51 protein-coding genes and 5 tRNA genes (1 of these 56 running past the window's edge) are annotated in these 57,671 nt (G+C 40.4%); 32 read left to right on the top strand and 24 right to left on the bottom strand.

All coding sequences use genetic code 11. The features are described 5' to 3' along the window. Both FW757_RS12195 and FW757_RS12190 read left to right on the top strand, forming a co-directional pair. Positions 1 to 24 carry the final stretch of a SulP family inorganic anion transporter gene (locus FW757_RS12195; RefSeq protein WP_182718745.1) on the top strand. 1,464 nt of this gene lie to the left of the window's left edge, so 24 of the gene's 1,488 nt are visible here — the last part of the coding sequence; the start codon falls outside the window, past its left edge; the stop codon is at positions 22 to 24. Positions 25 to 34: 10 nt separating this feature from the next. Continuing rightward, positions 35 to 886 (top strand): universal stress protein, encoded by an 852-nt coding sequence (locus tag FW757_RS12190; RefSeq protein WP_182760819.1) that lies wholly within the window; start codon positions 35 to 37, stop codon positions 884 to 886. Positions 887 to 944: 58 nt separating this feature from the next. Here FW757_RS12190 and FW757_RS12185 read toward each other — a convergent pair whose 3' ends face one another. After that, a complete protein-coding gene (locus tag FW757_RS12185; protein ID WP_182784965.1) occupies positions 945 to 1,856 on the bottom strand; it encodes a LysR family transcriptional regulator in 912 nt (303 codons plus the stop codon). Positions 1,857 to 2,011: 155 nt separating this feature from the next. Here FW757_RS12185 and FW757_RS12180 point away from each other — a divergent pair, with 155 nt between their 5' ends. Next, complete coding sequence (locus tag FW757_RS12180; protein WP_145233063.1) at positions 2,012 to 2,479, top strand: DoxX family protein; 468 nt, start codon at positions 2,012 to 2,014, stop codon at positions 2,477 to 2,479. A 110-nt stretch (positions 2,480 to 2,589) separates the two neighbouring features. Then, positions 2,590 to 3,405, top strand: coding sequence for a DODA-type extradiol aromatic ring-opening family dioxygenase (locus FW757_RS12175; RefSeq protein ID WP_446441258.1), 816 nt, complete (start codon positions 2,590 to 2,592; stop codon positions 3,403 to 3,405). Between the two features lie 205 nt (positions 3,406 to 3,610). On the opposite strand, the gene FW757_RS12170 is transcribed toward FW757_RS12175, so the two are convergent. The 4 genes from FW757_RS12170 to FW757_RS12155 form a co-directional block, all read right to left on the bottom strand. Next, positions 3,611 to 3,687, bottom strand: a tRNA-Val gene (locus FW757_RS12170). Between the two features lie 138 nt (positions 3,688 to 3,825). Continuing rightward, a tRNA-Val gene (locus tag FW757_RS12165) sits at positions 3,826 to 3,902 on the bottom strand. A 111-nt stretch (positions 3,903 to 4,013) separates the two neighbouring features. Further along, positions 4,014 to 5,084 carry a DUF3080 family protein gene (locus tag FW757_RS12160; protein ID WP_446441257.1) on the bottom strand — a complete coding sequence of 357 codons (1,071 nt, stop codon included), beginning with the start codon at positions 5,082 to 5,084 and terminating at the stop codon, positions 4,014 to 4,016. Then, a complete protein-coding gene (locus FW757_RS12155) occupies positions 5,062 to 6,417 on the bottom strand; it encodes an MATE family efflux transporter (RefSeq protein WP_149982349.1) in 1,356 nt (451 codons plus the stop codon). Before FW757_RS12155 ends, FW757_RS12160 begins: the two co-directional genes overlap by 23 nt. Before the next feature lie 176 nt (positions 6,418 to 6,593). On the opposite strand from FW757_RS12155, the gene FW757_RS12150 reads away from it, so the two are divergent. Next, on the top strand, positions 6,594 to 7,223 hold the full coding sequence (locus FW757_RS12150; protein WP_182739764.1) for a riboflavin synthase subunit alpha: 630 nt from the start codon (positions 6,594 to 6,596) through the stop codon (positions 7,221 to 7,223). An 18-nt stretch (positions 7,224 to 7,241) separates the two neighbouring features. Here the strand turns inward: FW757_RS12150 and FW757_RS12145 are convergent, their stop codons facing one another. Beyond that, a complete protein-coding gene (locus FW757_RS12145; RefSeq protein WP_145233067.1) occupies positions 7,242 to 7,445 on the bottom strand; it encodes a CPXCG motif-containing cysteine-rich protein in 204 nt (67 codons plus the stop codon). 183 nt (positions 7,446 to 7,628) lie between these two features. Beyond that, positions 7,629 to 8,489 carry a fructosamine kinase family protein gene (locus FW757_RS12140; protein WP_182767555.1) on the bottom strand — a complete coding sequence of 287 codons (861 nt, stop codon included), beginning with the start codon at positions 8,487 to 8,489 and terminating at the stop codon, positions 7,629 to 7,631. A 131-nt stretch (positions 8,490 to 8,620) separates the two neighbouring features. Between FW757_RS12140 and FW757_RS12135 the strand changes: the two genes are divergently transcribed. After that, on the top strand, positions 8,621 to 9,316 hold the full coding sequence (locus tag FW757_RS12135) for a DUF445 domain-containing protein (protein ID WP_182717355.1): 696 nt from the start codon (positions 8,621 to 8,623) through the stop codon (positions 9,314 to 9,316). Between the two features lie 57 nt (positions 9,317 to 9,373). On the opposite strand, the gene FW757_RS12130 is transcribed toward FW757_RS12135, so the two are convergent. Further along, positions 9,374 to 9,739, bottom strand: coding sequence for a DUF3718 domain-containing protein (locus tag FW757_RS12130; protein WP_149982345.1), 366 nt, complete (start codon positions 9,737 to 9,739; stop codon positions 9,374 to 9,376). 351 nt (positions 9,740 to 10,090) lie between these two features. Here FW757_RS12130 and FW757_RS12125 point away from each other — a divergent pair, with 351 nt between their 5' ends. The 3 genes from FW757_RS12125 to FW757_RS12115 all read left to right on the top strand — a co-directional run bounded on the left by FW757_RS12125 (position 10,091) and on the right by FW757_RS12115 (position 13,609). Further along, positions 10,091 to 10,876, top strand: a complete 786-nt coding sequence (locus FW757_RS12125; protein WP_145233071.1) for a hypothetical protein — start codon at positions 10,091 to 10,093, stop codon at positions 10,874 to 10,876. A 96-nt stretch (positions 10,877 to 10,972) separates the two neighbouring features. Continuing rightward, on the top strand, positions 10,973 to 12,355 hold the full coding sequence (locus tag FW757_RS12120; protein ID WP_182739777.1) for an amidohydrolase: 1,383 nt from the start codon (positions 10,973 to 10,975) through the stop codon (positions 12,353 to 12,355). Positions 12,356 to 12,367: 12 nt separating this feature from the next. After that, positions 12,368 to 13,609, top strand: coding sequence for an amidohydrolase family protein (locus FW757_RS12115; RefSeq protein WP_145233072.1), 1,242 nt, complete (start codon positions 12,368 to 12,370; stop codon positions 13,607 to 13,609). Between the two features lie 148 nt (positions 13,610 to 13,757). On the opposite strand, the gene FW757_RS12110 is transcribed toward FW757_RS12115, so the two are convergent. Continuing rightward, entirely contained in the window at positions 13,758 to 15,980 is a 2,223-nt protein-coding gene (locus FW757_RS12110) for an NADP-dependent isocitrate dehydrogenase (protein WP_145233392.1), read from the bottom strand. Between the two features lie 729 nt (positions 15,981 to 16,709). Further along, positions 16,710 to 16,925 (bottom strand): cold shock domain-containing protein CspD, encoded by a 216-nt coding sequence (gene cspD / locus FW757_RS12105; RefSeq protein ID WP_054204685.1) that lies wholly within the window; start codon positions 16,923 to 16,925, stop codon positions 16,710 to 16,712. 209 nt (positions 16,926 to 17,134) lie between these two features. On the opposite strand from cspD, the gene clpS reads away from it, so the two are divergent. Together clpS and clpA are read left to right on the top strand one after the other, a co-directional pair. After that, a complete protein-coding gene (gene clpS, locus FW757_RS12100; RefSeq protein WP_179959204.1) occupies positions 17,135 to 17,443 on the top strand; it encodes an ATP-dependent Clp protease adapter ClpS in 309 nt (102 codons plus the stop codon). Positions 17,444 to 17,512: 69 nt separating this feature from the next. Beyond that, positions 17,513 to 19,777: an ATP-dependent Clp protease ATP-binding subunit ClpA gene (clpA, locus tag FW757_RS12095; RefSeq protein WP_145233074.1), complete on the top strand. Its 2,265-nt coding sequence runs from the start codon at positions 17,513 to 17,515 to the stop codon at positions 19,775 to 19,777. A 176-nt stretch (positions 19,778 to 19,953) separates the two neighbouring features. Here clpA and infA read toward each other — a convergent pair whose 3' ends face one another. The 5 genes from infA to trxB all read right to left on the bottom strand — a co-directional run bounded on the left by infA (position 19,954) and on the right by trxB (position 25,945). After that, positions 19,954 to 20,172: a translation initiation factor IF-1 gene (gene infA / locus FW757_RS12090; RefSeq protein ID WP_002962494.1), complete on the bottom strand. Its 219-nt coding sequence runs from the start codon at positions 20,170 to 20,172 to the stop codon at positions 19,954 to 19,956. A gap of 90 nt (positions 20,173 to 20,262) precedes the next feature. After that, entirely contained in the window at positions 20,263 to 20,967 is a 705-nt protein-coding gene (locus tag FW757_RS12085) for an arginyltransferase (RefSeq protein ID WP_182830775.1), read from the bottom strand. Then, positions 20,960 to 21,676 carry a leucyl/phenylalanyl-tRNA--protein transferase gene (aat, locus tag FW757_RS12080; RefSeq protein WP_446441256.1) on the bottom strand — a complete coding sequence of 239 codons (717 nt, stop codon included), beginning with the start codon at positions 21,674 to 21,676 and terminating at the stop codon, positions 20,960 to 20,962. Before aat ends, FW757_RS12085 begins: the two co-directional genes overlap by 8 nt. Positions 21,677 to 21,854: 178 nt before the next feature. Further along, entirely contained in the window at positions 21,855 to 24,668 is a 2,814-nt protein-coding gene (locus tag FW757_RS12075) for a bifunctional aconitate hydratase 2/2-methylisocitrate dehydratase (protein ID WP_182717360.1), read from the bottom strand. 326 nt (positions 24,669 to 24,994) lie between these two features. After that, entirely contained in the window at positions 24,995 to 25,945 is a 951-nt protein-coding gene (trxB, locus tag FW757_RS12070) for a thioredoxin-disulfide reductase (protein ID WP_138562378.1), read from the bottom strand. Positions 25,946 to 26,233: 288 nt separating this feature from the next. Here trxB and pssA point away from each other — a divergent pair, with 288 nt between their 5' ends. The 3 genes from pssA to FW757_RS12055 all read left to right on the top strand — a co-directional run bounded on the left by pssA (position 26,234) and on the right by FW757_RS12055 (position 28,690). Then, the gene (gene pssA, locus FW757_RS12065) at positions 26,234 to 27,559 is read left to right on the top strand and encodes a CDP-diacylglycerol--serine O-phosphatidyltransferase (protein WP_149982341.1); all 1,326 of its coding nucleotides are present in this window, start codon (positions 26,234 to 26,236) and stop codon (positions 27,557 to 27,559) included. 147 nt (positions 27,560 to 27,706) lie between these two features. Continuing rightward, the gene (locus tag FW757_RS12060; protein ID WP_446441255.1) at positions 27,707 to 28,159 is read left to right on the top strand and encodes a GNAT family N-acetyltransferase; all 453 of its coding nucleotides are present in this window, start codon (positions 27,707 to 27,709) and stop codon (positions 28,157 to 28,159) included. Beyond that, entirely contained in the window at positions 28,160 to 28,690 is a 531-nt protein-coding gene (locus FW757_RS12055; RefSeq protein ID WP_182717363.1) for a GNAT family N-acetyltransferase, read from the top strand. A gap of 93 nt (positions 28,691 to 28,783) precedes the next feature. Here the strand turns inward: FW757_RS12055 and FW757_RS12050 are convergent, their stop codons facing one another. Continuing rightward, entirely contained in the window at positions 28,784 to 29,566 is a 783-nt protein-coding gene (locus FW757_RS12050) for a nucleoside-binding protein (RefSeq protein ID WP_182717364.1), read from the bottom strand. A 75-nt stretch (positions 29,567 to 29,641) separates the two neighbouring features. Then, positions 29,642 to 30,955, bottom strand: a complete 1,314-nt coding sequence (locus FW757_RS12045; protein WP_145233394.1) for a Na+/H+ antiporter NhaC family protein — start codon at positions 30,953 to 30,955, stop codon at positions 29,642 to 29,644. A 271-nt stretch (positions 30,956 to 31,226) separates the two neighbouring features. On the opposite strand from FW757_RS12045, the gene dapB reads away from it, so the two are divergent. The 5 genes from dapB (at position 31,227) to FW757_RS12020 (ending at position 38,304) form a co-directional block, all read left to right on the top strand. Next, a complete protein-coding gene (dapB, locus tag FW757_RS12040) occupies positions 31,227 to 32,024 on the top strand; it encodes a 4-hydroxy-tetrahydrodipicolinate reductase (protein ID WP_145233082.1) in 798 nt (265 codons plus the stop codon). A gap of 207 nt (positions 32,025 to 32,231) precedes the next feature. Further along, positions 32,232 to 33,368, top strand: coding sequence for a glutamine-hydrolyzing carbamoyl-phosphate synthase small subunit (gene carA, locus FW757_RS12035; RefSeq protein ID WP_145233083.1), 1,137 nt, complete (start codon positions 32,232 to 32,234; stop codon positions 33,366 to 33,368). A gap of 16 nt (positions 33,369 to 33,384) precedes the next feature. Beyond that, positions 33,385 to 36,603 (top strand): carbamoyl-phosphate synthase large subunit, encoded by a 3,219-nt coding sequence (gene carB, locus FW757_RS12030; RefSeq protein ID WP_149982336.1) that lies wholly within the window; start codon positions 33,385 to 33,387, stop codon positions 36,601 to 36,603. Positions 36,604 to 36,652: 49 nt separating this feature from the next. Continuing rightward, on the top strand, positions 36,653 to 37,129 hold the full coding sequence (gene greA / locus FW757_RS12025; protein WP_145233085.1) for a transcription elongation factor GreA: 477 nt from the start codon (positions 36,653 to 36,655) through the stop codon (positions 37,127 to 37,129). 128 nt (positions 37,130 to 37,257) lie between these two features. Next, positions 37,258 to 38,304: a S66 family peptidase gene (locus tag FW757_RS12020; RefSeq protein WP_446441254.1), complete on the top strand. Its 1,047-nt coding sequence runs from the start codon at positions 37,258 to 37,260 to the stop codon at positions 38,302 to 38,304. A 74-nt stretch (positions 38,305 to 38,378) separates the two neighbouring features. On the opposite strand, the gene FW757_RS12015 is transcribed toward FW757_RS12020, so the two are convergent. The 7 genes from FW757_RS12015 to FW757_RS11985 all read right to left on the bottom strand — a co-directional run bounded on the left by FW757_RS12015 (position 38,379) and on the right by FW757_RS11985 (position 46,059). Further along, positions 38,379 to 39,890, bottom strand: a complete 1,512-nt coding sequence (locus FW757_RS12015; protein ID WP_446441253.1) for an OmpA family protein — start codon at positions 39,888 to 39,890, stop codon at positions 38,379 to 38,381. Between the two features lie 91 nt (positions 39,891 to 39,981). Next, positions 39,982 to 40,386: a hypothetical protein gene (locus FW757_RS12010; RefSeq protein ID WP_182830780.1), complete on the bottom strand. Its 405-nt coding sequence runs from the start codon at positions 40,384 to 40,386 to the stop codon at positions 39,982 to 39,984. 1 nt (position 40,387) lies between these two features. After that, entirely contained in the window at positions 40,388 to 41,302 is a 915-nt protein-coding gene (locus tag FW757_RS12005) for a zinc dependent phospholipase C family protein (protein ID WP_182717368.1), read from the bottom strand. Positions 41,303 to 41,691: 389 nt separating this feature from the next. Further along, positions 41,692 to 43,308: a PKD domain-containing protein gene (locus FW757_RS12000; RefSeq protein ID WP_446441252.1), complete on the bottom strand. Its 1,617-nt coding sequence runs from the start codon at positions 43,306 to 43,308 to the stop codon at positions 41,692 to 41,694. A 457-nt stretch (positions 43,309 to 43,765) separates the two neighbouring features. Further along, positions 43,766 to 44,671 (bottom strand): YbjQ family protein, encoded by a 906-nt coding sequence (locus FW757_RS11995; RefSeq protein WP_446441251.1) that lies wholly within the window; start codon positions 44,669 to 44,671, stop codon positions 43,766 to 43,768. 584 nt (positions 44,672 to 45,255) lie between these two features. Beyond that, positions 45,256 to 45,332 (bottom strand) — tRNA-Pro (locus FW757_RS11990). A gap of 106 nt (positions 45,333 to 45,438) precedes the next feature. Then, entirely contained in the window at positions 45,439 to 46,059 is a 621-nt protein-coding gene (locus tag FW757_RS11985) for an arylesterase (protein ID WP_182739772.1), read from the bottom strand. Here FW757_RS11985 and FW757_RS11980 point away from each other — a divergent pair, their 5' ends adjacent. The 13 genes from FW757_RS11980 (at position 46,060) to FW757_RS11920 (ending at position 57,648) form a co-directional block, all read left to right on the top strand. Continuing rightward, positions 46,060 to 46,773, top strand: coding sequence for an ABC transporter ATP-binding protein (locus tag FW757_RS11980; protein WP_446441250.1), 714 nt, complete (start codon positions 46,060 to 46,062; stop codon positions 46,771 to 46,773). Further along, a complete protein-coding gene (locus FW757_RS11975; protein ID WP_446441249.1) occupies positions 46,763 to 49,264 on the top strand; it encodes an ABC transporter permease in 2,502 nt (833 codons plus the stop codon). Before FW757_RS11980 ends, FW757_RS11975 begins: the two co-directional genes overlap by 11 nt. Before the next feature lie 121 nt (positions 49,265 to 49,385). After that, entirely contained in the window at positions 49,386 to 49,910 is a 525-nt protein-coding gene (ruvC, locus tag FW757_RS11970; protein ID WP_145233090.1) for a crossover junction endodeoxyribonuclease RuvC, read from the top strand. A 1-nt stretch (position 49,911) separates the two neighbouring features. Further along, on the top strand, positions 49,912 to 50,529 hold the full coding sequence (gene ruvA / locus FW757_RS11965) for a Holliday junction branch migration protein RuvA (RefSeq protein WP_145233091.1): 618 nt from the start codon (positions 49,912 to 49,914) through the stop codon (positions 50,527 to 50,529). Positions 50,530 to 50,536: 7 nt separating this feature from the next. Continuing rightward, the gene (ruvB, locus tag FW757_RS11960) at positions 50,537 to 51,544 is read left to right on the top strand and encodes a Holliday junction branch migration DNA helicase RuvB (protein WP_145233092.1); all 1,008 of its coding nucleotides are present in this window, start codon (positions 50,537 to 50,539) and stop codon (positions 51,542 to 51,544) included. A 947-nt stretch (positions 51,545 to 52,491) separates the two neighbouring features. After that, on the top strand, positions 52,492 to 53,196 hold the full coding sequence (gene tolQ / locus FW757_RS11955) for a protein TolQ (RefSeq protein WP_149982328.1): 705 nt from the start codon (positions 52,492 to 52,494) through the stop codon (positions 53,194 to 53,196). Next, positions 53,183 to 53,617: a protein TolR gene (gene tolR / locus FW757_RS11950; protein WP_149982327.1), complete on the top strand. Its 435-nt coding sequence runs from the start codon at positions 53,183 to 53,185 to the stop codon at positions 53,615 to 53,617. Before tolQ ends, tolR begins: the two co-directional genes overlap by 14 nt. Before the next feature lies 1 nt (position 53,618). Further along, entirely contained in the window at positions 53,619 to 54,545 is a 927-nt protein-coding gene (tolA, locus tag FW757_RS11945; protein WP_149982326.1) for a cell envelope integrity protein TolA, read from the top strand. 9 nt (positions 54,546 to 54,554) lie between these two features. After that, positions 54,555 to 55,913: a Tol-Pal system beta propeller repeat protein TolB gene (gene tolB / locus FW757_RS11940; RefSeq protein ID WP_149982325.1), complete on the top strand. Its 1,359-nt coding sequence runs from the start codon at positions 54,555 to 54,557 to the stop codon at positions 55,911 to 55,913. Positions 55,914 to 55,948: 35 nt separating this feature from the next. Beyond that, entirely contained in the window at positions 55,949 to 56,491 is a 543-nt protein-coding gene (pal, locus tag FW757_RS11935; RefSeq protein ID WP_149982324.1) for a peptidoglycan-associated lipoprotein Pal, read from the top strand. A 12-nt stretch (positions 56,492 to 56,503) separates the two neighbouring features. Further along, a complete protein-coding gene (ybgF, locus tag FW757_RS11930) occupies positions 56,504 to 57,247 on the top strand; it encodes a tol-pal system protein YbgF (RefSeq protein WP_446441248.1) in 744 nt (247 codons plus the stop codon). Positions 57,248 to 57,415: 168 nt separating this feature from the next. Beyond that, positions 57,416 to 57,491, top strand: a tRNA-Lys gene (locus tag FW757_RS11925). Positions 57,492 to 57,572: 81 nt separating this feature from the next. Beyond that, a tRNA-Lys gene (locus FW757_RS11920) sits at positions 57,573 to 57,648 on the top strand. Positions 57,649 to 57,671: the final 23 nt, after the last annotated feature.

The following is a 57,671-nucleotide window of genomic DNA, read 5'->3' as shown; positions in this document are numbered from 1 at the left end:
GAAAAACTCATGGCAGGCCATTAAGGAGAACACAATGAATAAAATTATTACTTGTATAGATGGCTCAGTTTACACAGATGATGTGTGTAAGGCGGGGATTTGGGCGGCCAAGAAACTTAATAAATCGATGCTATTTTTGCATGCCATAGAAAAACAAAACGCTGCTGTGATTGACGACTTAAGTGGCATAATTGGTTTTGGTGCAACTACATCATTATTATCAGAGATGGCGACACTGGATGAGCAACGCAGTAAATTAGCATTGCAAATAGGCAAAGAAATGTTAGATCACGCGAGTGTATTTGCTAGCCAACAAGGGTGTAAGTCAATTGAAAGTAAGCAGCGCCATAGCGGTATTGTTGAGGCAATTTGCGACCTTGAAGATGCAGCGCGACTGATTGTTATTGGCCGAAGCGGTAAAACTCACGAACAGAATTTTAAAGCTATTGGGTCGCATATTGAGCAGGTTATTCGCCATGTTCATACACCTATTTTAATTGCCAATCGTCACTTTAGTGAGCCGAACAACTTTATGCTTGCTTATGATGGACGAGAAACAGCAGATAAAATGGTTAAACAGATTATTGCTGGTGGCTTGTTGCATCATTTAACGTGTCATTTAGTGACTGTAGAAAATGGCAAACATGATTTGTTGGAAAAATTTAAACGCACCGAAGCGTTGCTTATTGAAAGTGGTTTTGAAGTCAAATCAAGTATTTTAGAAGGTAATATTTTTAGTTCTTTAATGGCATATAAAGCTAAAAATGAAATAGAAATGCTGGTGATGGGGGCCTTTTCGCATTCAAAAATAGCACATGCTTTTTTGGGCAGTAATACCCTAAAAATGATAGAAAACACCCAACTGCCGCTGGTGATTTTGCGTTAATTTTAGGTGAGTCAAAACGCAGTTTAATTATGCTTACACTGCGGTTTGGCTTTACTGATTAAACGATTGCTTTGTCCCAATATGGCGGCGTACCATAGTATCCGTTAATAAAATCAATAAAACACCTGATTTTATGTGGTAGTAATTTTCGGTGGGCATAAACAACATATAAACCAACAGTTCCCGTTGCAAATTGAGGTAAAACTTCGATCAACTTGCCACTATTAATGGCTTCACTGGCGATAAATGTAGGCTGTAATGCTATCCCTGCACCGGCGATAGCACAATCAACTAATACATCCCCATTATTACTTTGAAACTCGCTACTACGTTGCGTGTTTTTTACCCGTAACCACTGATATATTTCGTCTTTAGTATCCATTTCTGTATAGCTATAATGCAAGTATCGGTGGTTTTTTAGATCTTCAGGTTTTTCAGGAGTACCATGTTTTTCAAGGTAGTCAGGTGAGGCACATAAAATTAATCTAATGGGCGCGACCTGCTTGGCAATCAAAGACGAACTTTTGAGTCGACCAATACGCAGTGCTACATCATAACCTTCATCAACAATGTCAACTTTGCGGTCGTTCAGTTGCAAATCAACATTAACAAAAGGGTAATGTGATTGGAACTCAGTCACTAATTTACCCATGTGTTTTAACGCGAACGACACCGGAGCACTTATTCTCAGAGTTCCGGTTGGGTGCTGCTGTAAGCCCCCTAATTGTGAATCCATTTCATCAATGCTTAACAATATCTGTTGCGCATGCTGAAAATAATGAGTGCCAGCTTCTGTGAGGCTCACTTTACGGGTAGTGCGATTAAGTAACCGTACAGCAAGGCGTTCTTCTAGTTTAGAAACGTACTTACTAACCAATTGTGGTGAAAGTTGTAAGGTTGTTGCTGCATTGCTAAAACTACCTTCGATCACCACAGATACAAAGGCCCGCATTGCATCAATTCTATCCATAATTTTTCTCATATTTAAATTGATTAACAACATTCTGTTGTTAATCATTCTTTATTTGTCATCTTACTCCGCCATGACATTGATAGTAAAGTGTACTTATCCCAACAGGGTCTAATTAAAACGTAAATAAATACTTTGCTAAAGAGGAACAAATAATGAAACTAATAAACACGATACTAAAATCAGATGCAGGACTTGCCGCTTTAATACTTCGCGCGCCAATTGGTTTGATTTTAGCTGCACATGGATCACAAAAATTGTTTGCTTGGTTTGGTGGTTATGGTCTGGAAGGAACAGGTCAATGGATGGCGAGTATCGGTATTACTCCAGGTTATTTAATGGCATTACTCGCAGGCAGTGCTGAATTTTTTGGCGGTTTAGCATTATTACTTGGGTTATTGACGCGTCCTGCTGCACTTATTTCAGCATTTACCATGCTAGTGGCTATTTTTTCAGTACATATAGACAATGGCTTGTTTATGGCAAATAACGGCTACGAATATGCACTGACACTGTTTGTAGTACTGATTGCGCTAACATTACAAGGTGGTGGTCGTTTTAGTATTGATAACTTTATAGCGAATAAATTAACGTCTAGGCAGTTACAGTCCAAGCATGTTTAATCACTATTATGAAATGACGTGGATTACGGATAAATCCGCGTCTTAGCTTTGCGTTAGTTTAACTATCAAGGTTTACTTGCTCATGTTAAGTGAGCTTGTTTGGAGTAACTATGAATAATGTAGACATTGCATTTATCTCTCATGGTGGCGGCCCAATGCCACTGTTAAATGAACCAAACCATACACAATTGGTTGCTTATTTAAAATCACTTGCAAGCACGCTAAAAAAACCAAGTGCCATTTTATTAATTAGCGCTCATTGGGAAGAGTCAGTAGCGACTATTACTGCCAATGCAGCACCGGGGATGATTTACGATTATTATGGTTTTCCGCCAGCTGCCTATCAAGTGCAATACCCAAGTCAGGGAGAGCCCAAGTTAGCTGAAAAAGTACAACAAGTGTTACAACATGCTGGTATTGAAGCGAAGTTAGATCATCATCGCGGTTACGATCATGGTTTGTATGTGCCTTTAACATTAATGTACCCAGCAGCCGATATACCCGCGATTCAACTATCACTAGTGAATAACTTAGATGCTGCACAGCACTTAGCAATCGGTAAAGCGTTGCAATCTTTGGATTATGAAAACTTATTAGTTATTGGCTCTGGTTTTTCGTTTCATAACATGCAGGCATTTTTCGCGCAGGATAATCAGCAGAGCCAAATCAATAACCACGAATTTGAACAGTGGCTACGATCGACCTTAAGTGATAACACCGTGCCTGAACCAAAGCGTAATTTAATGATGCAAAACTGGCATAAAGCGCCTCATGCACGTTATTGTCATCCGCGAGAAGAGCATCTATTACCACTGCATGTATGCTATGGCTTAGCTGGCAGAGCAAGTGATGAATATGAAAATGTTACTATTTTCAATAAGCAATCAAGCGCATTTGTATGGCGAAGGAAAGAGCAAGGTATTTAATATTTGAATCATTGATCTTCTGTGTAGAGTCAAATCGTGGCGGGCATTTTTTAATTTATTTATTCAGAATTGATACGACTGAGTGGATCCGAACCGCTGACCTTTGGACCGGGTGATCAAGAGTGGGTAGTGCTCTAACCAGCTGAGTTGTAGTTTACTTAAGATTTATAAAGTAGGTTAGGCTGATTTTTGTTTTTACTTGAATTGGTACGACTGAGTGGATTCGAACCACCGACCCCTACCATGTCAAGGTAGTGCTCTAACCAACTGAGCTACAGTCGTACAATATATTTGAATGGGACTTTTACTTAAATTTGGTACGACCGAGTGGATTCGAACTACTGGCCTCCGGACCGGGTGATCAAGAGTGGGTAGTGCTTTTTCTTACGATAGTACTTTTATTTAAAATTTCCTTAAATTTGGTACGACCGAGTGGATTCGAACCACCGACCCCTACCATGTCAAGGTAGTGCTCTAACCAACTGAGCTACGGTCGTATCATAAATTTAAGTTGTGCTAATTGCTTAACAACGGTCGCTAATATATAGCGTGCGCTGAAGTGAATCAAGCGAGAAACGCTTTTTTTAGTTCGTTTGCCGTTTTTTTATTCATATTGGGCTGATTTCACACGTTTTATAAAATTTTTGCCACCAAATAACGTGTGTTTTGGTGGATTCTTTAAATGCTGTGAGTATATTACTTGGCTGTGCTGGGCTTAGTAATGCCGTTAGTTGCGGTTGTATTGGGCTGGAGTCTTGCCATAATGCTTGATACAACGGCATTAGGCGCTCTAAAGCACCTGATAGTTGAGCCTGATAGGGTTGTAACTGCTGCAAGTAATACTTCTTGAATACGTTGCTGAGGATCTGTGCTTGGCGTTTATTTTTTAGCGGGTTGCATAGTGTGCTTAGCTCAATATTCGCTAAAAAGTTACTAGTACTATTATTTAGCTGTGTTTGTTGGCGTACTGCGCTTATTAAAGCTTGATTGAAGTTAAACTGGCGTAATTGCGCCAGTAGCGGGTAGAGCGCTTGAGAGTCTATTTGTGCATATTGCTGCTGTATTATTTGCTGTTTTAAATTCACTAGGCTTTGCAGCGCAAGTTCGGTTTCTACAAGGCCGGCTAAGTTTGTATCAAGTGTATAGCCGGTTAGCTGCCATGTGCGTTTTAGTTCTGGGTCTTTATAAAGTAGCTGCTTGAACTGATCTAATAACTGTTGTTTTTTATTATGTAATTCGTTACTTATGGCTTGATAACTTTTTGAATCAGGTTCTAGACTATGTAAGCACTGTGGTGCAAATTGAATAAATTGAAGCTGGTATATTAACTGGCTAGCAGGAGAGGCGAGTTTTCCTAGTTGACTATTATGTTCAGCAATAAGGGTATTGAGTTTACAGTGTGAAAGTTGTGCCAGTTGCAATATGCTCAACTGTTGTGCATTTGTTGGTTTGTTGTTGCTAACAGCTGATAGCGCAACATTGGTAAGTTTTGCTGTATCAGGAGTTGGCTTATCTAACGCATTCGCGAGGCGCTGCTGATATTCTAAATACACATCAGCGGGTTTATCTGTGCATGCACAAAGTAGCAGTAAACAGCACAGTAAACTACAAAGGTAACCAAACTGCGACGTTTGGTTACCTTGTTGGTGCGATTTTTTAAGCGCTTTTAAGTGGTTCATGTTTGAATCTATTCGCGACAGTGAGCATTAATAGCACTGCGGCTACACTTAAGCCGACGATGATACCTACCCAAAAACCATGCGGGCCCATTGCTGGCACTATTAAATCGGTGCGTGCTAAAACAAAACCCAGTGAAAAACCAATCAACCAGTAAGATATAAAGGTTATATACGAAATCGGTGCTGTGTGTTTTAAACCCCTTAATATACCGTTGGCAGCTACTTGTAAGGAATCAGGTAGTTGATAAATACATGCTAGAATCATGATTGACGTTGCTAAGGCAATAACACGTGCATCATCTGTATAAAGTTGACTGATCACGTCACGGCCAAAGAAGGTTATGGCAGCAAGTATAACGGCAATGATCATGGCTAGAATATAGCTTGTTGAAATAGCCTTTTTAAGCTGCTCAAAATGATGTTGGCCGTATAAATTGCCAATCCGAATACTGATCGCAATAGATAAACTCAGTGGCATCATAAACAGCAAGGTTGTGACACTTGCAGCAATCTGATGGCCGGCTACCGCAACCGCACCTAAGTGCGCAATAAATAACGGAATACAGGCAAATAAAGTGACTTCAAAAAATGTAGCAAGTGAGATTGGTATGCCCACCTTAGTAATTGCCCACATGGTTGGTAATTGCGGTGCTTGAAAGTTTGCTAATAGTGTTTTGGCATCTACTTTTTTACTTAACTGGCAATAAATAACTTGTGCGATGGCCATTGCAGTAAATACCAATGCGGTGGCAATCCCACAGCCTGCACCACCGAGTGCTGGCATACCAAACATACCGTGAATAAACACATAGTTGGCTGGGATATTGATGGCTAAACCAATTAAGCTGATATAAAAAGCCGGCTTTGTCATCCCCATGCCTTCGGTAATATTACGATAAACACTGAATACTAAAAATCCAATAATGCCCCATTTTACAAAATGAATATAGTCATAGGCCATATTGGCAATAGCAGGGCTGGTATCGAGTTTGAGAATAATAATATCGGCAAAATAGGCAATAGATAAACCGATAACACTCAATACACCAGCTAGGTACAAGCCTTGTTGAAAGTAATGGCTGATGCCGGTTTTATCGTTAGCGCCGGAAAATTGCGCAATTATGCCAGTCAGGGCTAATAATATGCCTTGCAGAGCCAACATGGCGGGGTTCCATACGCCGGTTGCAATTGACAATGCTGCTAAATCGGTAGGACTCACTTGTCCTGCCATGATGGTGTCGACCACTGACATTAAAACTAAGGTTACTTGTGCTAAAAAAACGGGGATTGCCAGAGAAACTAACCGTTTGGCTTCCCAACTACAAAAAGTCATATCACTTACTACGTAAACTGAAGAGGCAGATAGTGTAATCGATAAAGCACAGAATCAAAAATTATAGCGATGAGTCAATGTTATTGATTACAGTAATAATAACGTGGATCGGGTAAACTAAAGCGTTAAATAATATGAATAGTATCTACTTTAGGTAATAAAAGGTGAATTGATTTATGTTTACAGGAATTGTGCAAACACAAGCGACGGTGATTTCGACTAACCAGCAGCAAGGTGTGATGCGTTTAGTGCTCGCTGTAGCAAAGCAATATGTTACAAAACTTGAGTTAGGTGCCAGCGTTGCCATTAATGGTTGCTGTTTAACGGTTGTTAAAGTAGAAAATATCTCTGATCAACCGCTTGCTCAGGTTCACTATGATGTAATTGACGAAACATTACAGTTAACTAACTTAGGAAAGCTTATTGCTGGCAGTACCGTTAACTATGAGCGCTCTATGACTTTTGGTACTGAGTTAGGTGGGCATATTGTATCTGGTCACATTCACTGCACCGCCCAGATTGAAAATATTATTCATACACAAGATAATTGTAAAATACAGTTGTGCTTACCAAGTAAATGGCAAAAGTATGTGATGTATAAAGGTTTTGTATCAGTCAATGGCGCTAGTCTCACGGTCGGTGAAACCGATGAGCAGGGCTTTTGGCTGCATTTGATCCCAGAGACATTAGCTATTACCAATATTGGTAAGGCTGTAATTGGTGATGCGCTAAATATCGAAGTTGATCAACAAACTTATACCATCATCAATACGGTCGAAAACTACTTACGGCAGCAGGCTTCGTAGTCAAATATAAATGCTAGGCTAAAATATTTGTTCGTCATCGCTGTCTATATGTAACTCTACCTTGCTGTTAGCATAGTCAATATGCATATTAAAATGGATAGGGTTACAGCATGCTGCGCAATCTTCGAAGTAATCTTGATCGCCATCACTAGCATCAAGGGTAATATGAATATGATGGCCACAATGTGGGCAGCAGATCCGTTGTGAGAGTTGGTTTTTCATAAATGATTCAACCTTACAAAGCAGAGCAATAAAAGGTAATTATTTATCGCTGCTGATAAATGGTTATGCCCCCCACAATTGAACGCTAGCGCCTGTCATTGCTGGGGTTGTTCAACATTAAGCGATACCTAAATATAGTCTGCTTTATTCATTTATGACATCTATTTGACAATAAAAACGACCTTATTTCAGTAGTAGTTCTATTTTTTGTTTAGCTTCAGTAAGATAGTGGCCGGCAAAGATATTTGCATGATTTAAAATAGGGTAAAGCTGGTAAATTAACTTACGTTGCTCATAGCCCTGTGTTAGTGGGTAATGCTTGTTATAGGCGATGTAAAAAGCGTCAGGTAAAGGAGCAAACAGTTCGCTCATGGCAATATCAACTTCCCGATCACCATAATAGCAGCTCGGATCAAATACACTCGGTACTGATTGAATAAATCCCATGTTGCCACGCCAAAAATCGCCATGCAACAATGATGGTTTTACGGTATGACCATGTAGCATGTCTTTTATCAGGGCGACAAAGTAATCTTTGTCGACGAGATCAATGCCTTTTTCATGTAGTAATTGGAGCTGCCAGCCAATGCGCTCTTCGGCAAAAAATATATTCCATTTTTTATGCCAGCGATTGGGCTGAGTTGTTGGGCCAATAAAGTTATCCTGATCAAAACCAAACATAGCTTGGCGATGTTTCAGATGCAGGCTTGCAAGGTGGCTACCCATAATATGCCAGTTGGTATGAGGTTGTTGGTCAAGTTCAAGCCATTCTAAAACGATAAATGAAAACTCAATATTAGCACCTGTAGTGATACAATCTGGCACCATAAATAAGCTCTCTTTAGTGAGCAGTTGTAAATTGTGGGCTTCGTTTTCAAATCGCTCTAAGTCACTACGATGAGCTACTTTAACAAAATACTGGTGTATACCATCACTGAGTTGAAATAATTTATCGCTATTAGGGCTTTGCAGTTGGCGTTTTATAGTGTGTTTAAAGTCAAAATGCATTGCTTGGCTGATCTGTTCGTTAACCGTATTCCACATAGCATTGTTCACCTTTTATACAGATAGTTAAACTATGGCAAAAAGTAGTTAAATAAACAAACTCTTGAGAGTAAAATTAATATTTTGTAAGCGCGCGCTTAGATTTATGCAACAACCAAGTGGAGAGAATGATGAATAAAAGCCTTATTACCAATGTAATTGCCGGGATTTTAGTGGTGGCGGGTTTTCTATTTGACCAAGCAATTGTACTGTCAATCGGCTTATTTGCACTCTCAGGCGCAGTGACTAATTTACTCGCAGTGCATATGTTATTTGAAAAAGTACCTTTGTTATATGGGTCGGGCGTGATCCAGCTGAAGTTTGCAGGGTTTAAAGTGGCGATTAAAAATCTTATTTTAACCGAGTTCTTTTCAGAGCAAAAAATATCTCAATTGTTAGGCAACAAAAATATCAATGTTGATCTACAGCCAGTGATCAATGAAGTCGATTTAAATCCTGCTTTTGATAGCTTACTTGACGTTATTGAGCACTCCCAATTTGGTAGCATGTTAGCTATGTTTGGTGGTAGTGCCGCGGTTGAGCCGATGCGCGAAGCATTTATTGACAAAATGCGTGGTTCATTACTTAATATGAGCGAAACCGATGAGTTTAAAAGCTTGGTGAATGAAAAATTAACGCAATCAGGACTCGCAAGTGATTCGTTGTTTAACACGGTTTCTGGCTTAGTTGATGAGCGTTTAGACGAGCTGACACCAAAAATGGTCAAAGATATTATACAAACTATGATCCGTGAGCATTTAGGCTGGTTAGTTGTATGGGGCGGGGTATTCGGTGGTTTGTTTGGCCTGATTGCTGCAATCATATAAATTAATTTTAAGCAGGCCAACGACTCGCCTGCTTAAATTTGATATTGCTTAGCCATACTACTTAGAACCGGCAACAACCATAATTGTTTGTTGGTCTAGTTTTGCTAAATCTTGAATTGAGGTACCCGTTGTCGTTTCAAGGTTTAGATACTTTGCCGTTTTATTAAAACCGTAAGTTCCCGCAAATTTTGCGATACTCAAGTTGTTACAACGTAGTTTATTGGTTACGGTTGTTTTGCTAATACGTAAGTCTTTCATTGTTGCATAAAGTTGCAAACGTTTATTGGAGCTCACAGCCATACAAATTTGAGTGCCAGGGCTATTATCAGCTGCAACAAATTGTGCTGCTTCAGTATTGGTTGTAGTAAGTGCTGCTGAGCTTAAAAGTAACGTTGTACAAAGTGTAGTTGTTAAAGTATTCATCATCATTCTCCAGTGGTTTGGTATGTTTGCTTGTTGACGAGTTAAATATTAGCTTTATTTTTAAATAAAGCTGTAAATGAAAATCGACAAGATGTAACACCGTGTGTGGATGTGTTTTATAATAACTAACTATCTGATAGTAAATGATTTAATGTGTGTTTTTTGACATATTTCAAACAAATTATTTTTCACTTTTTTTATTGCTTTTGGTTGTTTTTCAATCTGCTTTCATAGGTTTTACATGCTATTTACTTTAGAGTCATTGCACTTTGTTGTGCAGCATTACTGACATATTTTTCAACCCTGTTATGATCGTCTTGATTATCAAATACCTGTCTATTAGGAGACTCTGTGAGTAAAACATTGGCGAGTTATTATCAGCAAGCATACGCCTGTGAACAGCATAATTTTAACCGTTGCTTTTATTGTGGCTGTGAAGCGACTGAGCGCGATCATTGCCCGCCATTGCATATGCTACAAAGCATTATTGATTTAGGTGAAGAAGCTGAGTTTATTAGTATTCCAGCGTGCTATGAATGCTATGCAATATTGCATAACGAGCGCTTAATGACGATTGATGAACGCTTTACTAAGTTAAAAAACAAACTCGGTGCCAAATATGCTAAACCACTGCGGGTTTATAATATGTGGCATGAGAATGAACTTAGCGATATGAGTGATGAGTTTGCACATAGCATTAAAGCGGGTATGGCGTTAGGAAAAGAAGCCGCAGAGCGCTTGGCGTTTAGTGGTTTTAGTTATGCAACCGAAGAAGCCAAGGTCACAGTGCGAGAAAAAACGGCTGAGTTTGATGTCGAAGGCGCCATTTTTACTGATTTTAAAGAAGCTTTAAATTATTGTATTAGCGAATTAAAAGTACAAAAAAGTGATTTTTATAAAATTTTAGTAGAAGACTACCAAGGTGATTTTAATAAAGCCTTGAGTCAGTATCGTCATCGTCACGATAAAGTGACTGCCGCTAAAGATGGCGATTGCCTAATTAAGGATTTTTCAAAATTGCATAAACAAAATTCAGACTTCGTAACTCGAACTGTTAAGCACTTTATTAGTAAAGATCCAAGTTTGACAACAGAAGCTGCACTTGAGCAACTGTATAACAATTATATTAAGAAATAACATTCATCTTATATAAATGCAGCTCTAGCTGATTTTTTAGCTTTATGTTGTGTGTTTATATAAAGTAACAAAAAAACAACAACAGAGACTAATATGATGCAAAAATTTGCTCCTTCATTGTTGGTTGTTGCACTTGGTGTGGCGATTGCCGGCTGCCAAGACAACGGCCCACAAGACGACAAAGTAACAATCAATAAAAATCCATATCCAAGTACCTATAAGGTACTTAAATCAACCACGACGCTTATCACCAATGCAACAGTACTAACAGGTACAGGTGAGCGTTTAGAAGAAGCCGATGTATTACTTGTTGACGGAAAAGTGCAACAAGTCGGTAAAGATCTAACTGCACAAGCTGATTTGACTATTGATGCACAAGGTAAATGGGTTACACCTGGGCTTATTGATGTACATTCACATTTAGGAGCATACCCAAGCCCTTCTGTTGAATCTCATCAGGACGGCAATGAAATGACCAGCCCAAATACTGCCGAAGTGTGGGTTGAGCATTCAATTTGGCCGCAAGACCCTGGCTTTAACCGCGCGCGTGAAGGCGGTATTACCGCATTACAAATTTTACCCGGCTCAGCTAATTTATTTGGTGGTCGTGGGGTTACTTTAAAAAATGTTCCATCGCACACGATGCAGGGTATGAAGTTCCCTGACGCACCGTATGGTTTAAAAATGGCCTGTGGTGAAAACCCTAAGCGTGTTTACGGGCGTAAAGGGGTATTACCATCAACACGAATGGGCAATATGGCCGGTTATCGTGAGGCTTGGATAGGCGCCGCTGAATATAAACGCGCGTGGGATAAATACGATGCTGATTATGCAGCAGGTAAAAATCCAGAGGTGCCGCATCGTGATATTAAATACGATACATTGCGTGGTGTATTAGAAGGCGAAGTTAGGATCCACAATCATTGTTACAAAGCAGAAGAAATGGCAATGATGATTGACCTTTCAAAAGAGTTTGGTTATCACGCGGGTACTTTCCATCACGGTATTGAAGCATACAAAATTGCTGATTTACTTGCAGATAACGGCTCATGTGCTGCGCTTTGGCCTGATTGGTGGGGCTTTAAAATGGAAGCTTACGACATGGTACAAGAGAACGTAGCGATTGTTGATGCGGTTAAAAATTCTTGTGCTGTTGTTCATTCAGACTCTGACACCACTATCCAGCGCTTGAATCAAGAAGCCGGTAAAGTAATGTACCGCGCTAACGATAATGGGTTTAATATTTCAGAACAGCACGCAATTAAATGGATCACTTCGAATGCTGCAAAATCGCTAGGTATAGCTGATAAAACCGGTTCACTCGAAGCTGGCAAACAGGCTGATGTGGTAATTTGGAATCAAAGTCCGTTTAGTGTTTATGCTAAAGCTGAGCAAGTATTTGTTGATGGTGCGAAAGTGTATGATCGCTACGATGATACATTCCAAGCACAAAGCGATTTTATGTTAGGTCAAAAATAAGGAGTAACTAGGATGACAAAATTAACACATTCATTTTCACTCTCGCTAGTTGCTGCTGGTTTGTTAGCAAGTACTGCGGTGAACGCCCAATCAGTCGCGATCATCAACGCCACTGTTCATACCTCAACTGAGCAAGGTATTTTACAAGGCGCTAGCATCATCATGGATGAAGGCAAAATTATTGCTATTAATCCTGCAACAGTCGAAGCTGATACGATTATTGATGCCAAAGGGCAAATTGTTACAGCTGGCTTTATTGGCAGCATGAATCAGTTAGGTCTAGTTGAAGTGGGCGCTGTTGCTGGCTCTCGCGATGCTGGCGATGATAAAGCGGGGATCGATTTTGATCCAAGCCTAGCATTTAATGCTCACTCAAGCTTGATCCCGTATGCACGTAAAGGTGGCATCACCCGTGATGTGATCACCCCTCATGGCGGAGAAAGTATTTTTGCAGGCCTTGCCAGCGTAGTTGATTTAAGCGGTGAGTTTGACAGTGTTAAGCAAACGCAAGTCGCGCTGGTAGTTAATTTAGGTGAGAAAAGCAAAGGCTCGCGCGCAATGTCGCTGAAAAACTTGATTGATAAGTTAGCAGCACATCAACAAAAAGCCAGCAAAAAAGATAAAAAAGACGATGCTGTACCAAGCACTGAAGATAAAGTGCTCGATAAAGTATTAGCGGGTGAAATGCCACTATTAGTAACGGCTTCTCGCGCCGCAGATATTATTGAGCTAATCAAAGTAAAACAACAGTTTTCACTTAATTTAGTGATTGCAGGCGCACAAGATGCCGTGGTTGTAAAAGAGCAATTAGCGCAAGCAAATGTTCCAGTCATTGTAAGTTCTATGGAGAGCTTGCCAGGCAGTTTTGATTCGCTACATGCGAGTTTAGATAATGCAGGCAAACTCGAAAAAGCAGGCGTAAAGGTGTTGTTGTCGATCGCAGGCGATGCCAGTCACAATGTTTATCAATTGCGTTTTGACGCGGGTAATGCGGTTTCTTATGGCATGACACAAGCGGGTGCATTAAAAGCGATAACAGCGAATGTTGCTGATGTATTTGGAATTAATGCCGGTAGTGTGGCGGTAGGTAAAGCTGCTGACTTAGTGATGTGGAACGATGATCCATTTGATTTTACTAGTCACGTAACTAAAATGTTTATTAACGGCGAAGAAGTTTCAACTGAAGCACGCCAAGATAAACTCCGTAAGCGTTATACTACTGACTCAGATATGCCTCGCGCATATACTAAGTAACTACGTTCAGCTTAGTAACTTGAACAATTTAAAGGCTGCATTTGCGGCCTTTTTGCTTTTTGTATCAGTGAAAAATAAAACATTATTTAAAAACCACAAAAAAGGCGCTCACTTTAACAGTGAGCGCCTTTTAAATTTAAATCGATACTTATACTAGTTTAGCTAAGATATCGTTAAATGTTGTGCTAGGGCGCATTGCTTTAAATGCTGCATCATCATTTGGTTGGAAATAACCACCGATGTTTACAGCTGGGCCTTGTGCATCGTTAAGTTCGTTAACGATTTGTTCTTTGTTGGTTTCTAAATCACTGGCGATTTGTGTGAACTGTGCTTTAAGTTCACTGTCATCGTTTTGCTTGGCAAGCTCTTGCGCCCAGAATAAAGATAGGAAGAAGTGAGAACCACGGTTATCAATTTCTTTCACTTTACGAGACGGTGATTTGTTTTCAGCAAGGAAAGTACCTGTTGCTTTATCAAGGGTATCAGCTAGCACTTGTGCTTTGTTGTTACCAGTATTTACAGCTAGGTGCTCAAGTGATGCCGCAAGTGCTAAAAACTCACCTAACGAATCCCAACGTAAGTGGTTTTCTTTTTCGAATTGTTGAACGTGCTTCGGTGCTGAACCACCCGCGCCAGTTTCAAATAAACCGCCGCCATTCATAAGTGGTACGATTGAAAGCATTTTTGCACTCGTACCAAGCTCAAGAATTGGGAATAAATCAGTTAGGTAATCACGTAATACGTTACCTGTTACTGAAATAGTATCTAGGCCATCTTTAATGCGTGCAAGAGAGAATAAGGTTGCTTCAAGTGGTGCAAGTATTTGAATATCAAGGCCAGATGTATCGTGGTCTGGCAAGTATGCGTTAACTTTTTTGATTAACTGTGCATCGTGTGCACGGTTTTCGTCAAGCCAGAAAATAGCAGGGTTACCGGTAGCGCGTGCACGGTTTACAGCTAATTTTACCCAATCTTGAATTGGTGCATCTTTAACTTGGCACATGCGCCATACATCGCCTTGCTCAACAGTGTGTTGTAGCAATACGTTGTCAGCACTATCAACAACACGGATCACACCATTTGCTGGTGCTTCAAATGTTTTGTCGTGTGAACCATATTCTTCAGCTTTTTGTGCCATTAGGCCAACGTTAGGAACGCTACCCATAGTGGTTGGATCAAATGCACCGTGTTCTTTACAGAAATCAATTGTTGCTTGATAAACACCAGAGTAACAACGATCAGGAATGACAAAGCTAGTATCTTGTAATTTACCTTCACTGTTCCACATTTGACCGCTTGAACGAATTGCAGCAGGCATAGACGCATCGATAATCACATCACTTGGTACGTGTAAGTTAGTGATACCACGATCAGAATCAACCATCGCAATTGCAGGGCGTGTAGCGTATACAGCGTCAATATCAGCTTCGATTTCAGCGCGTTTAGCATCGTCTAATGTTTGGATTTTAGCGTAAACATCACCAAGACCATTATTAACATCAACACCTAGCTCAGCAAATAAAGCGCCGTGCTTAGCAAAAACGTCTTTATAGAATACTTTTACCGCATGACCAAAGATGATTGGATCAGATACTTTCATCATGGTTGCTTTCATATGTAATGAAAACAGAATGCCTTTTTCTTTTGCAGCATCGATTTCAGCCGCTAAGAAAGCTTGTAGTTTCGTAATACTGATTGAAGATGCGTCAATCACTTCACCAGCAAGTAATGGCGTGCTTGCTTTAAGAACAGATACGTCGCCATTTTCAGCAACGTGCTCAATACGTACATCAGTAGCAGTATCGAGTGTTACTGATTGCTCAGAGCCAAAGAAATCGCCTTCGCTCATGCTCGCAACATTTGAAGCAGAATCTTTGCTCCATGCACCCATTGAATGTGGGTTATTACGTGCATATTCTTTTACAGAGCCAGGAGCACGACGATCAGAGTTACCTTCACGTAATACTGGGTTTACAGCACTACCTTTGATTTTGTCGTACGTTGCTTGAATTGCTTTTTCTTCATCTGTTTTAGGTTCAGCAGGGTAGTCTGGCAGTGCGTAACCTTTTGCTTGTAATTCTTTGATAACAGCACGTAATTGTGGAACTGATGCACTGATATTTGGTAATTTAATGATGTTTGCTTCAGGTTTTTTAGCCAGCTCGCCTAATTCAGCAAGCGCATCACCAATACGTTGTTCTTCAGTTAAATACTCAGAAAAGTTAGCAATAACACGACCCGCTAAAGAGATGTCACGTGTTTCAACTTCAACGCCTGCGGCATTAGTGTATGCTTGGATGATCGGCAGCAAAGAGTATGTTGCTAGTGCCGGAGCTTCGTCTGTTTTAGTGTAGATAATTTTTGATGTCATCATCATTCCTAGATAGTAGGCGTAAGAGCCATATTCAACAATGCAAAGAAATATCATCGCCATCATGCGTGCACGACGTGACAATGATCAGTCAGTTAGGTGTTAATACTGTTGATTAAATAATCACACCTGACGAACTGTATTTAATTTTATGTTATTTATAAACTAAGTAAATTAGCCATTAGCCTAATTATTAGTGTTTAAAGGGCCTTTTGAGGCTGCTTTTAAGCACCTAAGAGTGTAACAAGCTTGGCAACAAAGGGCTAATAACAAATATATACCCAAACCATCTCAAGATGCGAGTTTCAGTTGGAATTAAAAGCGATTTAGGCAAGGCATTGATTGCAAATAATAGTGGTTCTATTGTTAAAATCAATAACGCAGTATAAATCGCTTTTAAACCAACCCGTTGGGCGTTTCACAGGCACTTACTCTCATCGTTGTTACTTCTTAAAAGGGACTGCCATTGTTGCAAAGTAACGCCTTGATATTAAGCCCCTGTGAAACGCTGGATTCTGCATCTTGAGGTGGTTTGGGTATAACATGGGGGTATTAAAAAAGAATTTCAAGAGGAAGGATAGTTTTTGTTCATTCTGTACGTTTAATTTCTAATAGATTAAAAATGCCAGCTTTGAATCTGAATGTACAATTTAGTTGGGATTAAATAAATTTAGAGGAATTAAGCGAGGATCTTTACAGGTCGCTCGCTTTAGTCGAACGTCTAAACAACTACACTAACTCTTCGTTAGGCGCTATATTAGTCGCATGCATGCCTTTAGGGCCTTGCTGCAATTCGAATGTTACATCTTGACCAGCTTTAAGTGTTTTATAACCGTCCATTACAATCGTTGAGTAATGGGCGAATATATCATTCTCGCAGCCGTCTTCTACGATGAAACCAAAACCTTTGGCATTATTGAACCATTTGACTTTACCACAAGCCATACTTCTACATCCTTCTATAAGTTGACTAATTTAGTTATTCTAAACCGTATAGTTTGATAGACTGACTAAGGTTTAATCAATCTACAATTGACTGTAGTTTATTTCGCCGATCAGTCAAGTGTTTTAAACTATTTTTTTAACATTTAATTTATTTTTTATTCAAGTTTGCTTGAGTTCCAAAGACAAGACTATATTTAATTATGAGTGGCATGAAAGATTCAGGTGTTTTAGATACGGTTCGCGATAGTGAGAAGCAAAAACTGCAACCACCGCGAAAATACAAAGTCATTTTAAATAATGATGATTACACGCCAATGGACTTTGTGATAGAAGTACTAACGACGTTTTTTAATATGGATAGCGATAGAGCAACAGATGTGATGCTGCAAGTTCATCAAAATGGTCGCGCAATTTGCGGTGTTTATACCGCAGATGTAGCGTATACCAAAGTTGAACAAGTAAACCGTTATGCACGAGATAACGAGCATCCACTGCTATGTAGTTGTGAGCAGGAATAATACCAAGGTAGGGTGATCAAAATACCCATCACAACGGTATAAAAATATTATCTCAGTAAGGGGTTGCTAATGCTAAACAAAGATTTAGAACTAACTTTAAACGCGGCGTTTCGCGAAGCGCGTACACGTCGCCATGAATTTATGACTGTAGAGCACCTATTACTTGCCCTACTTGATAATCCATCGGCTGGAGAAGCGCTACACGCCTGCGGGATTGATATGGCAGCATTAAAAGCTGAGCTATCAGAGTTTATTAATGAGACCACTCCAGTCATTCCTGATTTAGAAGAAGAACGTGAAACTCAACCAACACTTGGTTTTCAGCGGGTATTGCAACGCGCAGTATTTCATGTGCAATCATCGGGTAAAAACGAAGTAACAGGCGTCAATGTGCTGGTTGCCATTTTTTCAGAACAAGAAAGCCAAGCGGTTTACTTGCTGAAAAAAGCTGATATCTCGCGACTAGATATTGTGAACTTTATATCTCATGGTATCTCTAAAGCAGACGATGACATGGGCGGTGAAGATGCTGATGACATCCATGAAGAAGTACAAGCCGTTCAAGGCGAAGAGCCAAGTAAATTAGAAAACTTCACGTCTAATTTGAATGTACTCGCCCGTGAAGGGAATATCGACCCATTGGTGGGCCGTGATAGTGAAGTAGAGCGCACGGTACAAGTACTGTGTCGTCGTAAAAAGAATAATCCGTTATTAGTTGGCGAAGCTGGGGTAGGTAAAACTGCTATTGCTGAAGGTCTAGCGTATCGCATAGTGCATGAACAAGTACCCGAAGTGATTGCCGATGCTGTGGTGTACTCGTTAGATATGGGGGCATTACTTGCTGGTACTAAATACCGCGGTGATTTTGAAAAGCGCTTTAAAGCATTACTAAAAGAGCTTCAGGCGAAACCTGGCGCTATTTTGTTTATTGATGAGATCCATACCATAATTGGTGCCGGCGCAGCCTCTGGTGGCGTTATGGACGCATCTAACCTGCTTAAACCACTGCTTTCGAGCGGTAAGTTACGTTGTATGGGCTCAACTACCTATAACGAGTATAAAAATATCTTTGAAAAAGACCGTGCGTTAGTGCGCCGTTTTCAGAAAATTGATGTACTTGAACCAAGTGTCGCTGATACCACTAAAATACTTAATGGTTTAAAAGAACGTTACGAAGAGCATCATGGCATTCGCTATACGCAAAAAGCGTTAAAAGCGGCGGCAGAGCTCAGTGCTAAGTACATTAATGAGCGTCACTTACCTGATAAAGCCATTGATGTTATTGATGAAGCGGGTGCTAGCCAACGATTACAACCGATCTCTAAACGCAAAAAAACCATTGGTGTGGCAGATATCGAATTGATCGTGGCAAAAATGGCGCGTATTCCGCAGCAAAGTGTGTCATCAAGCGATAAAGAAACTCTTAAAAATCTTGATCGTAACTTGAAGATGTTGGTATTTGGCCAAGATCAATCAATCGATGCACTAACCTCGGCCATTCGCTTATCACGTTCAGGCTTATCAAATGAAGATAAACCAGTCGGTTCGTTTTTGTTTGCAGGACCAACGGGTGTAGGTAAAACGGAGGTAACTAAACAGCTTGCAAAATGTATGGGTGTTGAGTTTATCCGTTTTGATATGTCTGAGTATGTTGAGCGCCACGCGGTAAGCCGTTTAATTGGTGCGCCTCCAGGCTACGTTGGTTTTGAACAAGGTGGTTTGTTAACTGAGGCTGTGATTAAAAATCCACATTCGGTTGTATTACTGGATGAGATTGAGAAAGCTCACTCAGATATTTACAATATCTTACTGCAAGTGATGGATCATGGCACGCTGACCGATAATAACGGCCGTAAAGCTGACTTTAGAAACGTTGTGGTGGTGATGACTACTAATGCGGGCGTACAAGAAACAGTACGTAAATCAATAGGCTTTACTGATCAAGATCATTCTCATGATGCGATGAGCGAAATCAATAAAGTATTTTCGCCAGAATTTAGAAACCGCCTAGATAACATCATTTGGTTTAACCACCTTGATCGTGATGTAACTTTACTGGTTGTTGATAAATTTATTGTTGAGTTACAAGCGCAGCTGGATAAAAAGTCAGTTAATCTTGAGCTTACTAATAAAGCGCGGGAATGGTTGGCAGATAAAGGCTACGATAAAGCTATGGGCGCACGTCCAATGGGCCGCGTGATCCAAGAGCAATTGAAAAAGCCGCTGGCAAACGAGATCTTATTTGGGCAACTTATCGACGGTGGCACAGTGAAAGTGTCTATCAAAGATAAAAAATTGCGTTTTGATTATGAAACGAATTTAACACCTGCATAATTGCAGCGTTAAATAGAAAACAAAAAGCCCAGCAATTGCTGGGCTTTTTGTTTATTAAATGTAATTGTTAGTTTAGCTATCAATTACATTTAATAAACGCTTCAAGCTAATGTAGAAAGTAACTAAGTTACTCAGACAACTTAGCTAAAAACTTGATATTTCGTTAACGCACTAACTTAGCGAGCACGGAATACGATGCGACCTTTTGATAAATCGTATGGGGTCATTTCTACGGTAACTTTATCGCCGGTTAAAATGCGGATATAGTTTTTACGCATTTTACCTGAAATGTGAGCCACAACTACGTGACCATTTTCAAGCTCAACTCGGAACATTGTATTTGGTAAAGTATCAAGGACCGTCCCTTGCATTTCGATTACGTCTTCTTTCGCCATGTTTAGCGTAACACCTCTTTAATAGTTAAACGATGCAGATTCTGCCGAAAATACACCAATAAGTAAAGCCGCAGTAGGCATTTTTGTAAATTAAATAGCCAGCCACTGGTCTGCAACCCTATTTTGGGCAGGTAAAAATTGGGTTTTGTAACGCATTTTTGCACATTCATCAATTTGATAACCTAAATAGACAAATTCTTTATCGTATTGTTTGGCGAATTTGAGCTGCTCTAAAATCATAATTGTGCCCACACTGAAGTGCTCATAATCAGGATCAAAAAAAGTGTAAATAGCAGAAACAGCGTTGTGCATACAATCAGTTACCGCCACTGCAACCAGTTTCTCTTGGTCCCATAATTCAATAAAAGTAATTGGTAACCAGTGACAAAATATAAAGCTGTTGAACTGACTTTGTTCTGGTGGGTACATAGAACCGTCTTGGTGACGCTCGGTAATGTATTTACTGTATAACGGAAAGTATTCAGGGCGTTGTTGGTCTGAATATTTCACACTAAAGGCATTTTTTGCTTTATTAAGTTTACGTTTTTGTGATTTTGTCGGTAAAAATGCCTTAGCTAATACACGCACAGACTTACATGCGCTGCAAACAGGGCAGTGTGGTCGGTAAATTTGGTCACCACTACGGCGAAAACCGAGGGCCAGTAATTGCTCAAATTTGCCCGGGGTATAACAACTTGGATCCAAAATGACTAATAATTGCTCTCGGCGATCGGCTAGGTAGCTACAATCAAATTGTTGGCTTAAACCTAAACGAGCAGGTAAGTGTTCAGTCATAAATAGCGATAAGCTCCTGAGGTTGCCACATTGTTGTTGGAATAATAAACTCTTCTGCTTGTTTTAGTTTAGTTAAAAATTCTGAGCGCGGTAGCACTTTTTCACCTAAAGTGATTAAATAAGGATTCTCAAGCTGACAGTCAATAAAATGCGCATGGTGACGTTTCAACCAATTGACCAATGCCCACATGGCTAATTTTGAACAATTAGCTTGATGATGGAACATTGATTCGCCGCAAAATACGCCATGCTGCATAATACCGTACAAGCCACCAACAAGTTTGTCGTCTGACCAGATTTCTAAACTATGCGCTAAGCCTGCTTTATGTGCATCTTTATAAGCGTTGAGCATTTTTTTTGTGATCCAGGTGCCATCTGTTTCTAAGCGTTGTTGGCGACAGGCTTCAATCACCTGAGTAAATTCGGTATTAATAGTCACTTTAACCGGATTTTTTTTCAGATGCTTGCGTAAGCTTCGGCTAATATGAAATTCATCGAGTTCAATGATGCCGCGCATACTTGGCGACCACCACATAATTGGCTCGTATTCACTAAACCATGGAAAAATACCGTAGCGATAGGCATTTTTTAATCGCGTTACAGATAAGCATCCACCAATGGCAAGTAAACCATCTGGATCATCTAATGCATGGGTGGGATCAGGAAAAGCAAAGTGGCTTTTAGCGAGTTGATAAAGTTGTTTAGTCATAACACCGATTGAATAACTGAATGATCAAGATAAAGTGTAACCTGTTGCTTTAAATTCACAAACCACAAATTATTGTGTTATCCATAGCGTTGTACAGCGCTTACTTATGATAGGCAAATTGTAGGCATAAAAAAAGCGCGTTAAAAAACGCGCTTAATTGAACCATTAACTAATCGAATTAGCTAACCACTTTTACGGGTACTGCTTGACCTGCGTTGAACTTAGTTGTCATCGCTTCTTCAACAGGTACAAACGATGTAAGGTCAATACCTTCAACTGCAGACTTATACTCTTCGATAGTCGGGAAACGACCAAGAACAGAAGAAAGTACTACAACTGGCGTTGAACCCAGTAGTGACTCACCTTTTTTCTCAGATGTATCAGCTACTACACGGCCTTGGAACAGACGTGTTGACGTTGCGATAACAGTGTCACCAGGTTCAGCTTTTTCTTGGTTACCCATACATAGGTTACAACCAGGGCGTTCTAGGTATAAGATATTTTCATACTTAGTACGTGCGGCCGTTTTTGGTTTTGCATCGTCAAATTCAAACCCTGCGTATTTAGCAAGGATATCCCAATCGCCTTCCGCTTTAAGCTCATCAACAATGTTATATGTTGGTGGCGCAACGACTAATGGCGCTTTGAATGAGATAGAACCGTTTTTCTTCTCAAGGTTACGTAGCATGTGAGCAATAATTTTCATATCGCCTTTATGAACCATACACGAACCAACAAAAGCTAAATCAACAGGCTTGTCGTTGTAAAAAGAAACAGGGCGGATCACATCGTGAGTATAACGCTTAGAAACATCATCGTTATTTACGTCTGGATCGGCAATCATTGGCTCAACGATTTGGTCCAAATCAACCACAACTTCTGCGTGGTATTTAGCGTTGTCGTCTGGAGAAAGTGCTGGCTCTTCACCAGATTGAATACCTGCAATACGTTTGTCAGCTAAGTCGATTAGACCTTGTAGCGTTTGCGCTTCGTTATCCATACCTTTGTTGATCATGATTTGGATACGTGATTTAGCAAGTTCAATTGACTTAATTAGCGTTTCATCATTTGAAATACAGATTGACGCTTTCGCTTTCATTTCTGCAGTCCAGTCAGTGAAAGTAAACGCTTGGTCAGCCATTAGGGTACCAATATGCACTTCAATGATACGACCTTGGAATACGTTTTCGCCACCAAATTGCTTAAGCATTTGCGCTTGCGTTGCATGTACAACATCGCGGAAATCCATGTGCTTAGCCATTTTGCCTTTAAACGTCACTTTAACTGAATCAGGAATCGGCATCGCTGATTCACCGGTTGCAAGTGCAACAGCAACAGTACCTGAATCGGCACCAAAGGCAACGCCTTTAGACATACGAGTATGCGAGTCACCACCGATGATGATAGCGCGATCATCAATTGTAATGTCGTTCAATACTTTGTGAATAACGTCAGTCATTGCATGGTAAACGCCTTTCGGGTCACGTGCAGTGATCAAACCAAACTTATTCATGAACGCCATTAGTTTAGGAATGTTTGCTTGCGCTTTGCTATCCCATACTGATGCAGTGTGACAACCAGACTGATAAGCACCATCAACAAGTGGTGAAATCGTTGAAGCCGCCATCGCTTCTAATTCTTGTGCTGTCATTGGACCGGTTGTATCTTGCGAACCAACGATGTTCACTTTAACGCGAACATTTGAGCCTGCGTGAAGTGGCGTATCTGATAGTACACCTACTGCATTACGGTTAAAGATTTTTTCAACCGCTGTTAAGCCTTGGCCTTCATGTGAAATTTCTTTTGAAGGTGCATACACAAGTGGAGTTTCAATGCCGAGTGTTTCAGCAGCAAACGTTTGTAGTTTTTTACCGAATACAACAGCGTAAGAACCACCGGCTCTCATGAATTCAACTTTTTGCGGTGTGAATGCTGACGAAATATCAACAAGTTCTTTATCACCGTTATAAAGCTTTTTCTCTTTAGTATTAATTGTTAACACAGTACCGGTAGCAACAGAGTACGCTTCTTCAAGCACTGCATCACCATTGTCATCAGTCACTGTATTGCCGTTTGCGTCTACTTTTTTAACCCAGTTTTTAAGGTCAAGACCAATACCGCCAGTTACATCAACCGTTGTTAAGAAGATTGGCGCAATACCATTAGTACCTGCAACAACAGGGGCAATGTTGATGAAAGGAACGTATGGGCTTGCTTGTTTACCCGCCCAAAGTGCTACGTTATTCACACCAGACATACGAGATGAACCAACGCCCATCGTGCCTTTTTCAGCAATAAGCATTACTTTAGCGTTAGGGTGTTTCTTTTGAAGTGCAACAATTTCTTGCTGTGCTTCTTCAGTGATCATGCATTTACCGTGTAATTCACGGTCAGCACGTGAATGTGCTTGGTTACCTGGAGACAGTAAATCAGTTGAGATGTCGCCTTCACCGGCGATATAGGTTACTACATCGATTTTTTCTTCGATGTCAGGTAATTTTGTGAAGAATTCAGCTTGTGCGAAGCTCTCTAGTAATTCTTTAGCAATTGCATTGCCTGCTTCGTATGCCGCTTTTATGCGCGCCATATCTGCATCGTATAAGAATACTTGAGTCTTAAGTACTTCAGCCGCTTGTGCTGCGATTGTTGCGTCATCAGCAAATACTAAATCAATTAGCATTTCAATTGACGGGCCGCCTTTCATGTGTGAAAGCAGTTCAAATGCGAATTCTGGAGTGATCTCTGCAACTTGCTCTTCACCCAAAATAATTTCTTTTAGAAACTGTGCTTTAACGCCCGCAGCACTGGTTGTTCCTGGTAATGTATTAAAAATAAAGAAATGCAGTGAATCTTTACGGTGCTCGTTATTAGTATCTTTAATTTGATTAATGATTTCTGATACTAGTTCAGCGCTATCGATTGGTTGTGGGTTTAATCCAAGCTCCGTTTTACGGGTTTGGATTTCTTCCATATATTTTGTATACAAACTCATAGAAAACTCTCGGTATTTTACTTGATATGAAGTTAAGCATTTTAACTGATTTTACAGTCTCTAGTAATGCCTAAATGAATAAAGCTTTTCTGCCTAACTATAATTATAGCTAGTTTTACTTACTATACTTTGACGATATTCATTGCTCGAACTTAGATCCTATCGCACCTAAGCCATTAATTGTATAAATATGATTGATTCCGAGTATAAGTGTGGTGAATGTTGATGCGACTGCAATGAGTACTTTTCGGTGTTGGATGAGCCTTTATAATTTTTGGCCAAAAAAAAGGGCTGAAAATTCAGCCCTTACTATATGTTGTGTAAACTTATAGGTTATCTAAGAAACGCTCAGCATCAAGTGCTGCCATACAGCCAGTACCAGCAGAAGTGATTGCTTGACGGTAGATATGATCAGACACATCACCTGCAGCAAAAACACCTGGTACACTTGTTTGTGTTGCATTGCCGTTTAGGCCTGACTCAACCACTAAGTAGCCATCTTTCATTTCAAGTTGGCCAACAAACATATCAGTATTTGGTTTATGACCAATTGCAATAAATACGCCCGCTAAATCAATTTCTTCAGTGGCTTCTGAGTTTGCATCCTTGATACGAACACCGGTAACACCCATTTGGTCGCCCAGTACTTCATCAAGCGTACGGTTATAATGCATGACTACGTTACCGTTTGCTGCTTTTTCAGCGAGGCGATCGGCTAAGATTTTTTCACTGCGGAAGCTATCACGACGGTGAATTACATGTACTTCATCAGCAATGTTCGATAAATAAAGCGCTTCTTCAACCGCAGTATTACCACCACCAACAACCGCAACTTTTTGACCTTTATAGAAAAAACCATCACAGGTTGCACATGCTGACACACCACGGCCTTGGAAGTTAGTTTCAGACTCTAGGCCCAAGTACTTAGCAGATGCACCCGTTGCAATGATCAGCGCATCACACGTGTAAGTACCTTGGTCGCCAGTTAGCGTGAAAGGGCGCTTAGAAACATCAACAGTGTGTATGTGATCAAAGACAATTTCAGTTTCAAAACGCTCGGCATGCTCTTTCATACGATCCATTAATGCTGGACCTGTTAAACCGTGAGCATCGCCCGGCCAGTTTTCAACTTCAGTCGTTGTTGTAAGTTGACCGCCTTGTTGCATACCGGTGATCAATACCGGGTTTAAATTTGCGCGTGCTGCGTAAACTGCTGCAGTGTAACCCGCAGGTCCAGATCCTAAAATTAGCAACTTACAATGTTTTACTTCACTCATGTTTTTATATCCTAAACGTTTAATAGCGTATTAATGCGCTCGATTTTAAGAGAAACAAGAGGGAAGTAAATAAAAGCGGCGATTATTTTTTTTTCTAAATCACAAAGCTGTCAAATATTGTGTACTAGAATCATGATAAGTGTACGATTTGTATGATATCTGAGCTATTAATTCAGTATTAACTCAGCATGCGACGTTAATTCATGACCAAACTGTGTTTTTTTGATATGTTTTAACTAATTTTGATTTGTGACCCTGATTAAGGGTGACCTAAGTGAATAGGCAATTATGTTATTTTGGCAGGAAAAACCCGCGTACGGGTTGACTTCAAAAGACGTTAACGTCTTAACCAATGCACAAGAATATCGCACGCATTTACTAGCACTGATTGCGCAGGCAAAAACACGTATTTATATTACGACACTTTATCTGCAAGATGATGAAGCAGGGCGTGAAGTGTTAGCAGCGTTACATCAGGCTTCATTAGCAAACCCCGCATTAGATGTAAAAGTGTTGGTTGACTTTCATCGTGCCCAACGCGGTTTAATTGGTGCGGCAAAGTCAGATGGTAACGCCAGTTTATATTGTGAATATCAAGAAAAATATCAATCAAATGTACAAATTTTTGGCGTACCAGTAAAAGCAAAAGAACTTTTTGGGGTGCTGCATTTAAAAGGTTTTGTAATTGATGATACGCTGCTTTACAGCGGTGCGAGTTTAAATAATGTGTATTTGCAGTATCAAGAGCGCTACCGGTTAGATCGCTATTTTTTAGTCGAGCAGGCCTCACTATGTGATTCTGTGATTGACTTTATTGAACATGAATTGTTGAGTTCTGAAGCCGTTCCACGTATTGATGTGCGGCCTTTAACAAAGTTTAATGATATTAAAATCGCACAAAAACAATTGATGCGTTCATTAAAGCAAGCTAACTACGCTCACAGTGTGGAGCAAAATGAGCAAGCACTTGGCGTGCGACTATTTTTAGGACTGGGACGACGTAATAACGAGCTTAATCGTGTGATCAAATCCTTATTTGATGCCACCGAGCAAGAGTTAGTGCTGTATACCCCATACTTTAATTTTCCTGCACCGTTAATGCGTTCCTTGCGCCGCTTACTAAAACAGGGCAAGCAAGTAACAATCGTAGTAGGCGATAAAACGGCGAATGATTTTTACCTGCCACCAAGTGAACCATTTAGTAAAATAGGGGCTTTGCCATACTTGTATGAAACGATTTTGCATAAATTTTTAAAATCGCAAAAGCGCCATATTATTAACGGTAATTTAAATGTGTATTTGTGGCAGCATGAAAGTAACTCATTTCATTTGAAAGGTATTTGTGCTGATCGTAAATATCATTTATTGAGTGGCCATAATTTAAATCCTCGTGCCTGGGGATTAGATATCGAAAATGGCATTTTATTAGAAGATCCTGAGCAAAGTCTCATGCCAGCAATCGACAATGAAAGAGCCGAGATATTACAACACTGTCGTCGTTTAAACGGTGCCGAAGATTTAGAAACCATGGACGATTACCCGCCAGCGGTTAAAAAATTGCTGGGGCAAGCTAAGCGTGTCAAAGTTGATTTTATTATTAAGCGTTTTATTTAACGTAAAGTTAGAGACTAAAATGTAAGTACTATAAAAGCAGCGTTTACGCTGCTTTTTGTTGATTTAGCCTCGGAGCTGTTGCCCAACTCCGCTACAATATTTTTGCAAAACTGATGATGGTTATTTTAATATTCAAAGGAACTAACAATGCTTATTAAATCCGCCGAGAAAAAAGATTACGCCTCTTTAATTGAGATCTGGGAAGCTTGCGTTTCTCATACCCATGACTTTTTAACCCAACAACACATAGATGAACTGAAACCATTGATTTTGGCACATTATTTTGATGCTGTTAGTCTTTTTTGTTGTAAAGACAACAGTGGAAAAATAATTGGGTTTATTGGCGTTGCTGGCGGCAATATTGAAATGCTGTTTGTTGAGCCGACTTTCTTTGCGAAGGGGGTTGGCACGTTCTTAATTAATTACGCGATTGATAATTTAGCAGCAACTCATGTTGATGTTAACGAGCAAAACCCTAAAGCCCATGGTTTTTATTTAAGTAGAGGGTTTGAGCAAATAGGGCGCTCTGAATTAGATGGTCAAGGAAAGCCGTTTCCGCTGCTACATATGCGTTTAGCAAAAGTAGTTGAGGCTGACTAAATGGAACTGGTGATTTCAGATTCAATAACTTTAAAGCCATTAGATATTAGTCACGCAGTTGAACTTTACCAAGTTATCGCCGATAGTCGGGAAAATCTGAGTCAATTTTTACCTTGGGTGGATTACGCAATAGATGTTAATTCAACTAAACGTTATATATATGAACGACTACACAGCGGTAAAGCAGGTTCTCAGTGGTTTGCGGTATATATAGAGGATCGCTTAAGCGGTGTATTTGGTATTAAACACATTGATCCTGACAGTAAAGGTGCTGAATGCGGTTATTGGTTAGCTGATTTTGCACGCGGGCAAAGAGCCATGAATCAAGTGCTTACTAAAATAGTGCCTTATATAAAAAATAATAGTCATGCAAAAGTGATTGAGTTTTGTTGTTTAGAGGAAAACTTAGCGAGTATAAAGGTTGTGCAACGCGCAGGCGCACAATTTAAATATTATCAAAAAGAGACATCAATCTTCCTTGCTAATCAGCAACAGCAGCGTTTGGGTGTTTATGAAATAAAGCTAACGTGATCTGTGTTCATGGTAAGTAAAAAAAGCGCAATACAATTAATATCGCGCTTTATTATTATCGCTAACTCGCTAACTCGCTAACTCGCTAACTCGCTAAAACGTCCACTCAACATGAAATTGCGGTACCGACTCAGTGGTATCGGTCCCTAGCTTATTGTGCCAATATTGCCACTCAAGGCCAAGTAGTAAGGTGTTTTCTTTCATGCTGATGGCATTACCCAAGTCCCAAGTAATAATAGGCTGCGCTAAGATCCACGCCTTAACATCTTCACCAAATTCATTTTCGCGCTCAGCAATATATTCAACATGGCCAGTTATATTAAATTTTTGTGAACCAATCGAAAACGGGTAACCCCATGCAACATCTAGCATCCAGCTGTTAGTTTCAATAGGCGCGCCACCACGCGCAACACCCTCGTTATCATCTATATAGGCCGTAACTAGGGTTGATAAAAAACTAAATCCTTTCGCTTGCCAATTTACTTTAACACCGGGTAAATACTTCAATACCTTAGCATCACCTGCGGCGTTAAAGCCCGCTGTTAATCCAACGTCAGCAATAGCGCCAAACGAAAAGTCATTACCGGTTATTTTAGAAAGGCTAAAAGTTGAATACCATTCGCCATAAAAGTCACGGTCTTGATAGCCATCATCAACATTATCATTAATGTAATCTATGAAGAAAAAGTTATCACCATAGTCATAGCCAGAGGCGTGTTGCAGTGAAGCGATTGATGTACCTGCTTCTTGTTCAGTAAATGGGTTTTTAAAATCGCCGTAGTTTAAATGTAGTTGCGTTGTGCTCCAATTTGCAGCAAAGCTAGATGTACTAACTGCACAAAGGGCGAATAAAGATAATGTTGATTTTATATTCATAACTATATGTTTAATGGGGAGTAAAGTGCAAAGTATAGCAGATACGCCCAAACGTGAGCGCATCTGGTTAAGTATTTATGCCTTATTTCGGCGTAGACAAATTACAGCTATAGCAGTAAATGCCAATATAAAGCAGTAGTAAGATGAGGTTGATACTTGCCATGGGCTAATTTTAAATGTTGCGCCAAGTAGTAACGCTTGTGCACCATAAGGGAGAGATCCTTGCGTAACACAGGCGAAAATATCCAGTAAGCTTGCTGAACGCTTACCGCTGATCTCACCATCATCGGCAAGTTTTTTGGCGATAGGACCGGCAACAATAATCGACACGGTATTATTCGCTATACATACGTTGCTGGTCATAACTAACGCGGCAATACCAAGTTGATCTGCCACTTTTCGGTGCCATTTTGCAATGACTTTAGTAATGGCTTGAATCTTTTGCGCGATATAATCAAGGCCACCGTTAATACGAATAAACTCTGATAAGCCACCAATAAACATCGACAGCAAGAATATTTCTTGCATATCAGTAAAGCCCTTATAAATGTCTTTTACAAAGCTGGCTCCTTCATAACTGCCAGTAAAGCCCATCAGTGCCGCAAATATAATACCGCTGAACAGCACCACAAATACATTAAAGCCCATCACCGCTAGTACTAAAATAAATGCATAAGGTAGTACTAATAGAATATCGTAATCTTTAGTTTCTACTGCTTGAGCCGCAGGAGTTAAAAAGAATAATAAACCAATAGTGAGGATAGCTGCTGGTAATGCGATTTTTAAATTCTCACGGAATTTATCTTTCATCTCACAGCCTTGGGTACGCGTTGCAGCAATGGTGGTATCAGAAATAATTGATAAGTTATCGCCAAACATCGCACCTGACACAATCGTACCGGCCATTAATGCTGGATCAATACCGGTTTTAATAGAGACCGCATACGCAATCGGGCCAATCGCCCCGATAGTGCCCATTGAAGTACCCATGGCCGTAGATACTACCGCTGCAATTAAAAATAAGCCCGGTAAAAGTAATGCTGGTGGAATAAGTGATAAACCGGCGTTAACAACCGCATCCACGCCGCCTGTTGCACCTGCGACGGCAGAAAATGCCCCAGCAAGTAAATAAATTAAGCACATGGTAATGATGTTGTTGTGACCGGCACCTTTTATAAAGGTTTCTACACTGTGGTTAATGGTGTTTTTATTTAACATAAACGCCAGCATAATCGCCGGTAAAATAGCAACAGGGGCAGGGAGCTGATAAAAAGCGTAATCGACCCCTTGTGATTGCAGGTATAAACCCGCACCTAAAAATAAGGCCACAAAGGTTAATAGGGGGAGCAAAGATAGTTTTGCTGTTGTTTTATTAAATGATGGCTGCATCATATTCCTCGTTAGATAACTTCTTGCACAACTAACACAGCCAAAACATCCCTCTTTTAGCTGAATTTAGTTGTCATACCTACCACAATGATAAGTACCTCAACAGCGCCCGCAAGCCAAAGACCAAATCGGCGCAAAGAAAGAAGTTTAAATGTATAGATGGCTAAAGTCTATGGGTATCTGTTATTATTATTTTTTAAAAGGCTTACCTGACTATTACACGAGTTTTAGATAAAATCTAGCCAACACAAAAAATGCATAGGTTATTAATATGAATCGAATAGGCGTATTTGGCGCAAACGGAAGAATGGGGTTGGCATTAATTGAAGCCGCTCACAAAAATAATCATACCGAGCTTAGTGCAGCCTATGTACGCAGCAGTTCTCCCTTATTAAATATTGCCGTTAATCAATTAAATAGCGCAGCACCTGCGACAATTAATTTTAGTGATGAACGCAACGTTGACAATACCGACGTACTGATTGATTTTACGCTCCCAGCGGGTATGCGTGAGCATTTAAAAACAGCTGTTGCACAAAATATCCCGATGGTGATTGGCACCACCGGTTTAAATGACGACGATATGCTGGCGTTACAAACGGCTGCCAAGCAGATTCCAATTGTGTTTGCGCGAAATTACAGCGTAGGCGTAAATTTACTGTTGAATTTAGTGCAAACCGCCGCCACTAAATTCGGTGATGATTTAGATATCGAAATTTTTGAAGCGCATCATCGCCATAAAATAGATGCGCCATCAGGCACTGCACTTGCCATTGGTGAGGCAATTGCCGATGCAAAAGGGTGGGTGCATGATGAGGTTGCGGTATTTGATCGCAGCCGAGTAGAAACAGAAAAATCGCAAAATGAAATTGGTTATTCGGTGCTCCGAGGCGGAGATATAGTTGGTGAACATACCGCATATTTCGCAACTTCTGGCGAAAGGCTTGAATTAACTCATAAAGCAAGTTCTCGAATGACCTTTGCATTAGGCGCAGTAAGAGCTGCGGGCTGGTTGAAAAATAAGCCTGCAGGACTTTATGACATGCAAGATGTCCTCGACTTGAAGTAGTTTAGTTACTTTTTTGGGTGTTTGGTGGCTTTTTTGGCTTATAGGGCTTATTTTTACTGATTATTGAAATAGGGTTAGACCTAAAAGGCAAATTACTATAAAATAGCGCTAATTTGCCAAAAATTCATAATTGCGTGTTTCCAATCGCTATAAACGGGTAGTAAAGCAAATGACTTTACTCCCGTTTTTTACTGTTAGGAGGTTAACTTGACTAAATCCGCTCTGTTAGTTCTAGAAGACGGCACAGTGTTTCGCGGTACTGCAATCGGCGCTGACGGCATGTCTGTCGGTGAAGTAGTATTCAATACATCAATGACTGGTTATCAGGAAATTCTGACTGACCCTTCATACGCGGAACAAATCGTAACTTTGACGTACCCACACATAGGTAATACGGGTACTAACAGCGAAGACGAAGAAGCGAGTCACATTTGGGCTAAAGGCCTAGTGATCCGTGATTTGCCACTGCTAGCAAGTAATTTCCGTAACGAGCAATCGTTAGATGATTACTTAAAAGAACGTAATATCTTAGGTATTGCAGACATCGACACTCGTAAGCTTACCCGTATTTTGCGCGATAAAGGCGCTCAAAACGGTTGTATTATTGCAGGTGACGAATTAGATGAAAACCAAGCGCTCGCAGCTGCGCAAGCCTTCCCAGGCTTAAAAGGTATGGATTTAGCGAAAGTAGTATCAACCAAGGAAAATTTCGAGTGGCGTGAATCAAGCTGGACATTAGGCGCAGGGTTCAAAACTCTAAACGCAGCCGATGAAAAGTTTCACGTTGTTGCTTATGATTTCGGTGTGAAGCGTAATATTCTCCGTATGCTTGTAGACCGTGGTTGTAAATTAACCGTTGTACCTGCACAAACCTCGGCAGCTGACGTGTTAGCACTTAACCCAGATGGTATCTTCTTATCGAATGGCCCGGGCGATCCTGAACCGTGTACTTACGCCATTGAAGCAATTAAAGCCTTTTTAGAAACTGAAATTCCTATTTTTGGTATCTGTTTAGGTCACCAATTGTTAGCCCTTGCCTCGGGTGCAAAAACAGTGAAAATGAAGTTTGGTCATCACGGTGGTAACCACCCAGTGAAAGATTTAGACCGTAACGTAGTAATGATCACTGCGCAAAACCATGGTTTTGCTGCCGATGAAACAACGTTACCAGATAACCTTCGTGCTACGCATAAATCGTTATTTGACGGAACGTTGCAAGGTATTCACCGCACCGACAAACCTGCTTTTAGCTTCCAAGGTCACCCTGAAGCAAGCCCAGGTCCACACGATGCAGCCCCATTATTTGACCACTTCATCGATTTGATGCAAGCGCGTAACAACTAATTAAACCGGAGTAACAATGCCAAAACGTACCGACATAAAAAGCATTCTTATCCTAGGCGCAGGCCCGATTGTAATCGGCCAAGCCTGTGAATTTGACTACTCTGGTGCTCAAGCGTGTAAAGCACTTAGAGAAGAAGGCTATCGAGTTATTTTAGTTAACTCAAACCCTGCAACAATTATGACCGATCCTGATATGGCTGATGCGACCTACATCGAGCCAATTCATTGGGAAGTGGTAGAAAAAATCATTGAAAAAGAAAAGCCAGATGCAGTACTACCTACAATGGGTGGTCAAACCGCATTGAACTGTGCGCTAGAACTAGACAAGCACGGTGTATTGGCAAAGCATGGTGTTGAGCTAATTGGCGCAACAGCTGATGCAATCGATAAAGCAGAAAACCGCGAACGTTTCGATATCGCAATGAGAAATATCGGTTTAGAATGCCCGCGTGCTGAAATTGCTCATTCAATGGATGAAGCAAAAGACATCATCAAACGCATTGGTTTACCGTGTATTATTCGACCTTCTTTCACTATGGGCGGCACCGGCGGCGGTGTGGCGTATAACTTAGAAGAGTTTGAAGAAATTTGTGAACGCGGTTTAGACCTTTCTCCAACCAGCGAGCTATTGATTGATGAATCATTGATCGGTTGGAAAGAGTACGAAATGGAAGTTGTGCGTGACAAAAACGACAACTGCATTATCGTTTGTGCAATTGAAAACTTTGACCCAATGGGTGTTCATACTGGCGATTCAATCACCGTTGCTCCTGCGCAAACATTAACTGACAAAGAATACCAATTAATGCGTAATGCCTCTATGGCAGTACTGCGTGAAATTGGTGTTGAAACAGGTGGCTCAAACGTACAGTTTGGTGTTAATCCTGATGACGGCCGTATGGTTATTATCGAGATGAACCCACGTGTATCACGTTCATCAGCACTTGCTTCAAAAGCAACTGGTTTCCCGATTGCTAAAATCGCGGCTAAGCTAGCGGTAGGCTACACACTTGATGAACTACAAAACGACATCACCGGTGGTAAAACACCTGCGTCGTTCGAGCCATCAATCGACTATGTAGTAACAAAAATTCCTCGCTTTAACTTTGAAAAATTTGCTGGTGCAAACGACCGTTTAACCACGCAAATGAAATCTGTAGGCGAAGTAATGGCGATTGGTCGTAACCAACAAGAGTCGTTACAAAAAGCATTACGTGGTCTGGAAGTTGGCGCAACGGGTTTCAACCCAATCGTGGCACTTGACGATCCGAAAGCGAAAGAGAAAATCATCCGTGAATTACGTGAGCCAGGCGCTGAGCGTATTTGGTATATTGCTGATGCAATGCGTCACGGCATGAGCGTTGAAGAAGTGTTTCAGTTAACCAAAGTTGACCGTTGGTACTTAGTACAGATTGAAGATATCTTAAAAGACGAAGCTAAAATTGCCGAAGTGGGCATGGCTGGCTTAAGCGCTGATTTCCTTCGTAAGTTAAAACGTAAAGGTTTTGCTGATCCTCGTATCGCTGAAATTGCCGGTGTGTCTGAAGCTGAAATTCGTAAAAAGCGTCATTTATTAAACATCGTGCCAGTATACAAGCGCGTTGATACGTGCGCTGCAGAATTTAGCTCTGATACTGCATACATGTACTCAACGTACGATGAAGAGTGTGAAGCTAACCCATCTGATCGTGATAAAATCATGGTTATTGGTGGCGGTCCTAACCGTATCGGTCAAGGTATTGAATTTGATTACTGTTGTGTTCACGCAGCCCTTGCACTACGTGAAGACGGTTACGAAACTATCATGGTTAACTGTAACCCTGAAACGGTTTCTACCGACTACGATACGTCAGACCGTTTATACTTTGAACCAATTACCCTTGAAGACGTACTTGAAATCGTACGTGTAGAAAAGCCTGTTGGTGTAATCGTGCAATACGGTGGTCAAACACCACTTAAACTTGCCCGTGAACTTGAAGCTAACGGCGTGCCAGTAATTGGTACTTCACCAGATGCGATTGACCGTGCAGAAGACCGTGAGCGTTTCCAACAACTTGTTGAGCGTTTAAACCTGCTTCAGCCTGAAAATGCCACTGTGACTTCAACTGAAGAAGCGATTTTAAAATCAGCTGAAATTGGTTTCCCACTGGTTGTACGTCCTTCGTATGTACTAGGTGGTCGCGCAATGGAAATTGTGTATGACGAGCAAGACTTACGTCGTTACATGACCGAAGCCGTATCTGCATCAAATGAAGCACCAGTACTACTTGACCGTTTCTTAGATAATGCGATTGAAGTTGACGTTGACGCAATTTGCGACGGCGAGCAAGTGATCATCGGCGGCATCATGGAACACATTGAACAAGCGGGTGTTCACTCAGGTGACTCAGCCTGTTCATTACCAGCCCATTCGTTATCACAAGAAGTGCAAGACGTAATGCGCAAGCAAGTAACTGACATGGCACTGGAGCTTGGCGTGGTTGGTTTGATGAATACACAGTTTGCTGTTAAAGATGGCAAAGTGTACTTAATCGAAGTAAACCCACGTGCAGCGCGTACGGTACCGTTCGTATCAAAAGCGACCGGTGTGGCACTTGCAAAAGTAGCGGCACGTTGTATGGCGGGTCAATCTTTAGCAAGCCAAGGCATTACTAAAGAAGTGATACCACCTTACTACAGCGTAAAAGAAGTGGTATTGCCATTTGCTAAGTTCCAAGGTGTGGATCCTATCCGTGGCCCTGAAATGCGCTCTACTGGTGAAGTAATGGGTGTCGGTGATACATTCGCCGAAGCCTTTGCAAAAGCACAATTAGGTGCAAGCAACACTTTACCACGCGGTGGCCGCGCGTTACTATCTGTGCGTAATAGCGATAAGCCACGTATTGTTGAACTAGCTAAAACCATGACAGACCTAGGTTTTGAACTAGATGCAACAGGTGGCACAGCCGCTGCACTTGAAGATGCTGGTATTGCAGTACGTCGTGTAAACAAAGTATTTGAAGGTCGCCCGCACATTCTTGATAGAATCAAAAATGGCGAGTATAGCTATATCGTTAATACTACCGAAGGTCGCCAAGCGATCGAAGATTCGAAGGTGTTACGTCGTGGTGCATTGCAACACAAAACTAACTATACAACGACCTTGAATGCGGCATTTGCTAACTGTACTGCTAACCAAGCAGACGACCGCAGCAAAGTGACGTCAGTTCAAGAACTACACCTGCGATTGAACTAAGGAAATGTGCCAAGGCCGTTTATCGGCCTTGGGATTAAGTGAGAAAAGTATGCAAACAATTCCGATGACTGTTCGTGGCGCAGATTTAATGCGCAAAGAACTTAACGAATTAAAAACAGTTACCCGTCCAAAAATTGTATCTGATATTGCAGTTGCACGTGAACATGGTGACTTAAAAGAAAACGCTGAATATCATGCAGCGCGTGAGCAACAGGGTTTTTGCGAAGGCCGTATTCAAGAAATTGAAGCTAAGCTTTCAAATGTACAAATCATTGATGTGACTAAACTACCAAATACGGGTAAAGTTATTTTTGGTACCACAGTAACAATCGTTAATGTTGAGACTGATGCTGAAGTTAAATACCAAATTGTTGGTGATGATGAAGCAAGTATTAAAGATAACCGTATTTCGGTTAATTCACCGATTGCCCGTGGTTTAATTGGTAAACAAGCAGATGATGCTGTGATCATTAAAACCCCGAAAGGCGACGTGGAATACGAAATCATTGAGGTTGAGTACATTTAATTACTTTACTCATTTTCACGTTTTTAAAAACCGATGCTTGCATCGGTTTTTTTATGCCATAAACAATCTCGACATTTCTTAATAAATTGGGTACGTTAAGCTAACGTATTGATAATTTGCAGATGTTGATGACAGCAATTACTTTTCCTGACGCATTAAAAAACGGCGATAAAATTGCCATTTGCGCATTTTCATCCGGTGTTAAGAGTATCTTTCACCCACGCCTGGAACGCGTACTTTCTGGCTTAACACGCCGTGGCTACCAAGTAGTCGAAGGTAAATGCTTAAGACAACAAAGTAGCCCAGCAAAACAACGCGCTGATGAGCTAATGGCATTCTTACTTGATGACAGCATTGCCGCAATTATGCCGCCGTGGGGTGGTGAGCTTGCCATGGAAATACTTCAGTATATTGATTTTAATGCGGTTAAATCTGCCAAGCCAAAGTGGTTAGTAGGTTTTTCAGATGTGAGCACGTTTGCCTGTATGCTTACAGTGCGATGTGGTTGGGTAACACTTCATGCTGCAAATCTAATGCAATTACATCCTAACGAGAAAGACAATTACTGCTTGCAAGTTTTTGATGTTCTGGCGCTTGAGAAAAATGGCTATTTCGAACAGGTGCCTGCCAAGTATTATCAGAATAAAGTGATTGATTACGCAAAAGAGCCAGATGCATTATTTGATTATTCTCAGCCTAGTCAATGGCGCTGCCTAAACTATCAAGACTCAAGGCAAGTAGAGCTGACGGGGCGGTTATTTGGTGGCTGTTTAGACTCACTTAACGTGTTACTGGCTTCTCCATATCTTGATCTGCATAACTTTAAGCAAACATATGCGCCAGAAGGTTTACTACTTTATTTAGAAAATGCAGATCTTTCACCTACAGCAGTGGCCCGTACTTTAATGGCGTTGCGGTTAAATGGTGTGTTTGCTGATATTAACGGTATTATTCTGGGGCGTAGTGCTTTGCTTAGCTCTCCAGAGCAAGACATTGATTATTACCAAGCCCTTGAGCTTGCGTTAGGTAATTGTTTATTCCCAGTTATCATCGACGCTGATATCGGACATGTTGCACCCAATTTATGTTTAGTGAATGGCGCGTTTTGCAGTTTTAAAGCCACTATAGATAAAGGCTTAGTCTTCAATGCGAGCCTAGTGACCACTTTGCAATAGAACTTCGTACCTAATTGGTGATAAAGATGCATATTAAGGCAATGGCGTTAATATGCATCTTTCGCGATACGTAATTATTTTGAATCAGATAACCTTTCGACTAATTCAACACGCCGATTCAGCTCTCGACCTAATTCGTTTTTGTTAGTGGCTGCGGGAGAATAGGGGCCAACACCTTGAGGTATTAATCTTGTTTTAGCGATACCATAGTCAGCAATTAAAGCTTTAACGACCGCATCAGCCCGACGTTTAGAAAGGTCTAAATTATATTCAGCAGAGCCTTTATCATCTGTGTGACCAACAACATACAAACTCAATCCCTTATTTTTTTCTAAAACTTGCGCAATGACATCCAATGATTGTTTAGATTCAGGCTTTATGACCGCTTTATCGTAGTCAAATAACACCCCATAGATTGAGGCTTTACCTTTTTGCTTAAGTTGCTCTAACACTTTATCGCTATTTGTCTCTATTAACCCAGTTAATAATGGCTCGCTCTGCATCACTACAAGCTGAATACGAGAATCGCCTTCATAGTTACCTATAAAAAAAGCTACATAGGTAGTTTGGCCCTCAACAGTACTTTTCATAACTTGGTATCGAGGTTGGCGCCAGTAATTATAAGCTTGTTTTACAGCGAGTTTATCCCCTAACTTTTGTAAATCCTCACGGATTAATCTATCTCTGGTGTTACCACTGCATGAATCTTTTTGACAAGAGAATACCGTTTCAAACCCTTCTTTTACTAAAGCACTTAGATAATTATGATAAATTTTTAGCGTTGACACCCTGTTTACGACATAAGTAATTTGGGTTAAGTCTCCGGTAACGTCTAGCATTGGGAGTGTCTTTGTTTTTGTATCAACAATACCAACAGGAATGCTGAATTCTTCATAATCAACCTGTTTGTAATCTTCAATATAACTACTAGGGTAGCGACTTATTAATGGATGATCTGCTGAGCCCCCTTTATCTTTACGCGGTGCCTTGGTTATCTGTTTATTATTGTGTTTGGTAAATGCGTCAAAATTGGCAGTGACAAGTCCTGATTCAATGTCTTTTATATCCACTGTGGTTAATAATACTCGCGTCGTATTTTTATACTGACCAACAAATAACGAAATAGCAGCATCGGGGGACTCATCCCCTTTTGTGGCGAAAATATAGTGAGGTTGTTGGAATTGATTACTAGGGTTAAAGTAGCTAGACTTTTCAGCTAATAATTTTCTTTGTTCACGTTTATCTCCTGAATAACAATCACTTAAAGAACATGTATAAACCACTTTAAAACCAGCATCACTTAACGCACTTTCATAATTTTTTGTTACCTTTAACGAAGCAACATTTTTTATCGTATAAGCGTAATGGCCTGTATCACCAATGAATTTTTTATACTCAAATTGTTGAGACTTTTCAGCTGTAGCAACAAACTTTGTAACAAGGCGAGTTTCTTCACCCGCTAAAATAACGGAGTTCTCCAGCTTGGCACTTGGATAGGGGGAAAGCAAAGGCTCTGCGTGTAGGTTAAATACACATATTAGGGGGGCGATACAAAATATAAGTACCTTGGTTATTTTGTTATTCATTGAAATTCCTTTTATTAATGAAGGTAAACATTGTATTTAAAAAATAAGTTGGCCTAATTAAACTTTATAAAAAAGAATAAATCGCAATTTTTTAACGCTTACAAATTTTGCTGGCGTTGATAGTAACTTTACAGGCTTGAGTGTCAGTTGATTGCCAATGCTGGATATCGGATGGCGCAGTACAGCCAGCATCTTCAATAAGTAAAATGTCATCCTCACACAGTAATAAAATGGCATTTTTATCTTGAATGAAAACTTTTAACTGATAGCCCTCAAAAGGGGTGAGTTTGTTTTTATTGCTGTTGATAGCAGCCATTAGTAATGCTTGCGGATCAGTATAGGTTTTGGTGCTGAACTTTAATGTGCCATCAACCGCGGCTGAAATATCTTTTAGTTGTGATGCAAGATCAGCCATCTTTTCTGGATCATGTGCATTAGCTAGGCTAGAGCAGCCCACAGATAAAACAATTACTAAGATTAGAGTTAAGTATTTCATTTTAAATATTCCACGCGGTTAAGTTGCCATTTTCGTCTTTACCGTTGTCTAAATTCCAATTACAAATTTGCCAGCACTCTCCATCATTAAAAATAGCATTAGCAATAATCGATATAAAATACTGTATATTTTCAACCGCTAAATTAAAAATGTCGTCGTAGTGCATTGGGCCATTTGGAGTATTAAGCTGCTCAATGTAAGTGTAATCAATCTCATCTTGGCGAGGGTAGAGTAGCCCATTGTTTGCCGCAACATGCCTTGCCCATGGGAAGAGTCGATATCCTTCTTCAGCATGATCAACAACCAGTTGAAAGCCTGAATGCCACGCATCAAAGTCAGGAGCTGCTGATTGTGTGTAATCTGGGTGGATATGCGATAAAACATGCTGCCACAGTTGTTTAATATCTTCATCAAGGCAGTTATTTTGGCTGCTACATGAGCCGATATTAAGCCGAAAGCGATCAGCAAGGCCAATTTCACCCAAGTTTAACCTTGGCCAAATGTAAGCGTCTTGATTCATTTCACAAGTGCGGTGGTCAGTTTGGTTTTGCTCATACGGGCCCACTTTAAGCTCGACCACCGGATGAATGGTGATATCAGCTGCAACATGCGACATATAACCACACAGCCAAGCAAAGCATTTCTCTTGCGCTGATCCCTCTAGATTTTTGCAATACTTTACTGCTTCTTTAATTACATCACCGGTATTGTGATAATGCATTAAATCAGCCCATTTATTTTGCTCTGAATTACCCACAGCTAAATAAGGGTAGTCAGGCGATACACAGCCTAACTCAAGGTATTTTTGATTTTGACTTAAGATCAGCTTTGCTTTGGTAGGAATATTCATTCCAATCAGGGCGTTATTCTCAGTAGCTAAGTTAGCCGCAGTAATGTGTGCAAAGGCACCTGGCATCAGTAAATCCTTCTACTTAGTAGTTTTGTTAATATATTTGCAATTGATCCAAGTTGCAATGGTTAAGTAATTAGTCAAATAGGCTTATTAGTTAGCTTTAAAATGGACTGCGTAATTTTAGTTATCAATAAACGTAACTTGAGCTTAAATCCATCGAGCTCACAGGCTACTGCCAAGCTCTAAAATGGCTATCTATTTTAGTAGGAGTTTAGTTGCCAAGAAGCGGAGACAAAACTAGCTGAGTTGGGCATAACTCAAGCATATCTTTTAGAGGAATCGGCTTATGGTGAGTGTTGACTCGTTTATTCACAGGGTAAAGGAGTTTATGATGGAGCTAAAAAAGACAGTGAGCGGGTCAGCGGCACGAGCTAAGCGTGCCGCATCAGTTGTTACTCAACGATAAATGTAATGCGTTTATGACTCGAATAAGGAGCTATATCATCTTTTGCATAAACAAGCACTTGATAGTTACCTGAGGAAACTAAAGGCAATATTGCTGTATCACTTGTTTCGTTACCAATAGATGCAGCCCTGCCATTTGGCAATAATACGAGCCATGTGTAGGTAATGGGATCTGTTTCTTTGTCATAGGCGTGTGCTTTGAGTGTTAAATTACTGCCTTTGATTTTATTCCCGAACATCTCAACATCGATAATGGTCGGCGCGGAGTTATCGGGATCTTCTACTTTGATTGCGACAAACCTGTTCGTGGTGTTTTCTCCGTCAGAGGCGGCGACTTGTAAAATGTAAAAGCCAGCAACATCAAAACGAACTCTAGCGCGGCTACCTGCTTCAGCAATAATATCTGCTTGGCTATTCGCTGGCCTATTTAGCCACTTCCAGCTCAACTCTACTTGCGCGCCCTCAGGATCTTGTACTTCAGCGTAGAATAATTGCTCTGATAGGGTAAAGGTATTAAGCAATGGGCTTGGCAAGACGTTAAGTGCTGGTGGTGCATTTTGGTCGGAACTAAATGAAATTGCTGTTTTACCAGCATCGCTCTGTTTCTCTGAGACCGTTATCGTTTTTACGACTGATTCCGTACGGTCACTATTTCTATCTTTGAGTGTAAAACGAACCTTGTATTCACCGGCAACATCTGGAATAAAGAAGGAGATATACGACATAGTATAAGCTAATGTTACCTTGCTGGTAGCAGGAACACTGTCGAAGCTAAACATAGGAGTCGCAAAATTGTATTGCATGCTGTCTTTTGCATCAAGGTTAATAAACTCGTTCACTTCAGCGGTTTCAGGTGCGTCAAATGATGCTATGAGCTCTGGTCTATCATCATATACTTCTATCTGTTTAGTTACCGTTTCTGAATAGGCTTTACCATCATGTACCGTTAAGCTGATCGTGAATATGCCATAGTCTCTTCCTTCAAAACTAGCACTTTGTCCTTCAGGGTTGGTGAGAAAGAAGTCTAATGCATTGTTAGCACTGGTAACTTGCCACTTATAATAAATATTATCGCCATCAGCATCTGAGCTATTTTTTCCACTTAGTGTTACTTGCTTATTTTTACCCGCTTTTTCCTCAAAAGGAGTAATAACAGCTGTTGGGGCATGATTTTTTGGCTCAATCGGTTTATCTGAAATGCTCACTGACGCTGTAGCAATAGACTCTGTTGAACCTGACTTAATGATTAGCTGAATTTGATATGTACCAGCTATATCGGCAACAAACTCGCTCATTAGGCTGCTATTATTTGCTATTTTTGCAGAGCTATTATCAGGCTTTTCAATAATTGACCAATCCACGCTTGAAATGGCAGGAACAATGCTACTTGTTCCTACTAATCTGACCGTTGAACCGGTGTATACCGATTGGATCGGATTGATTTTAGCAGTAATGGCACCTGAGCCGGTTGAACTATCGGTAGATGTATCGCTATCACTGAGATTATTATTTTCTACTTGTGGCTTAGTTGAACTACCTGAACCGCCGCACGCGGTTAGTGTTACCCCAAGAAATAAAGCCAATAATATTAATTTTTTATTCATTTTAATGTCCCTATACTTTATCCTGGCAAACAAAATACATGCTTTAGAATATTTAATCTAGTTAAAATTTGTTCAGCACAAAGGTCAGCTTGTGCAAATATAGAAGTTAAGTTAAAAGCCCTCAGTAAAAAGTTAAAACTGCAATTGTGCAGTCATTTTCGTGCGCGCAATTTAGGTTTAAGCGGATTAATAACTTATTAAATAGAAAAAATGAAAGTAACCTTGTAGTAAAAGATTAACTCTTAATCTAAAAAGTAAGTGTGGTGGAACAGCATTGTTTGTTCAATTAGAGTGGCTGTCTAGTTTTATAATTTCGCATTCAAGATATATAGGCTTTGCGAAAGCACCTATAGAAAATAAAAGTGTTTTAATAACAATATATTAAAGAGGTATTTTAACTTCTTTGAATAGAATTTTGATATGGCTTTTCGGGCAGTATAGAGCACATATAATATATTTAATTCTCGATAATTACAGCTGTGCCCGAAGCAACGATAAATAACATACCTGATTTACCACCGCCTGATATCTCACTGTAGTCTAGATCAATACCTATTACGGCATTAGCACCAACAGAGATAGCCTCTTTCCTGAGTTCAGTTAGTGCTGTTTGACGGGCATCTCTAAGCGTGTTTTGTATGCTGTTACTGCGACCTCCAAAAGTATCACTAAAACTTGCAAAAATATCTTTAAAAATGTTCATGCCATAAGCGCATTCGGCAATAATAACATCAATACGTTTTGTAATATTTAAGTTTAGAGCTGTTTCGGTTGTCAGTAGTACGTCTTTTGCTTCAACTTTGTTTAGTTTACTTGCAATAGCGTGTTCTATTTTCTGTTTATCATAGTCTTGTTTGGCTTTACTGCCATTAACACCATATTTTCTGGTTAGGTGGATATCTTTAGCTTTCTCTATTGTGTTAGCTACAGACTCAGAAATTTGTGTTAAGTATTTACCATAATAGAGCACATCGTAATGGTTTTGGTTTTGCTGGGTTCTGATTCCCGCTAATCCAAATTCTTTGTTCATGAATTTAAGGTAAGGCAAAGATATTTCGATTTCATTGCTGTTTAGGTCAGCTAGGTTTGTATCGTCGAAGCCTTCTATGAAAGCATCGCATTCTTTCATACCATGATTTTTATAAATACCAGATTGGCTGTAGAGCGTTGTTAAGTTGCATAAAAATTGGCCTTTATACCAAATGGCTGCAATAGCATTATGCCCGTCTTTCTTTAATGCGTATGCTAAGTCTGATGTATTATATGTGTTACCAGTTATATTATTTATTAGCTCTTTATCTTTTAAGCTCCAGTCAGGCTTAGTATTTGATGGTGTTGATTTATCACTTTTAGAAAAAAACATATCTCTCCTTAGAAACTTTAATAGTAAAAAGTAGCTTGATTGTAGAATTGAACTTCAAGCATATGCTGATAGCTATACAAACATGCTTTAACTCTGCCAACCAAACATTAGCATATAAAAGGGTATAATATGACTTAATAAAGGGGAGTTATGCAAAATTCACATCGAATAGAAAACGATAAACTAATTTTTAAAGCGCTGGTGGAATTGCTCAATCAATCTAGCCGATACAAAAATCCTAGTTGTTATGCTTTAGTAAATCACCTTAATAATAAAGGTATTAAGACAAGCTGGGGGAACAATTGGACTCGGAAAAGCTTATTTAGGTATCTACAAAGAAACGGCTTTCTGGTGTGTGGGGCTTACGCAATAGCTTAGATCAATACACGAAACTAGCTAAGTTTATTTAGGGTATTTTCAGATATCGTAAAACGGGAGTTTCGTAACCAGTACGCACGAACAGCTAAATGAAGTAAGCTTTATTTCCCAGCTATAAAATGAGTAGAGTGGCTACAGATTGGCTACACGAAAGGCTTTTAAAGAAAACAACTTATATATAAATGAGGTTAAGTTGTTGAATTAAATGGTCGGTATGGAGAGATTCGAACTCTCGACCCCTGCCACCCCATGACAGTGCGCTACCAAGCTGCGCTACATACCGACGTTGCAAGCAATAGTACGTATATTTTTTCAAAAATCAATAAGCTTTTGTTTGTTTGAACATTTATTGCACGTACTGAGTGAAATAAATCATTTTATGAGGATGTTTAGTTATTTATCCACTCATTGATCGATTTATACATCACATCTCGTAGTATAGGTTGAGCAGTTTTGTTAGGGTGTATGTTGTCGTTTTGCATCAGGCTATTATCAGCAGCGACATTCAAGATAAAAAATGGCATTAAATGGCTGTTTGTGGCACCCGCAACCTCAGCAAAACTAGCGGTAAATAATCCGGTATAACGTGGCCCATAGTTAGGCGGGATGTGTACTTCCATAATCGCTACTTTGGCATCAGCTTGCTTGCTCTTGCTTACTAAACTGGCTAGGTTTTCTTTTAGGCGTTTAATTGGAAAGCCACGCAGGCCGTCGTTACCACCAAGCTCTATAAGTACATGGCTCGGTTGAAACTCATTAAGTAGGGCGTCTAAACGACGCAGTGCGCCACCGGTGGTTTCGCCACTGATACTGGCATTGATAAGTTGGATTGGTGCTTGCTCGTTGTCGTACTTATCTTGTAACAGTTTAACCCAGCCTTGCTCTTGTTTTAAGCCGTAGGCGGCGCTTAAACTATCACCTAAAATTAAAATTGTGTTGTCAGCTGCCGCACTAAGTGGTTTGATTACTAATAGTAAAACGAAAATAAAACGTAGGATTGAATACATCATATGTCAGCGCTATCTCAATTAAATATCATTCAGGTTAAAGGTCTTTCTAAAACGGTTAATACCCTTGAAGGGGATTTGCCCATCCTCAGTGACATCACCTTTAATGTCAAGTCTGGAGACTCAGTTGCTGTAGTTGGTACCTCCGGTTCAGGTAAATCAACTTTATTAAGTTTGCTCGCAGGGCTTGACCAATCGACTCAGGGATCAATCTATTTAGATGGTGAGCCACTGCATGAACTTGATGAAGAAGCGCGTGCGGCATTAAGAGCTGCAAAAGTCGGTTTTGTATTTCAATCATTTATGTTGGTACAGAGTTTAACAGCACTTGAGAATGTGATGTTACCGGCAGAGCTCGCTGGTGAAAAAAATGCCAAGCAACATGCACTCGATCTACTGGAAAAAGTAGGTTTAAGTCATCGAATTGAGCATTATCCGTCACAATTGTCTGGTGGTGAGCAGCAACGTGTAGCGATTGCTCGCGCATTTATTGGCACACCAAAGATTTTATTCGCCGATGAGCCATCAGCAAATCTTGATAGCAAAAATGGTAAGTTAATTGAGTCACTGTTATTCGAGCTTAATCAGCTTCATGGCACGACGTTGATTTTAGTCACACATGACGAGGCGTTAGCAGCAAAGTGCCAGCATGTGTTACAAATTGAAGCGGGTCAATTAGTTAAAAATACCAATGAGGCTATGGCGAATGTGGGTTAAATTAGCATTAAAATTATTTAGCCGTGAATTTCGCCGTGGTGAACTCACGGTGATTTGTGCGGCCATAGCGTTGGCAGTATTAACAGTACTAACGCTTTCTATGGTGACTGATCGCATAGGGCAAAGCATCGCACAAAAAAGCAGTGCCTTTATTGCCGCTGATCGCGTGCTGGCAAGCAACCATGAATTACCGGGTGAATATTTAACAACAGCAGGCGAATACAACTTACAAACCGCACAGCTCACTTACTTTGATACTATGTTGTTTGCTAATGACGAAATGCAATTAAGCTCAGTAAAGGCGGTGTCGGAGCATTATCCACTTAAGGGCGAACTAAAAGTTAAAAGCAGCTTAACCGGCGAGGTTGAAGTGGCCACGCAAGGGCCAACTGTTGGTAATGTGTGGTTTAGTGAATCGGTATTCTATGCACTAAATGTAAAAGTAGGTGATACGGTTGAGCTTGGCGCTGCGCAATTTAATATTGAAAAAGTATTGGTGGAAGAGCCTGATGCGCCATTTAATATTTTTTCAAGTAGTCGTCGTGTGTTGTTAAATAACCAAGATGTAGACAAAACTGAAGTGATCCAGCCGGGCAGCCGTGTTTTTTACCGCCAGTTGTATGCAGGGGATGAGAGTAACCTTACTGACTTTTATAGCTGGCTAAAACCACAAATGAAAGAAAATCAGCAATGGTATGGTGTTAAAGACAGACAGTCGCCGATTGCAAATAGCTTAAACCGCGCTGAAAGCTTTTTATTATTAGCGGGATTATTGGGCATTATTTTAGCGGCGGTGGCGATTGCCGTGTCTGCAAAGCGTTATTGCGAACGCCAATATGACCCAGTTGCGATGATGAAAACCTTAGGTGGTAGCCGATCGACAATTCGCAAAATTTACTTACTGCATTTATCACTGGTGTGTGCTTTGTCGGTCATACTTGGCTTAGCCATTGGCTATGGTTTACAAGAGATAGCTACTGGTTATTTAGCTAAATCAATGAACAATACTCTTCCTGCAGCGGGTATAAAACCGTGGTTTGTGGCGATTAGTACTGGCGTTATCTGTGCCGTGATGTTTTCAATCAAGCCGTTATTAGATTTATTTGATATTCCACCGCTTAGGGTATTACGCCGTAACTTAGGCGATAAGCTATTAGTAAGTAAAGTGCATTTAGCGATGTCGGGCTTAACAGTCTTTTTATTAATGTGGTTGTTTAGTAATAACCTTAAAATTACCGCTATTTTGTTTGTCTCTACTTTAATTTTGATTGCAATACTGTTTGTATTATCTCGGTTAATTTTTGGCAGCGGACGTAAACTAGGATTGCGCCCGGGGAATAGTTGGTCATTAGCGATTGCTTCGTTGCAAAAACGTGCCAATGCTAATGCGGTACAGTTGATCAGTTTTTCGTTGGCAATAAAGCTATTGTTATTTTTAGTGGTGCTGAAAAACGATATGATCGCAGATTGGCAATCGCAACTTCCAAGCGACGCGCCGAATGCTTTTTTAGTAAATATAACCGAAACTGAATTGCCAGACGTAACAAGCTTTTTAGAGCAAAAAAATATTCAAGTATCTGAGTTCTATCCGACTATTCGTGGTCGCGTAAACGCTGTTAATGGTGAATTAGTTGCTCGCGAAGTCTCATTGCAAGACAACGAGAAGAAAGACGAAGAAGCACGCGCAGGTATTGGCCGTGAACTAAATCTTACATGGTTAGAGCAAGTCCCTGTGCAAAATGAGATCATAGACGGGCAGTGGTTTGCCGACAATGCCACCGCTGAAGCATCGATCGAAGAATCTATGCTAGAGCGTTTAGATGTGAAACTGGGTGATACGCTAACATTTTTGATTGGCGCCCAGTCATTTGATGCCAAAATCACCAGTGTTCGTAAAGTTAATTGGGCTACTTTAAAGCCTAATTTCTTTATTATATTAAGTCCTGATGTACTGGCTGATTTTCCTGCGACGTATATTTCATCGGTGCGTATCGAAGCCGATCAAAAACGCGACTTTAGTGAGCTACTACGTGCCTACCCGACAATCAACGCCATCGACGTTGACAGCTTTGTCAAACAAATACGTTCTACTATTTCGCAAGTATCGCTGGCAATTGGATTTGTACTGGCGATAGTGGTGATGTGTGGTGGCTTAGTTTTAATTTCGCAAGTGCAAGCAAGCCTTGGTGAACGGATGCAGGAAATTGTCATATTGCGTACCTTAGGCGCCAAAGGGCGGCTAATAAAAAATGCCACTTTATATGAGTTTTTATTGCTGGGCAGCGCTGCTGGTTTTGTCGCTGCGTTGGTCAGTGATGTGGCTTTATTAATAGTGCAACGTGAGATGTTTGACTTAGCAGGTAAGCTGCACCCACATATTTGGCTTATTGGACCATTAGTGGGTGGTGTGTTTGTGGCATCACTAGGCTACTTTATGATAGCTAGAACCATGCGTAAAAATACCCAAGGGTTACTGCGCTCTTTAGCCTAAAAGGTTAGCAATTAAACAAGCCCGTTTTTACGGGCTTTTTTATGCCAATAATGCACTGGTAATTTATACAGTGCTCTGGCATTATTAGCGTACTTAACTATTTACACTGATTGGGCAAGTATTGGCTATTATTTTAGGGATTGATCCTGGCTCACGATTAACCGGTTATGGGGTGATTGCCCATCAAGGTGCTAAATTTACTTATTTAGGCAGCGGTTGTATAAAACTGGCCGATCACGAGTTTCCTATTCGATTAAAAATGATTTATCAAGGGATCAGTCAACTAATCGAACAATTCTCTCCCGATCATTTTGCCATTGAAAAAGTATTTATGGCGCATAATCCTGATTCAGCTCTTAAATTAGGCCAAGCCAGAGGGGCTGCAATTGTTGGTGCGGCAATGGCTGAGTTACCGGTGTTTGAATACTCGGCGCGGCAAATTAAACAAGCGGTGGTAGGGCACGGTGGTGCCGATAAATCGCAAGTGCAGCATATGGTTAAAAATATTTTAAAATTGCCAGGCACACCGCAAGCGGATGCAGCCGATGCATTAGCCATTGCGATATGCCATGCTCATTCCGATCAAAATTTAATAAAACTAGCGGGCAGTGCCAGTAAAACCGTTAGAGGACGATTAAGGAAATAACATGATAGGTCGCTTAAATGGCATCTTAGTAGAAAAACAACCGCCAGAAATTTTGCTTGAAGTAAGCGGTGTTGGTTACGAAGTTAACATGCCGATGACGTGTTTTTATGATTTACCAAACATTGGCGAAAATGCCATTGTGTATACTCATTTTGTAGTAAGAGAAGACGCCCAGTTATTATTTGGCTTTAATAATAAAATAGAGCGAGCATTATTTAGAGAGCTATTAAAAGCCAATGGCGTTGGGCCAAAGCTCGGATTAGCAATACTTTCAGGGATGTCGGCTAAGCAATTTGTTAGCTGTGTGAATAACGAAGATGCCACCAGTTTAGTGAAACTGCCAGGCGTAGGTAAAAAAACCGCAGAGCGCCTGGTACTTGAAATGAAAGACCGATTAAAAGATTGGGGTAATGACTTATTCACGCCATTTAGTGATAATGCAGTTATAGAGCCCGCCTCTGACGCACTTATTGCTAATAATGCGGCAGATGATGCAATCTCTGCGTTAGTGTCATTAGGTTATAAATTGGCGCAAGCACAAAAAACAGTAAAGTCAGTGGCCAAGCCTGGTATGTCTACAGAGGTTCTGATCAAAGAATCTCTAAAATCAATGTTGTGAGTAAACCATGATTGAAGCGGATCGTTTAATAGATGCGACTGAACAAAGTAATGAAGATGTAGTCGATCGCGCGATTAGACCAAAACTATTAGCCGATTATACTGGTCAGCCCCATGTTAAACAGCAAATGGAAATATTTATAGAAGCTGCACGGAGTCGGGGTGAAGCGCTTGATCATTTATTAATATTTGGTCCGCCGGGTTTGGGTAAAACCACACTAGCAAACATTGTTGCCAATGAGCTGAATGTCAGTATTAAAACAACCTCGGGTCCAGTGCTTGAAAAAGCCGGTGATTTAGCCGCACTACTGACCAATTTAGAAGAAGGCGATGTACTTTTTATTGATGAAATACATAGGCTAAGCCCGCAAGTTGAAGAAATACTCTATCCTGCAATGGAAGATTATCAACTCGATTTAATGATTGGTGAAGGGCCCGCAGCTCGTTCCATTAAGCTCGATTTACCCGCTTTTACCTTAATTGGCGCAACCACTCGCGCAGGCTCGTTAACCTCACCACTTAGAGACCGTTTTGGTATTGTGCAACGTTTAGAGTTTTATTCGGTGGCAGATTTATCGACTATAGTGGGGCGCTCTGCTCATTATTTAAATTTAGCCATGTGTGATGAAGGTGCCATTGAAATTGCTAAACGCTCTCGTGGTACGCCACGTATCGCTAATCGATTATTACGCCGGGTACGAGATTACACGCAAGTTAAATCAGACGGTACTGTAAATGCCGAAGTGGCAGAGCTGGCACTTAATATGATTGATGTCGATAAAAGCGGCTTTGATTATATGGACCGTAAATATTTACTCGCGATCATTGAAAAGTTTATGGGGGGGCCGGTAGGGTTAGACAACTTAGCCGCCGCCATCGGTGAAGAAAAAGAAACCATTGAAGATGTGATCGAGCCTTACCTCATCCAGCAAGGATTTATCCAACGTACGCCAAGAGGGCGTATTGTGTCTGATAACGCCTATCATCACTTTGGCTTATTACCCAAACAAGAATAAAGTACATTTATTGTAGCTGTATGCGTGCGTATGGCTGCAAACCCACCTCATACATCTTCTATACTGTTCTTTTAGCCACTATTCAAATGTCTATTTTGCTGTGTTTAAGTTAATCGCGTGATTAGCATATTACTTAAAGTTTAGATTATTTAGTTATTTGGGCTAATGCAATTCACATACTGTTAAGTTTGTAAACGATATTGTATGCGCCATAGCGAGGTAGTGCTGTGCGTGATTTGCAGGCAAAAAAAAGCCCGCATAAAATGCGGGCAAACAACAAGTTGAAGGAAGTAATCTAAGTAACACTGCTTAAATTCATCAAGTTTTATCAAGAAGACTTTAAGCGTAGCAATACGAAAAATCAGAATCATATTGCAAAGAACTGGGCTGAATGAAGTATTCATTGCTGCGCTAGCTCGGTATGGGAGAATAATACGCAATAGTTGGTTTTTGTTCAAACTAGAAAAATTTAATTTTCAGATAAAAAAAACTAATAGCAAGATTTTTATGAGCGCTTTATTTTTGTTCATAAAATTCACGGTCGTATATTAATCTATTGAATTTGTGATGTTTTATTTGTTTGAATGATTTTTTTATAGATTAGTTAAACTGTTGCAATGACTATGCTTATAGTCAATTATGCTTGTTTATTCATTAAGAGTGAATAAAGAGGGTGTTTTACACAGTTTTTGTTTATAAATAAGCACCCCAGCATGTATTTACCTCGGCAGTACAATCTTAAATTGTTGCGTCAAGATTGCCGAACAAGGCTATAAAACTGGAGTCAGCCTGCTCTTCAACGTTTTTTGTTGCTAATTCACAGCAATAGCGTTGTCAGTACTGAGCTGAATAGATACACTAGTTGCAACTTTTGGCCATTTTTTCGGTCATATACCTAGCGTATAATGAAATGTTATTTATACAAGAAATCTTATTAGGAGTTTAATGTGGGTTCAGGGCTTAATTTTTTAGATTTAATTCTAGAAGCAAGTTTTCTTGTGCAATTAGTTATGCTGGCATTATTAGCTATGTCAGTGATGTCATGGGCAATTATTTTTCAGCGTAAAAAAGCAATTTCGGATGCATTATCCAATACTAAGCGATTTGAGCAAAAATTTTGGTCAGGCATTGATTTAAGTAAACTCTACAATGAGATCTCATCGCGTAGCGGTAGCTCAACTGGTGTTGAAGCATTATTTATAGCAGGCTTTAAAGAGTTTGCTCGCCATAAGAAAAACTCTTTTCAAAGTGCTAGCATTGTAATGGAAGGGACGCATCGTTCAATGCGAGTTGCGTTATCTCGCGAAATCGAAAAATTAGAATCAAGTTTATCGTTTTTAGCAACAGTGGGGTCTATCAGTCCTTACATTGGTTTGTTTGGTACTGTATGGGGCATTATGAATGCTTTTATCGCGTTAGGCGAAGTTAAGCAAGCAACCTTACAAATGGTTGCCCCAGGTATAGCTGAAGCGCTTATTGCAACAGCTATGGGTTTATTCGCTGCTATTCCAGCGGTTATTGCATACAACCGTTTTGCTAATAGAGTTGAAAAGCTAGAATCTAACTACATTAACTTTATGGAAGAGTTTGCAAATATTTTACACCGTCAAGCAGCTACCCAAATAGAGGCAAAAGCGAATGTATCAGCGTAAGAAGCGTCGTCCTGTTGCAGAGATAAACGTAGTTCCTTACATTGATGTAATGCTGGTGCTACTGATTATTTTTATGGCCACTGCGCCTTTGATCACTCATGGCGTTAAAGTTGATTTGCCAAAAATGGAAGAATCAGATTTAGTTGATACTAAAGATACGCCACCGATCATTGCTTCAATTGATGCACAAGGTAAGTACTATGTCAGTATCGGTACTGATCCAGAAGAACCGATGGAAGCATTAGATGTTGCCGCTGTTATCAAGTTGCAACTGATGAAAAACCCAGAAACCCCAGTGATGATCAAAGGCTCAGGTAAAGTATCGTATCAAGAAGTACTATTATTGATGGATTTCTTAAAAAATGCCGGTGTACCTTCAGTTGGATTAATGACTGAATCGTTTGAAGGGAATAAAAGCTAATATGGGTCCTTCAGTATTAAAATCAGTGCTATTGCACCTCGCTATAGTTGGCGTTTTGATTGGAACCGCGAGTTTTCATACTTCACCGCCTACAGTAATGGAAGTTACCTTGAACAAGGCTATGCCTGATGCTGAAAATGCTGTTTCAGCGGTGACTGTTGACCAGAAAATGGTTGAACAAAAAATTGCTGAGTTGAAACGCAAAGAAGATGATAAAAAACGTGCTGAAGATAAGCGCATTCGTGATTTAGAGCGCCGAGCATCTGATGCACGTAAACAGCGTGAATCTGAAGACCGCCGGATCAAAAAGTTAGAGCAAGAGCGTCGCGCGAAAGAGAAAGAAACCGCACAAGCCCAAGCTCAAGCTAAAAAAGCGCGTGAAATAGAGCAAAAAGAACGTGAAAAAGCGCAGCAGGCTGAAAAGCAAAAAGAACAAGCTGAACTTGCTGCTAAAGCTGCTGCTGAAAAACGTAAAGCAGAAGAAGAGGCTTTAAAGAAAGCTGAAGACGACCGTAAACGCGAAGAGTTAGCTGCTAAAAAACGTGCAGAAGCTGCTGAAGAGGCACGTCAAAAAGCGTTACAAGAGCAAATGCTGCAAGAGCAACTAGCTACAGAGCAAGCTGCACGTAATAAAATACGTCAGCAACAGGTAGGCACTGAGGTTGATAAATATAAAGCATTAATTATGGCGCGTATTCAGCAAAATTTATTAATTGATGAAAAGATGAAAAATCAACAATGCCGTGTGAATATTCGCTTAGGTTTTAATGGTCTGGTCACACAAGTTACATCTTTAGGTGGTGATAAGTTAGTATGTGAAGCGGCGCTTAGAGCTGTTCGTATGGCTGATACACTGCCAGTTTCTAAAGATAAAGATGTGTTTGAGCAATTAAAAAATATTAACTTAACAATTAAGCCACAATTTTAAAGGAATGGTATGTTCAACAAGTTGAAAACAGTTTGTTTAATTTTCGTTTTAGGCTTTACCAGTGTTGCAAATGCGGCACTTGAAATAGTCATAACCGAAGGCATTGATGGCGCGCGGCCTATTGCGATCGTGCCATTTAAGTATAAAGGTGTGGGGCCAATTCCACAAAAGCTCAGTGATGTGATTGCTGCGGATTTAATGCGTAGTGGTAAATTTAAACCCATTGACGTTAATGCCATGCCACAGTTACCTAGTAAAGACGCAGACGTAGATTATGGCGCTTGGGTAAATAAAGGCGTTGAAGCGATTTTAGTTGGTGAAGTTGAACAACAAACTGATGGCCGTTACTTAGTACGCTATGAGCTTATTGATGTTATCCGAGGCCAAATCACTGGCGGTGAAACGCAAATGATGAGTAACGGAAAACTCATTAAAAACCAAGATCATATTCAAGAAGCACGCGAAAGTGTGATCAGTGATACCGGTTTTAGACGTTATGCACACCGCATCAGTGATGTTATTTATGAAAAACTCACCGGTGAGCGCGGCGCATTTTTAACTAAAATTGCTTATGTGATTGTACGTGATGATGAACCAAAGCCTTACCAGTTAGTAGTTGCAGATTATGATGGTTTTAATGAGCAGGTTTTATTACGCTCGCAAGAGCCGCTTATGTCACCAGCATGGTCACCAGATGGCACTAAACTAGCGTATGTAACCTTTGAAAATCGTCAAAGCCAAATTTATATCCAAGATTTATACACTGGTAAGCGTGAACTCATAACAAGTCACCAAGGTATTAATGGTGCGCCACAATTCTCACCCGATGGTAAAAAACTACTATTGGTGCTATCAAAAGACAGAAACGGCGCTACAGAAGTGTATATGCTAGACTTAGCAACGCGTAAAGAAACCCGATTGACTAACCACCGTAGTATAGATACTGAACCGTCTTGGCATCCGAATGGTCAAGATATAGTGTTTACTTCTGAAAGGGGTGGTAATGCTCAGATTTATAAGTTAAATTTACAAACAGGTAGGTCACAACGAATGACCTTTGATGGTGATATGAATCTAGCTGGTTCTATTACCCCTGACGGCAAAGAATTAGTGATGGTTAACCGTACCAACGGGCAGTACCATCTTGCTAAGAAAGAGCTGGCTACAGGCGCATTTCAAGTGTTAACACGAACGCGCCTAGATGAGTCACCGAGCGTAGCACCAAATGGTTCGATGATCATCTATAGCACGCTACATAATAATAAGCAGGTACTAGCGCTAGTATCAATGGACGGTCGCTTTAAAGCACGGTTACCTGTGCTAAATGGACAAGTAAAGGCACCCGCGTGGTCGCCTTATTTACAGTAATTTTTGCTGGTTTACTCAATATAGGAATCTACTCAATGCAACTTAATAAAATACTTAAAGGCCTGCTAATTGCTGTGCCAGTTATGACACTAGCAGCTTGTAGCTCATCTTCGGATATCGATGAAGGTGCAGCAAATCAATCAAATCAAGCGACTGTTGAGCAAACAACTGATAATGACACTGTCGAAGTTGCGACATTAACGCCAGAGCAGCAAGCACAAGAAGAACTTCGTCAGAAGTATGACGAATTGCGTCAAGAACAAGTGATTTACTTTGGTTTTGATACTGCGACTATTCAAGGTCAGTATGGCGAATTACTTCGTGCACATGCTGAGTTTTTAGTTAAAAATCCATCTGTTAAAGTATTAATTGAAGGTCATGCTGATGAGCGTGGCACTCCTGAGTACAATATTGCACTGGGTGAGCACCGTGGCCAAGCAGTTGAAAAATACCTACAAAGTTTAGGTGTTTCTGCAAGCCAAATGTCAGTAGTGAGCTACGGTGAAGAAAAGCCGATGGTTAAATCACGTACTGAATCTGCTTTCGCTAAAAACCGCCGTGCGGTACTAGTTTACTAAATTAGAGACATTATGAAGCCGAAAATTATTTTGGCAGCCATGATATTGAGCGGGAGCACCCATGTTTGGGCTGCTCCCGCTCCTGTTTCAGAAGCTGCGAGTTCACAATCGAGTATAGAAAAACGCCTTGCTGCCCTTGAAAGTATGATGCAGTCGAGAAATTTATTACAAGTTGAGTTACAGCAACAGTTAAGTAGGCTGCAAGATGAAGTGAGCCAGGTTCGCGGGATCACTGAAGAGCAGACCTATAAGCTTGAAAAAGTACTGCAACGTCAACGTGAGCTGTATCAAGAAATTGAAAATCGCGTTAGCCAAGCTTACTCGCAACCTAGTGCTGAGCAACACGCAGAGCCTGTTGCATCGCAAGCTATTAGTTCTGATCTGTCTGAGAATGAGGCATACGAGCGTGCAGTGGCATTAATCATGAAGGATAAGCGCTATGATCAGGCAATTCCAGAGTTTCAAACGTTTTTAACAACATATCCAAATTCTGTGTATGCGTCTAACGCTCATTATTGGTTAGGACAATTATTAACAATTAAAAATGATCCAGTAAAGGCATCGGAACATTTTAAAGTGGTTGTAAATGAATTTCCAAATTCAAATAAGCGTCCAGATGCCATGTTAAAGCTTGGTACTTTATTACAAGAGCAAGGTTTAGCCGAACAAGCGTCAAAAACCTTTAATGATTTACTTAACCAATACCCAAGTACAACTGCTGCAAAATTGGCCACTGATCGCCTTTCAAAAATGTAGAATCAGTTTGATTAGACTGCTTTTTGTCATAAGCGGTCTAAAATTGGTCAACTAGACATAAAAACTTAAAAAAAGAGACATTTTCTGTTGCACTCATTTTTTAAATAAGTATTATAAGCGCCCGCAGCAAACGAATGGTTCAACCACTCGAATTGCGACAAAAAGAGCGGGTCATTAGCTCAGTTGGTAGAGCAGTGGACTTTTAATCCATTGGTCGATGGTTCAAGTCCATCATGACCCACCATTCATTATTTAATAATAGAATGGTCTTTATCGGCGGATTTACGTATTAATGTTTTGTTGCATTTTGTTGCAGCAGCAGAGCGGGTCATTAGCTCAGTTGGTAGAGCAGTGGACTTTTAATCCATTGGTCGATGGTTCAAGTCCATCATGACCCACCATTCTTTATTCGTTGAATAGTAGA

The organism is Pseudoalteromonas sp. 1181_04, from assembly GCF_052850545.1.
Note: the sequence above shows the minus strand (reverse complement) of the source record. Positions and strands in the feature narration are given on the sequence as shown.

What these genes read in the sequence shown, in the direction of transcription:
- FW757_RS12175 (WP_446441258.1), top strand. Translation starts at nt 2,590, where the DNA reads ATGAATAATGTAGACATTGCATTTATCTCTCATGGTGGCGGCCCAATG.
- FW757_RS12110 (WP_145233392.1), bottom strand. Translation starts at nt 15,980, where the DNA reads ATGACATCAAAAATTATCTACACTAAAACAGACGAAGCTCCGGCACTA.
- tolB (WP_149982325.1), top strand. Translation starts at nt 54,555, where the DNA reads ATGTTCAACAAGTTGAAAACAGTTTGTTTAATTTTCGTTTTAGGCTTT.
- FW757_RS12050 (WP_182717364.1), bottom strand. Translation starts at nt 29,566, where the DNA reads ATGAATATAAAATCAACATTATCTTTATTCGCCCTTTGTGCAGTTAGT.
- trxB (WP_138562378.1), bottom strand. Translation starts at nt 25,945, where the DNA reads ATGAGTGAAGTAAAACATTGTAAGTTGCTAATTTTAGGATCTGGACCT.
- FW757_RS12150 (WP_182739764.1), top strand. Translation starts at nt 6,594, where the DNA reads ATGTTTACAGGAATTGTGCAAACACAAGCGACGGTGATTTCGACTAAC.
- FW757_RS12015 (WP_446441253.1), bottom strand. Translation starts at nt 39,890, where the DNA reads ATGAATAACAAAATAACCAAGGTACTTATATTTTGTATCGCCCCCCTA.
- FW757_RS12160 (WP_446441257.1), bottom strand. Translation starts at nt 5,084, where the DNA reads ATGAACCACTTAAAAGCGCTTAAAAAATCGCACCAACAAGGTAACCAA.
- FW757_RS12010 (WP_182830780.1), bottom strand. Translation starts at nt 40,386, where the DNA reads ATGAAATACTTAACTCTAATCTTAGTAATTGTTTTATCTGTGGGCTGC.
- greA (WP_145233085.1), top strand. Translation starts at nt 36,653, where the DNA reads ATGCAAACAATTCCGATGACTGTTCGTGGCGCAGATTTAATGCGCAAA.
- FW757_RS11985 (WP_182739772.1), bottom strand. Translation starts at nt 46,059, where the DNA reads ATGATGTATTCAATCCTACGTTTTATTTTCGTTTTACTATTAGTAATC.
- FW757_RS12140 (WP_182767555.1), bottom strand. Translation starts at nt 8,489, where the DNA reads ATGTGGAATACGGTTAACGAACAGATCAGCCAAGCAATGCATTTTGAC.
- aat (WP_446441256.1), bottom strand. Translation starts at nt 21,676, where the DNA reads ATGACTAAACAACTTTATCAACTCGCTAAAAGCCACTTTGCTTTTCCT.
- FW757_RS12005 (WP_182717368.1), bottom strand. Translation starts at nt 41,302, where the DNA reads ATGCCAGGTGCCTTTGCACACATTACTGCGGCTAACTTAGCTACTGAG.
- FW757_RS12075 (WP_182717360.1), bottom strand. Translation starts at nt 24,668, where the DNA reads ATGAGTTTGTATACAAAATATATGGAAGAAATCCAAACCCGTAAAACG.
- FW757_RS12190 (WP_182760819.1), top strand. Translation starts at nt 35, where the DNA reads ATGAATAAAATTATTACTTGTATAGATGGCTCAGTTTACACAGATGAT.
- FW757_RS12120 (WP_182739777.1), top strand. Translation starts at nt 10,973, where the DNA reads ATGCAAAAATTTGCTCCTTCATTGTTGGTTGTTGCACTTGGTGTGGCG.
- FW757_RS12000 (WP_446441252.1), bottom strand. Translation starts at nt 43,308, where the DNA reads ATGAATAAAAAATTAATATTATTGGCTTTATTTCTTGGGGTAACACTA.
- infA (WP_002962494.1), bottom strand. Translation starts at nt 20,172, where the DNA reads ATGGCGAAAGAAGACGTAATCGAAATGCAAGGGACGGTCCTTGATACT.
- FW757_RS12135 (WP_182717355.1), top strand. Translation starts at nt 8,621, where the DNA reads ATGAATAAAAGCCTTATTACCAATGTAATTGCCGGGATTTTAGTGGTG.
- FW757_RS12145 (WP_145233067.1), bottom strand. Translation starts at nt 7,445, where the DNA reads ATGAAAAACCAACTCTCACAACGGATCTGCTGCCCACATTGTGGCCAT.
- carB (WP_149982336.1), top strand. Translation starts at nt 33,385, where the DNA reads ATGCCAAAACGTACCGACATAAAAAGCATTCTTATCCTAGGCGCAGGC.
- FW757_RS12045 (WP_145233394.1), bottom strand. Translation starts at nt 30,955, where the DNA reads ATGCAGCCATCATTTAATAAAACAACAGCAAAACTATCTTTGCTCCCC.
- dapB (WP_145233082.1), top strand. Translation starts at nt 31,227, where the DNA reads ATGAATCGAATAGGCGTATTTGGCGCAAACGGAAGAATGGGGTTGGCA.
- clpS (WP_179959204.1), top strand. Translation starts at nt 17,135, where the DNA reads ATGAAAGATTCAGGTGTTTTAGATACGGTTCGCGATAGTGAGAAGCAA.
- FW757_RS12130 (WP_149982345.1), bottom strand. Translation starts at nt 9,739, where the DNA reads ATGAATACTTTAACAACTACACTTTGTACAACGTTACTTTTAAGCTCA.
- FW757_RS12060 (WP_446441255.1), top strand. Translation starts at nt 27,707, where the DNA reads ATGCTTATTAAATCCGCCGAGAAAAAAGATTACGCCTCTTTAATTGAG.
- ruvB (WP_145233092.1), top strand. Translation starts at nt 50,537, where the DNA reads ATGATTGAAGCGGATCGTTTAATAGATGCGACTGAACAAAGTAATGAA.
- FW757_RS12155 (WP_149982349.1), bottom strand. Translation starts at nt 6,417, where the DNA reads ATGACTTTTTGTAGTTGGGAAGCCAAACGGTTAGTTTCTCTGGCAATC.
- FW757_RS11975 (WP_446441249.1), top strand. Translation starts at nt 46,763, where the DNA reads ATGTGGGTTAAATTAGCATTAAAATTATTTAGCCGTGAATTTCGCCGT.
- FW757_RS11995 (WP_446441251.1), bottom strand. Translation starts at nt 44,671, where the DNA reads ATGTTTTTTTCTAAAAGTGATAAATCAACACCATCAAATACTAAGCCT.
- cspD (WP_054204685.1), bottom strand. Translation starts at nt 16,925, where the DNA reads ATGGCTTGTGGTAAAGTCAAATGGTTCAATAATGCCAAAGGTTTTGGT.
- tolA (WP_149982326.1), top strand. Translation starts at nt 53,619, where the DNA reads ATGGGTCCTTCAGTATTAAAATCAGTGCTATTGCACCTCGCTATAGTT.
- FW757_RS11980 (WP_446441250.1), top strand. Translation starts at nt 46,060, where the DNA reads ATGTCAGCGCTATCTCAATTAAATATCATTCAGGTTAAAGGTCTTTCT.
- FW757_RS12185 (WP_182784965.1), bottom strand. Translation starts at nt 1,856, where the DNA reads ATGGATAGAATTGATGCAATGCGGGCCTTTGTATCTGTGGTGATCGAA.
- tolR (WP_149982327.1), top strand. Translation starts at nt 53,183, where the DNA reads ATGTATCAGCGTAAGAAGCGTCGTCCTGTTGCAGAGATAAACGTAGTT.
- FW757_RS12085 (WP_182830775.1), bottom strand. Translation starts at nt 20,967, where the DNA reads ATGACTGAACACTTACCTGCTCGTTTAGGTTTAAGCCAACAATTTGAT.
- FW757_RS12055 (WP_182717363.1), top strand. Translation starts at nt 28,160, where the DNA reads ATGGAACTGGTGATTTCAGATTCAATAACTTTAAAGCCATTAGATATT.
- clpA (WP_145233074.1), top strand. Translation starts at nt 17,513, where the DNA reads ATGCTAAACAAAGATTTAGAACTAACTTTAAACGCGGCGTTTCGCGAA.
- pal (WP_149982324.1), top strand. Translation starts at nt 55,949, where the DNA reads ATGCAACTTAATAAAATACTTAAAGGCCTGCTAATTGCTGTGCCAGTT.
- FW757_RS12115 (WP_145233072.1), top strand. Translation starts at nt 12,368, where the DNA reads ATGACAAAATTAACACATTCATTTTCACTCTCGCTAGTTGCTGCTGGT.
- pssA (WP_149982341.1), top strand. Translation starts at nt 26,234, where the DNA reads ATGTTATTTTGGCAGGAAAAACCCGCGTACGGGTTGACTTCAAAAGAC.
- ybgF (WP_446441248.1), top strand. Translation starts at nt 56,504, where the DNA reads ATGAAGCCGAAAATTATTTTGGCAGCCATGATATTGAGCGGGAGCACC.
- FW757_RS12020 (WP_446441254.1), top strand. Translation starts at nt 37,258, where the DNA reads ATGACAGCAATTACTTTTCCTGACGCATTAAAAAACGGCGATAAAATT.
- ruvA (WP_145233091.1), top strand. Translation starts at nt 49,912, where the DNA reads ATGATAGGTCGCTTAAATGGCATCTTAGTAGAAAAACAACCGCCAGAA.
- FW757_RS12180 (WP_145233063.1), top strand. Translation starts at nt 2,012, where the DNA reads ATGAAACTAATAAACACGATACTAAAATCAGATGCAGGACTTGCCGCT.